Here is a 57,671-nt window from a genome sequence, read left to right as displayed (position 1 = left end):
CCGCGAAGGAGCCCACCCAGTGATCGTCCCCTGGCTCTTCCACGCGCTCCCCGGGCCAGCCTGGCTACGGGCCGCGCTGCTGCTCCTGCTCGCAGCGGCAATGGCCTGGTTCCTCTGGAACTGGGGCTTCCCCTGGCTGATGCAGCACCTCGGCCCGGCCCTCAACGGCAATCCCACGGTCGGCCAGAACGGGGCCTGAACGAGCTCGCGCCTCCCGCCGCACAGCGCGCCGCCGGCTGGTGGCGCGCTGTGCGGCGGGAGGACCAGTCCGGTGCCCGGGTGGCCGCAGTCGGCGATTGTTGTGGTCTTGCCGACGGCTGCCCCGGCGCTGCACTCGGGCCAGACCGCGCAATCGTTGCGGTTGCCCGGCACCGGGTGTCCGACGACAAGGACCAGCCGGCTGTCGGCGTCGATGATGACCTGGTGGTTGGTGGAGTACCGATAGTTCTTCGACTGCTCGGCGATGACGTGGTCACGGGCCGGTACGACGGTGCCATCCACCATGAGCGCGGTTCCCTTGCCAATCGCTGCCGTTGCTTGAGTTCCCACAGAGGCGCTCCACGTCCCACGCATCCCGGCCACCACTTCACCCGTCAGGCGCACGACGGAGAGCGGTTCACTGGAGGGGTATCGACTTGTTTCCATAGATGGTGATATTGGTGAACGGGTAAGTTGAAATCGCGTCATAGATGACGAATTGGGTATATGCCGGCGCCGGCATGGCACGGCCGAGTGATTGCATCACCTGTCGCCAGTAGGCGGGGTTCAGCTGTATCGAATTTTGCGTGATTGTTACGTTGTGAAGGCTTGGTGCAGTGACCGAAAAGAGATCGATAACGTTCGCAGCGGAATAGACGTAGTTGTTTGAGAGGGTGGTGTCGGAGGCTACGATGTTGATCCCTCGATAGTAGCCGCTTATCTTATTGCTGCTTATATTTACCTGGTCGCCGTGCACCTCGATGGCCGCCGCCACGGCGGCATTGCCGTTGAATGTGTTGCCGTAGATCTCCGTACCGGTGCCTGACGTGTAGACGGACGAGTGATCATGCCAGGGAGTGTCTATGGCCGAGAAAGTATCGTAGGACAGGATGACACTATGGGTTCCGCTTCCGGTGACGATTGTGTTCGTATTGTTGGTGTTGACGAACACATCCGAGGTTATGGTTATCCCTGTGCCGGAGAGCATGTCGAGAACAAACCGAGGCGAGGCCGGCGACAGGCAGTTTACCGACGCAGCCGAGGCGCAGGTGCCGGAAATTGGATTGCCTGACGAATTTTGGTCGAAGACAACGCCCCTGATCGTGAGGCCGGAAAGGTCTGTGGTTGCCGGAGCTGTAAGAACGGCGCGGTAGTTGCCGTAGTTGGCCATGACCTTGAGGGTCGTACCGCCCCCGTTGATCAATTCGCCCCGCGGGATTGTGAGTACGGGCCTGATGATGAACGGGTTGGAAGGGGCGCGGTACGGCAGGTTCACCACGCCATTGACTGGGTTGTTGAGAAGCTGCTGGATGTAGCTCGTGTCATCCTCGGCGACCGCCTGTGAGCCTTTCTGTGCCGCAGCCGCCGACCCCGCTATCGACGGGACGAGCAGAATTGAGAGCGCCGCCATCGCTCCCAGCAGCATGGTTGCGCACAACCTGAGAAGCCCTCGATGCGAGGGGGCCTGGGGCCGCTGACGCGGCGTCAGCTCTGTCCGACCTTCAGCACGAAGGGCCATGCGGTGGGCGAATCCGTGCGCCGGGGGCGAAGTCCGACTGGACCGATCGATTCCAAGCGCCCACTGAAGGATTTGCTGGAGCTTCCTTCCCAGGAGTGCGGTATGCAACACAGAGAAACCTCTTTCGCTAATTGATAAAACAAATCCGTGGAATCAGCTGGGCGCCATCAGGTATCACTTCATGCGGCACGCCAGCCGAGGCTTTCTACCGCCAAGGAGCCAGAAATGGCTTCAACCTACGGTCTGTTGATTGCCCGTCAGCTCGGTATCAAGGCCACCGAAATCGCTGACCTCGATTCGCCAGCGGCCGGTGCCCAGTGATCGAAATCGGCGTTTCGCCGGATATATCCAGAGCCGTTCGGGTAGGCCGTCGATCAGCCCTGCAGGGACGTCCGGCGTTCCACGAGCCTGGTGGATCTCCTGATCAGTCCTGGCCGTTGGCAAAGGGGCTGCGGGATGCCGGGAACTGCTGGGCGACCAGAGAATGCGGCGGAAGCTTGCAAGCCACACTGTGGGCCGGAACGGTCCTGGGGACGGTGTTCCCGGTGGCGAACTCGCCGGTGCAGCAAGGCTGTTGGCTACTGCTCACCAGACATTGGGCAATGATGTCGCGGGGCGACGTGAAACACATCGAGAAAGCCCCTCAAAAGGACACAGGGGTGCCCGCGGAGATGAGAGATGACGCTGACACGGCGCACAGGCCTGGAATGAACCCCCGGTGCGATGCCCCCGCCATTGCCCCACCCGCACCCGCACATACCGGCCCAGAGATAATGTCGACCGTCTAGGGCGCCTTAGCGCCGACCACCACGTTTGGTCACTGTGGACCAGGCCTCCAGCATCGCCGCGCCGGTCACACTGGGTCAAGGGAACTTGTCGAGTTTCGGGTCTTATCCCCCCAAATCCCATGCATTTGCAGGCGCTCAAGCTCCTTGGACTCACTTGGAGTCTCCGCCGTGCTACACGGCGCTACTCAGAGCTACTCAGCCTGAACTCGCGTTGTCGCCCTGAAGTAACAGTGAGTGATTCTGCCGTGCGATGGGGAACGGGGGCACGTCCTTCGGTGTGCCCTCTGGTCGGCTACTCAACGCACTTACGGTGTGGCGCCGCGCACGGGTAGGTCCCAGGTGCGGCGTGGCCGCTCGCTGGGATGCGACGGAGCGCGTGGAGATCCGTGGCGGAGGAGGAAACCCACGACGTGTATTCCCGAGCAGCCGGAGCACCCGTCGTCGTGTCCACACCGGTGAGCAGTCCTACGGCCTGCCCCAGACCCGCCGCGCAGGAGCCTGGCCCGGAGATGTCGGTTCCACCCCACAGGCTCCGTGGGGTCGTTGGGATCCCCTCCCAGCTGCAGGCTGGTCAGCCTATGTGGCGGCGAGCGTCGCCTGCGTCGCCGCGGGGGACCGGGAGATTGTCACCCCACCCCATCAACGCCCCCAGGCTCAGACACCACCCAGGCCCACATCACCACCCGAACCAGCCACCCGCGAAGTCCGGATATAGCCGATTGGCGGGAGAAGGTCGGCTGAAGCCGGCTCCGCCTGGCCACGGACAGTAGTCCGTGGCCAGGCGGACATCTGCCGGTCGTGTCCACCTACAGGGGTCTTGCGCTGTCCGCTCCCACTCCCGGCGTTCACGGACGGCCCTTGTTCAGCACATTGAATTCACGCCTTACAAAACGAATAAATCCCTGACTATGTACTTCTTACGGGCATCATCCAATATTCAGCGAATCGGATGCTCGGCTGAATTGGCCATACACTGAGGAGAACCAAACGAGCACACCCCCGTGCCCCCCACGGCCGCTCACTACGCTCGGCCAGAAATTCTCCCTCTGCGTGTGGCATCGCTCACCGGCGGAGGTTGAGCAAAGGCATCGTCCAAGGTCGAAAGAACCGCCTCTATCACGCTCCCTTTCGAGCGAGGAGACAGGACTGGATCATCGAGCGTGCACAGCAGCGGCTGCCTCCTCTCCCTAGGTCACCCAGCGATGCGAGGCCGGGCCGACGCAGGATGGCCAATGGTCAGCGCCCCGGATGGAACCACTGAAAGTCCCCAGCCAGCGTTCCCGCACCCGAACCGCCAGAGGTGGCGTGTCTCTCCGCACACGCTCATGGTTCCGCTCATTGAAAACGTGCAACGCTCGACGCGCCGCCCCAAGGAAAAGCGCGGGAAAGTGCGCTTGCAATCACCAATTCCCCCGTTCATGCTCAGTGATAATACCCAGCTGGGGCGGCTAATCATTCCAGGGGAAACCAGGCCGGCTCTGCCTGTCTGTCATCATGTCAAGATTCGAGAGAAACCTTTCTGCAGAAGTAATCGTGTTACCGTCTCGCTGACGCCGGAGCAGCGGGTGGAAATCCCGGCCCCGCGGGCCAGTGAAGGGTATCGGTGCGCTTGCAAGGAGTCGTTGAATGCTCACCCGAGAGGAATACGACGAGGCCTACGTGCTGCGGAGCGAGGGATGGTCGGTCTCCGCGATCGCCAGGCACTTGTGCCGCGACCGCAAGACCGTGAGGTCCTACCTCGAAGGACGTCGCAAACCCGGTGTCCGTCTCTCGCCTGAGGACTCCCTCCAGCGCTACGTGCCCTACTGCAGGCAGCGGCTGTCAGACGCCGTCCACCTGCCGGCCAGAGACCTGTTCGACGAGATCGTCGAACTGGGATACACCGGCGGCTACTCGACGTTAACTCGGGCTCTGCGCAAGCATCGGCTGCGTCCGCTGTGCCCGCTGTGCTGCCGCAATCTCAGCGTCGCCGCACAGACTCGGGACCAGCAGGGAAACGAGCATGTGTACTTCACGATTCTGCGCCTGCTGGCCCCGCCGCCCCACTGGGGCTGGGGGACCTGCGCCTACCTGACTGTCGCCAGGCTCAGCTCCTCCAGCCGCTGGAGAGCGGTCCTGGTGGAGAGCGACGACTTCCCTTACGTGGTCGAGGCGATCCACGAAACCCTACGGCGCCTGGGTGGAACCGGCAGCGCCTGGTCCCTGGACCCCTCGATGGCCGCGGGAGCCGGGAAAGCCGATCGGGTAATGCGCGACTTCGTCCGGGTAGCCGACTACTACGACGTCACTCTGGAGATCGACTCACCCACCAGCAAGCAAACGTCCCAACTGTCGGGGGAGGACTTGCGACAGATCATGCGTGCGTGGCGGACGATCAGCTCCACCTGCCCGCTCCCCACCGCACAGGATCGGTTCGATCAGCTCACCGCCCGGCTGGACGTGCGTCGGACTCCGATGCCGAGCCGGCGTGAGGCCAACGAACAGACCCGTCTGCTCCCTCTTCCCGACTCTGCCTATCCCGCTCAGATCCGCGTGATGAGGTCGGTGACCCCACGCGGGCTGGTCCCGTTCCGGGGCAACACGTACGCCGTTCCGTCCGATCTGGCCGGTACCACCGTGGAGGTGCGCTGGCGCATCGGCGAGTCCCATGTGTCGATCGCAACCGCCGGCGGAGCCCTCATCACCCGCCATGCTCTGGCCCCGCCCGGCGCCAGACGCACCGTCACCGGCTCCCGGGAGCCCATCACCCCGGACCGGCGGACGAGACCTTCACCGCGGCCCCACCCCGTGCCCTGCCGTGGGGGCGGATATCTGCCCCCCTCGCCCGCGGCTCTCGCCGAGGCGCAGCGTCTGCGTTCCAAGGACCCCACGGGCACGCAGCACTGGCCCAACCCTCAGGCCCGTGTCTGCGTGAGCGATGGCGCGCCGGAGGGGTCCAGTTGGAGCGACCGGAGCCCCGACCAGGAACGAGAACGCGAGGACGAACGAGCCGGAGACCGACAAACGGCAGCGCAAACCGCCGGTTGAGGATGCATGAAGAGGAGCGCCCCTCATGCCGGGTCTTGCCGCGTGCCCGGCCCGGGCCGGGTCATGTCCCGGTACAGCCGCTCCAGTTGGGCGACTTGGACCGAGCCGCGCTCGGTGCGGCTGATCAGCTCCCGGTTCGCCGCGCGTTCGGCCGAGGGCAGCGGGGCGGCGGCAGTCAGGGTATCGGCCAAGGTGGTGTGCAGCGGGTCGGGGAGCAGGTCCGCATGCAGGCCGTCGGCCACCAGTTCCCGGTACGGGGGGATGTCCGCGAGCAGCAGGCGACAGCCTGCTGCCGCCGCCTCCAGCACCGAGGAGCTGCGCTGGTCGGCGTGGGGTACCGAGACCGCGACCTCACTGGCACGCATCAGGGCGAACAGCTCGGCTTGGCCGAGCAGCTGATCGATCACTGTGATGCGGTCGGCCAGATGCGCTGCTCCGGCGCGCAGCGTCGCCAGGTAGTGCTGCTGCGCGCGGGCCGGGCCCGGTTTGGCGGGTTGGTGGCCGGTGAGCAGTACCAGGTGCAGGTCGGGCCGCACCTTCGCGGCGTGGGCGAAGGCGTCGAGGATCTCCTGCGTCCGGTAGACCGGTGAGGTGGTGCGGACCGAGAGCACGACCGTGGCGTCGGCCGCGATGCCGAATCTGGCACGCGTCAGGCGGGCATCGGTCCCGTCGCTGCCGTCGAGGAGGGCGTCCGGCACGCCCCAGGACAGGACGGTGATCCGGGAACGGGTGATCCGGTAGCGGTTCGCGACCTTCGCCGCGACCTCCCGTGAGGTCGGCAGCACCCGGGCAGCCCGGTGCAACGCCAGCCGGGCCACCAGCGCCCGGCCTGGATGGCGGTCGGCCGCCCGCAGTTCCGAGCCCCAGGGCGTGACCAGGAGAGGCGCCGTACGGGTCGGCAGCGCGAGGGACAGCGCCCCGTGCACACCGAGCGAATGGACGTGGATGACGTCCGGCCGTGTGCGGCGCACCTCGCGGCGCAGCCAGCCGGTCGCGCGCAGCACCCGCCACGGCCACCAGGCTCCGGCTGGTGCGGACGAGAGCCGCCAGGTGGTGGCACTCCTGTCCAGGTCCGGATCGTGCCAGCTGCACACTGTCACCGCGTGCCCGAGCGCCGCCAGAGCGTCTGCCCAGCGGCGGGTGTGGGCCGACCCGGCCGGGGCGAGCAGCAGCAGGCGCAGCGGTGGGGCTGACGAGCGGGTCATGCCCGGCTCCCCAGGGGAGGGATCAGGGTCGGGCACTGCGTTCCCCGAGCACGAACCGGCCCTTGCCGGCCGCGGCACGCAGCCGCCGCACGGGGCCGCGGGTGTAGTGCTCCCAGGCGGCAGCCGTCGTCAGCCAGCGCCGGTCGGCGAACAGCCGGCCGGCCGCGGTCAGCAGCGAGATGTGCAGGCTGTGGTAGGCCAGGCTGGCCGGCGCGCGGTACCGCAGGTCGTAGCGGGTCCAGTAGCCCAGGTCGAAGCCGGGCAGGGACTCGCGGATCCGGTCCGCTGCCGGTCCGACGCCGTCGCCACCGATTTGGCGGCCCAGTTCGTGCAGACCGAACAGCGCGAAGACGGCGCCGTTGAGGATGTGGTTGACCGGGTCGGAGGGGCATTCCTCGGGAAACGGCCGGCCCTGCTCGTCGTAGTGCGAGCAGCCGCCCGCCGACAGCGGCCGCAGCATCAGCTCCGCCGCGCCCTGGCAGGCGTCCAGGAAGGAGCGCTGCCCGGTCGCGGCGTACGCCCGCAGCATCACCGACACCGTCAGGCCCTGGGCCATCGCCGAGTACCACCCCGGGACCACCCCGTAGCGCGGCACCGGGACCGGGTAGCGCCAGCCGCCGTTGCCGTCCTGGTTGGCACGCAGCCAACCGGCCTGGTCCAGCAGCGCCTGGATGTCCCGGGGCCGGTCGGCCGGGGCGTCGCCGTGCCAGCCGGCGCACCGGGCCTCAGTGTGCCGGCTCAGTGCGTAAAGGCTCATCGAGACGGGGTTGCGGTACGTCTCACCGGTTGCCGCACTCGTCACGACCAGCCCCTCACGGTCCAGCACGGCCCCGGCGGTCATCAGCCGCAGGTCGAGCGGATAGCGGTCCGGCGGACCGGCCGCCGGTGGGTGGGTGAGCGTCGGCGCGTCGACCGGGAAGACGGGCCGGCGCAGATCGGACAGTCCTCTTCGCAGCAGCGTGCCCGGCCCCGGCCGGGTCCTCTCCTGGCCGGTCACGCGGGGCCCCGGCGCAGCCGGCCGCGCCGCGAGGGCGCCGCGAGCGCCTGGTGGTAGAAGTCGTTCACTTGGCCGACCGTCCTGGCGATGTCGAATTGGCGCAGCGCCAGTTCCCGCCCGCAGGCTGCCAGCTCGCGCCGTCTGGCGGGATCGGCGACCAGCACGTCCACGGCCCGTGCGAGTGCGGCCGGGTCGGCGGGTGGAACCAGCAGTCCGGTCCGATCGTGCTGGACTGTGTCCGGCAGGCCGCCAACGTCGGTCGCGACCACCCCTTTGAGCATCAGCAGTGCCTCCACCACGGTGTAGCAGGCCGATTCGTCCATCGAGGGGTTCACCAGCACGTCCAGGCCGGCCATGACCGAGCCGACGTCGGTGCGAAGGCCCGTGAACTGGATCCGGTCGGCGACTCCGAGGCGGGCGGCGCGCTCCTCCAGCTGGTGCCGGTACCGCCCGTCGCCGACCAGTTCGTCGCCGACGACGAAGAACCTCGCACCGGAGTGGCGGCGCAGGATCATCGGCACGGCGTCGATGAAGACCTCGTGCCCCTTCACGCCGATCTCCCGGAAGTCGCGGAATCTGCTCGGGTACATGTAGGCGACCATGCCGATCGCGGGCGTCGCGTCGGTGATGGCGAACTCGCTGCGGAACGGTTCCGCCGGCGTCGCGGGATCGAACCGGTGCACGTCGCAGCCGTAGTAGCTCACCTCGACAGCCCGCGCCCCCATGGCCCGGTAGCGAGTCGCGATCGCCCGGCACGAACCGAGCACAAGGTCGTCCCGGCGCAGTGACAGCCGGTCCAGGATCCGGAACGGCGCCATGCGCAGATGGACCAGGCCCGGCACCTGGGACACCATCAGCGCCCGTCGGTAGCAGGCCGTGGCGGCCCGCGCGGCCAGCATCGCGATGATCAGATGGGCGTGGACGACGTCCGGCCGGTACTGCCTGACGAACCTCGTCAGCTGCCACTGCCCGCGGATGAGGCTCGGCCACTGCCGCAGCCGGCGGGACAGACCGAACGGGATGACCTCCACCCGGACACCGTCGATCGCGCGCAGCCGGTCGGCGAGCGGGCCCTCGCGCGGCAGCACCGCGCAGACCTCGTTGCCCAGCCGGGCCAGCCCGTGGACCTGGTCGTGGAACCAGCTCCCGCCCACAGCGGTCGAGGTGATCTGCAGGATCCGCAGCGGTCGCGGCTTGCCTGTCACGGGCGCGCTCACCGCCCCGCCAGGACCGGCACCCGCACCGGCACCTGCACCGGGACCGCCACGGGCACCGGCGCTCCCGTCGCTGCCCCCCGTCCCGCGGCCAGGACGATCAGCACCAGGCCGGCCAGCAGCGGTGGCACCAGCAGCACTTCGCCGAACGCCGAGCAGATCCCGGCACCGGCCAGCGCCAGCAGCGCCGCCTCCCCCGCGGGCTCACCCGACCTGACCGCCGCCCACGCCCGGCGCGTGCCGAGCACGGCGAGCAGGCCGATGCCGGCGGCACCCAGCAGGCCGGTCTGCGAGAGCACCGTCAGGTAGGTGTTGTGCGCGAACTCGAGAAGCGGGAATTGGAGGAACATCACGTTGTAGTTCCCGGTGGCGCGGTAGTAGGTGGGCAGCAGACCTGCGAAGTTCAGGTATCCGACCCCGAACAGCGGATGCGTGTCGAACATCCGCAGTGCGCTGCTCCACAGATCGAGCCGCACCGCGGAGTCGCTGTCCAGGGTGCCGCCGCCGAGCGCCGAAGCCGACCGGGCGGCGATCGCCGCCGGCAGCAGCGGCACCAGGCACGTCACACCGAGCCCCAGCGTCAGGAAGCCGCGCAGTGGCCTGCGCAGGGCGCGGATCGCAAGTACCGCGATCATTGCCAGGTACGCCGCGCGGCTGAGCGAGTACGCGACGCCGACGGTGAGCACCACTACCCCGGCCCAGCAGGCCAGCTGCGGCAGGCCCGCCCGCGCGCCCCGGGCACGGGCCAGCAGCACGGCGGCCGCCATCACGAGCAGCGCGCCCACCGCGTTGTGGTTGGCCACGCCGGGCTGGGAGATGGCCAGGAGCGCGACATCGTCCGGGGCCTTGTTGCCGTTGCTCGCGAACACGGAGCCGGCCAGAACGATCTCGACCACGGCCAGGACCACGCTGCCGCAGCAGAACACCACCAGCACCCGGTCGAGCGTCGGCCCCGGCGCCGCGAGCAACGGCAGCAACAGCAGCGGCGCGCAGACCAGCAGCAGGTACTGCCAGTTACGCGTGCCCCACGCGTCGGTGCCGCCGATCACGGCGCTGGCCGCGATCAGGTAGCCGACCGTGCCGACCGTCACCCAGGCCCCTGCCGGCCTGGGCCAGACGATCCCCCGGCCATTGACGGCGCGGCTCAGCACACAGATCAGCATCAGGGCGACCAGCCGCTTCGGCGTCACGAGCGAGGCACCCGCCTCGGACTGCGACAGCGGCACCATCAGCGCGAGCGCGTACAGTCCCGCGTCCGGAATCAACAGCAGAACCAGGACGAGGACCCCCAGCCCGACGCCTGCGGCGGCCGAAGCCGATGCGGAAGCCAGCAGGCCGGCCGCCGCGGCGGCGGGCAGCACCAGAGCGGCCGGCAGGACCGACCGGCCGTCCATGGCGAACCACTCCCGCCAGGCGCGCACCTCCCGCCATCGGCGGCGCAACCCCGCCGACGGCCGGGCCGCCCGCAGCGCCCGGACGGCGGCCCCACTGCGTGCCCGAAGCCGACCAGCCCTTGTACCCAGCCGGGCATAACGGCCGATCACGACCGCGAACACCAGATAGCCGGCCGAGTCGGCGGCGGCCGCCCCGACCGCTCCGTAACTCGGCGTCAGCGCAACGAGCAGCGCGAGGTTCACGGCAGCCCCCGCCCCGGTCGCGGTGATCACCGGCCGCAGCCGGTCCGTCGCCGCGAGGTAGGCCTGGAGCGAACGGCCCGCCCCGAACAGCACCAGCCCGGGGAGCATCGCCCACACCACCCACGCGGCACGAGCGTACGGCTGCCCGTAGATCGCAGGGATCAGGACGGGCACACCCACTGCCACCACCGCGGCCGCCACGGCAGTCGCCGCGAACACGGTCCCGGCGATCCGGGTCGCGGCCCGTGCGTCGACCGCACCCGAGGTCACCTGGGGGAACAGCACCAGCGCGACCGCGGTCGGCAGCAGGGAGAGCCCTTCGGCAACGGGCAGCGCCACCGCGTACAGGGCGACCGCGCCGGCGCCGGCCAGCAACTGGATCACCGGCACGTCCAGTCGCAGCATCCCGTAGTGCAGCACGTTCGGCAGATACGCCTTGATCGCGAAACCGCCGAACCGCCGGACCGGAACCGGCTCGCCGTCCGGGTGGACCCGGACGGCGGCCACGGCCAGCAGCACCACGGCGCCGACCGACTGCCCGGCCAGCACAAACAGGAAGCAGTTGGTGACCGTCAACGACCCGGTGGCCAGCAGGCCGACGACGCCGGCCAGGTAGCAGGCCGACGGCGTGGCGGTCGCGAGGTTGTACGTCGTGACGCGGCCGCGGCCGATCTCGGCCGTGCCGAGCAGCGTGGTCAGCAAGGTCAGCGGGCACAGGGCCGCGGAAAGCAGCGCGAGCCGGAACGGCACGGCGAGCAGCACGGGCGGACACAGACCGCCGAGCAGCAGCCAGAACCCGGCTGCCGCCGATCCGCACACCAGCGAGAACGCCAGGCTCCACCGCACGATCTGACGGAACGCGGTGTGCGAGATCCCGGCGAAGCGGGCATTGGCGTTGTCCATGCCGAGGACCGCCACGATGCTCAGCACCGCCGGAACCGAGACCATGACCGCGAGAACTCCCCGGCCCTGCACCCCCAGGCCACGCGCCGAGATGACACCCGCCGCGAAACTTATCGCGGTGGCCAGCACCCGGGCGGCGAACGTACTGCCGACCGCCCCAGGGCTCACGCCAGGCAGCCGGGCGCGCATGCGGTCCATGATCTGCTGCAAGTGGGAACGCCCTCCGAAACCATCAGCGAGCACAACACGAAGATTCAACCACGCAGGGTAGCTTGAAAAGCACGCACAGTAGTGCGTGTTCAGAGGCGCCACCCTTCCGGCGCCCGCCGCACTGCGTCGAGAGGGTCGGCCGTGAAGGTGGTCAGCGTCGTTGGCGCACGTCCCCAGTTCGTCAAACTTGCACCAATCGCCCGACAGTTGGCCCTGCGCGGCGACGAGCACACGATCGTCCACACCGGCCAGCACTACCACCCGCTGCTCTCCCAGTCCTTTTTCAGCGAACTCCACATCCCGCCACCGGACGTGAACCTGGAAGCGGGCCGGGCCGGTCACGCGGCACAGACGAGCGAGATGCTGACCCGGCTCGACCCGGTACTCGCCCGGACGCGACCGGACTGGGTGCTGACCTACGGCGACACCAATTCCACCCTCGCCGCAACCCTGGCGGCCGCCGCCCAGAACCTGCCGATCGCGCACCTGGAATCGGGCCTGCGGTCCTTCGACCGCACCATGCCCGAGGAACGCAACCGGATCGTGGCCGACCACCTGGCCGACCTGCTCCTCGCACCCACCCCGGCGGCGATGGCCAACCTGGCCGCCGAAGGCCTGGCCGCCCGCTCCGTGCTCACCGGTGACCTGATGGTGGACGCGCTTCGCGCCGTCACCGACCCCTCGTCCGGGCCGCCCGCACCACTGCCCCCGTTCCTCGCCGACCACCGGGGCCCCTATCTGCTCGCCACCGTGCACCGGCAGGCCACCACCGACGACCCCGACCGGCTGTCCGCCGTCATCGCCGCCCTCACCGCCTGTCCGCACCCGGTCTGGCTGCTGGTCCACCCCCGACTCGCCACCCGATGCCACCAGTTCGGCATCGACCTCGCCGGCGGATCACTGCACACGACCGACCCCCTGCCCTACCGCACCATGCTCACCGCTCTGGCCGCGGCCGCCGGGCTCATCACCGACTCCGGCGGCCTGCAGAAGGAGGCGCTCGTCCTCGGCGTCGCCTGCAGCACCCTGCGCGCCGAGACCGAGTGGCCCGAAACCCTGGCCGACGGCTGGAACGTCCTTGTCCCCGACCCCCGGGACCTGCCCGCGGCCGTGGCCCGGACCCGCCCGACCGGGAAACCGCCCAGCCCGTTCGGCGACGGCCACGCCGCCGCCAGAATCGTCACGGAGTTGGAGTCGCGGACCCACACAGCAGCCAGGCCCGCGACGCGGCCCATTCCCCGGAGCGTGACCGCATGAAGATCTGGATCTTCAACCACTACGCGGCGCCCCCCGACTGCGCGGCCGGCACCCGGCACTACGACCTGGGCCGGGCAATGGTCGCGGCCGGACACGAGGTCACCGTCTTCGCCAGCAGTTTCAGCCACTTCAGCAGGCGCGAGGAGCGGCTCACCCACGGCGAGAAGACAGCCGTCCGCGATGTCGACGGCGTCCGGTTCCTCTGGGTCCGCACACCCCCGTACGCCGGCAACGGATACCGACGGTTCCTCAACATGTGCAGCTACGCCGCACGGGTCCTCCCCGCGCAGCAGGACCTGGAGCGGCCCGACGTCATCGTCGGCTCCTGCGTCCACCCGGCTGCGGTCCTCGCCGCCTGGCTCGCCGCCCGCCGCCGCGGCGCCCGCTTCGTCGTCGAGGTACGCGATCTGTGGCCGCAGACCCTGATCGACATGGGCGCGCTGCGCGCAGGCGGAATCCCCGCCCGGGTACTGCGGCTGGTCGAGTCGTTCTGCTACCGGCGCGCCTCCGCGGTGATCTGCCTGCTGCCGGGCGCGGCCGGATATCTCAAGGCCCGCGGCGTTCCGCCCGACCGGATCCACTACGTGCCCAACGGCATCAGCGACCACCCCCCATCTGCCGACGACGGTCCTTCGCCCACTCCGACCCTTCAGGACCACGGGCAGCACGTCACCGAACTGATCGACCGGATCAGGCGCTTGCGCACCCAAGGGTGCCTCACCGCCGGCTACGTCGGCTCCCACGGCCCGGCCAACGCCCTCGACACCATCGTCTCCGCCGCGGCCCGGCTGCACGACGCCGGGCAGCCGCGGGTCGCCGTCGTGCTGGTCGGTGACGGCCCGGAGAAAGCCGCATGCCAACGGCTCGCGGACGAGCTGGGCCTGGACAACGTGCTGTTCTGGCCACCGGTGCCCAAGAGCGCCGTTCCGGCCGTGCTGGCCGAACTGGACGTGACGCTGTTCTGCCTGCGCGACGTCGCGGTCTTCCGCTACGGCCTGAGCAGCAACAAGCTGTTCGACTACCTGGCCTGCGGCAAGCCCGTACTGTTCGCCAGCAACGCCCCCGGCGGACCGGTCCGTCAGTCCGGCGGCGGCGTGTGCGTACCGGCCGAGTCACCGGCCGCTGTCGCCGAAGCACTGACCACGCTGGCCGCGATGAGCCGGACGCAACGCCAGCAGATCGGCCAGCGTGGCCGCACCTGGGTCTACCGGCACCACGGAACGACCGCCCTGGCCTCGGCATTCCTCACCGCGGTCGCTCAACCAGCCGGGCAAGGCCCGGCGAACGACAGGGCGGAGGCACCGCGGTGACCTTCCATATCGTGGGCGCGGGCGGTTTCGGCCGCGAGACGCTGGACGCCGTACGACGCTCGGCGACGACACCACAGGTGGTCTTCGTCGACGAACACCCGACCACCGCTCACCTGGACGGCTGCCAGGTCCTGCAGCCCGGCCAACTGGACCTGGCCGTACCGGGCCGGCACGAGTTCGTCGTCGCGATCGCCGACCCCGCGGCGCGCCGCAGACTGGCCGGCCGGTTCGAGGAGCAGGGCCTGCGGCCGGCGACCGTGATCGACCCCGGGGCCGTGGTCTCGCCCGGGGCCACGATCGGGCCGGGCTGTGTCGTGCTGGGCCAGGCATTCGTCTCCACCGGCACCGTCCTGGGATCCCACGTCCAGATCAACTACCACGCCAGCATCGGCCATGACACGGTGCTGGAGGACTTCGTGACGATTCTTCCGGGAGCCAACATCGCCGGCAGCGTGACCATCGGCGCCGCATCGACGGTCGGCAGCAACGCCGCCGTACTCCAGGGCCGGCGGATCGGCCCCTGCGCGACCGTCGGCGCTGCGGCGCTGGTGACCCGCGACGTGACCGGCGGTCAGCTCGTCATCGGCGTCCCCGCCAGACCGCGCTGACCGCCTGCGAACACACCACGGGCCGTCAACCGGCCCGCCGGCGCTCCCCTGTCACCCGGTCGCGACCAGGGCCGAGGTGGCCGAGGTCCCGTTGCCCAGTGCCAGCCGGGGCACGCCGCGCCACAGGAGCGGATCCGTCACCGACCTCCCGTCCAACAACGCGGCGACACCGGGCAGATCCGCCGGCCCGATCCGCGCGTACTGCGGATGGTCGGCCTGCACGATCGCGACATCGCACGGTTCGCCCAGGTGGTAGGGCTGCAGGCCGAGCGCGGCCAGTTCGTCGTCGTCGTAGAGCGGATCGTGCACGAGCGGGACCGCGCCCAGCTCCGCCAGCGCACGCACTACCGGCAGCGCCCCGGTGAACGCCGTCTCCTTGACCCCGCCGCGGTAGGCGACGCCGAGCACCGCGGCCCGCCGCCCCCGCAGACCTCCGGCCAGGGCGGCCAGCATCCCCACCGCCCTGGCCGGCATCGCGTCGTTGATCTCGCGCGCCAGCAGCGGCAGCCGGGCAGCGGGGTCACCGGCCGCGTACAACCACGGGTAGACCGGGATGCAGTGCCCGCCCACCGCGATCCCCGGGCGGTGCAGATGGCTGTACGGCTGGCTGTTCGCCGCCTCGATGATCGGCAGCAGGTCCAGCCCCGCGTCCTGCGCGAAGCAGGCGAACTCGTTGGCCAGCGCGATGTTGACGTCGCGATAGGTGGTCTCGGCCAGCTTGGCCAGCTCGGCGGCCTCGGCCGAGCCCAGATCCCAGACCCCGTTCGGCCGCGGCAGATCGGGCCGCTCGTCGAACCGCAGTGAGGCCGCGTAGAACTCCGCCGCCCGCTCACCGGAGGCCTGATCGATGCCGCCGACCAGCTTCGGATACCGGGCCAGATCCGCGAAGACGCTCCCACTGGAGACCCGTTCCGGACTGTGACAGACACTGAAATCGGTACCCGGACGCAGCCCGGAGGCGGCCGCAAGCCGCGGCGTGATCCGCCGCCGGGTGGTGTGCACGGGCAGCGTCGTCTCCACGACCACCAGGGATCCGGGACGCAGACCCGCGCCGACCGCGTCCACCGCCGCGTCCAGCGCGCGATGGTCCGGCCGCCGGTCGGCGCCGATGACCAGGGGCACCACGATGACGACCACGTCGCTTGCGGCGGCCGCCGCTGTGGTCCCGGTGGTGGCCCGAAGCCGGTCCAGGCCCCTGGCCTCGGCCAGGCGACCGGACAGTCCGGGCTCACCCGGGAACGGTGGCCGTCCCGCCATGACCTCAGCCACCACGCGCGCACTGATGTCGGCGCCGGTCACCCGGTGCCCCGCGGCGGCGAAGGTGACCGCAAGCGGCAGTCCGATCTTGCCCAGACCCACCACCGTGACCGCGGCCATCAGAACCACCGCCGCGAGCCCGGAGCCGGCACGTAGCCCGCCACCAGCACCGGCAGGCCCCCGGTCTGCGACTCCCCCGCGCCGAGCAGGGCCGCGACACGATCCGCGCCCGGCGGCGCCGAGAGTTGGGCAGCCACCCGAACCGGACCGGAGCGGACCGCGTCCGCCGGGCCGGTGGCGGCCGACACCTCGACCACGGCCGCCGGCTGCGCCAGAATCGCCGCTGTCACGTCCATCACCTCCGCACCCGCCTGCATCGGCACCACGTCAGCGGCGTCACCCACGACGCCGGCGTGTCCGCGCACGGCGGCCACGAAGCCCTCGAGTTCCGCCGCCAGCGGCTCTGGTCCCACCACCTGGGACCGGTCGGTCCGGCCGCCCGGCACTCGCACAGGCCCACCCGGGCCCGGCACGGCCACGCCCCCGTCGTGGCCGTTGAACCACAGCGTTCCGGTGAGCAAGTCACCCCGCAGGCTGCCGAGTTCGCCCGTCACGCTGACCAGCCGCCGCTTGACCGGGGAGAGCCAGTTGACCAGGTGGTTGACCACCGTGCCGTCCTGCAGGACCCCGACCACCGCGGCCAGGTCCTCATGGCCGCTGGCGCCGGTCACCCGGCTGGTCACCGCCGACACCTTCACGTACGGCGCCCCGGCGATCCACCGGGTCAGATCGATGTCGTGGCTCGCCAGGTCCAAAATCACCCCGACGTCGCGGATCCGCTGCGGGTACGGTCCCTGACGACTCGTGGTGATCTGCAGCACCGTGCCGACCTCACCACCGCCGATCCGCTCCCGCATGGCACGCACCACCGGGTTGAACCGCTCGATGTGCCCGACACAGCCGACCAGACCAGCGCGCTCGAACTGCGCCGCCAGTATGCGGGCTTCCTCCGCGCTGGCCGCCAGCGGCTTCTCGATCAGCGTGTGCACGCCCGCCGCGGCCAGGCGGCTGCCGATCGCCGCATGCGCCAGCGTGGGCGCGGCCACCACGCACAGGTCCAGATCCAGCTCCAGCAACCGGTCCAGATCCGGAAAGACCGGCACGGTGCGCAGCGCGGATCCGGCGCCCGGATCCGGATCGCAGGCCCCGACCAGGCGCACCCCCGCCAGCCCGGCCAGGACCCGGGCGTGGTGCCGCCCCATGGTGCCCAGACCGACCACCCCGGCTCGCAGTTCGCTCATCGCTCGGCGGCCAGTTCCGGCGCGGACCCTGCACGCGACGGCGCGGGCGCCGCCGCGGGCGAGCGGCCCGCGGGAACAGCACCGGCCGGCACCCCCGCGGTCCCTGGCCCGGCGGTCGCCCGGCCGACCGCGGCGATCACCGCATCCGCGATCTCGGCCACCTCCGCCTCGGTCAGCCGGTGGTGCACCGGGAGCGACAGCATCGCCTCCGCGACGCGCTCGGTGACCGGCAGCGCGGGAACCGACGTCATCCCCACGGCGGGGCCGCCGCAGGCGCCCTGCGCGAAGACCGGCTGCCGGTGCACCGGCGGGAAGTAGATCCGCGCCTCGATGCCCCGGCTGAGGAGGTCGGCGAGCACCTGGTCCCGGATGCCCGGAAGCAGACACGTATAGAACATCCAGGTCCCCTGCGCTTCGCGGGCCCGGCATGGCGTCCTCAGGCCGGACAGCCCGGAAAGTCGCCGGGTCAGTGATCCGGCGATCACCTCTTTGCGCTCCAGGATTCCGTCCAGCCTGCGCAGCTGCACCCGGCCGATCGCTGCCTGCATCTCCGTCAGGCGCCAGTTGTAGCCCAGGCTCTCGTGCCGGTACAGCCGGGTCTGGCCGTGGTTGCGCAGCTGCTTCAACCGCTCGGCGATGCCCGGATCGTCGGTCAGCACGATGCCGCCCTCACCGGTGGTGATGTTCTTGGTCGGGGTGAAGCTGAACATGGCCGAGCGGCCGAACGTTCCGACCGGCCGGCCCCGGTACCCGGCGCCGGCCGCCTGCGCCGCGTCCTCCAGCAGTACGACGCCGCGCTCGGCGCACACCTGCGCCAGCCCGTCCAGGTCGCCGGGCTGTCCGCCGTAGTGCACGGTCAGCACGGCTCGGGTCGCCGGGGTGATCCGGGCCGCGACCGACACCGGGTCCAGATTGAACGTGCGCGGGTCGATGTCGGCGAACACCGGAGTGGCCCCGACGTGGCACACGGCGGTCGCGGTGGCGATGAACGTCATCGACGGGACGATCACCTCGTCACCGGGCCCGATCCCCTCCGCGAGCAGCATCGCCGCCAGCGCGGACGTACCGGTACAGAAAGTCACACCGAACCCCGCCTGGTGCCGGTCGGCGAACTCCCGCCCGAAGGCCTCGTTCTCCGGGCCGTTGGTCAGCACGCCGCTGCGCAGCACCCGGCGCACGGCATCCAGTTCCTCCTCCCCGAGTTCGGGGCTGGCAAGCCGGATTCGAACGTCGCTGTCAGGCACCTGAGTGCATCCTCTCTGGTCTGCGGGCAATGGGATCGGTGTCGTGGCTGACAGTGGTACCGCCACGGGCCAGCACCGCCCAGACAGTGAGCAACAAGATGGTCAGATCGAGCCGCAGGCTCTGATGGCGCACATAGCGCAGATCCCATTCGATCCGCTCCGGCCAGCTCAGCTGCTGGCGACCACGCACCTGCGCCAGCCCGGTCAAGCCCGGCAGGGCCCGCAGCCGCTCCCGCTGCCGATCCGTGTACCGGCGCACCTGGTACGGAAGCGTGGGCCGCGGCCCGACCAGGCTCATCTCCCCGCGCAGCACGTTCACCAGCTGCGGCAGCTCGTCCAGGGACAGGCGGCGCAGCACCCGGCCGACCGCGGTCACCCGAGCGACGTCACCCCCGTCGGGCAGGCCAGGCCCGCCCACAGCGTTCGCTATGGTGCGCAGCTTCCACATCACGAAGGGACGGCCGTAACGGCCGACCCTCTGCTGCCGGAACAACGCCGGCCTGCCGTGCGCCAGCAGGTGCACCACCGCGGCGGCCACGCACAGCACGACGGCCGGCACCGCGACCAGGCACACCACCACCAGGTCCAGCGACCGCTTGCCGCGGTCGGGCGGGGCACCCACGCGGTGCTGCTCCGGCACGGTCGTGGCGGTCATCGGCCGACCCCCGTTCGTCCGGGCGCAGCCGGCCGGCCAGGCGCGGCCTCGCCCGGTGAGGGCACGGAATCCGGCGGCGGCGCGGAAAGCGGCGCCGGAATCGAACCGGTGGCGGCCACAGCGGCCAGGGCCGCGCGCACTGCGTCGGGGCCGGCCAGCGCGCCCAGCCCGGTCACCTCAGCAGGCTCCAGCGGTGGCACCGCCACCTGCCTGACCAGCGGATGCCGCGGGCGGTGATCCACCTCCCCCGCACCCAGCAGATCCTCGGTCAGCTTCTCGCCCGGCCTCAGCCCCGTGAAGACGATCTCCACCCGGTGCGACGCCGCCGCCACCATCCGGCGTGCCAGATCGGCGATCCGAATCTGCTCCCCCATGTCCAGCACGAGCACCTCACCGCTGCGGCCGACGGCCACCGCCTGGAGCACCAGCTGCACGGCCTCGGTGGCCGTCATGAAGTACCGGGCGACCTGCGGATGCGTCACCGTGACCGGGCCGCCCGCGGCGATCTGCGCGGACAGTGAGCCGAGCAGCGAACCCCGGCTGCCCAGCACATTGCCGAACCTGACGGAGACCCAGGTTCCCGGCGCCAGGCCGGCCATGTGCGCGGTGAGCCGTTCGGCGATCCGCTTCGATGTGCCCAGGACGCTCACCGGGTCCGCGGCCTTGTCGGTGGAGATGTTCACGAACGACCGGACCCCGTGGGCGGCCGCCGCTTCCAGCACGTTCTGCGTGCCGATCACGTTCGTCTTCAGCGCCTCGGCGGGATACCGCTCCAGCAGCGGTAGATGCTTCACCGCGGCCGCGTGGAAGACGATCTCCGGCCGCGCATGCGCAAAGACCTCCTGGATCCTCGGAGCGTCCCTGATATCAGCCAGCACGGTCTCGTCGGAGTCGAGCAGCGCGCGGCCGTGCAAGGCGAGTTGGACCGCGTGCAGGGCTGATTCGTCCCGGTCCAGCATCACCAGTGACGCCGGGCCCAGCCGGTGCAGCTGGCGGCACAGCTCCGCCCCGATCGACCCTCCGGCACCGGTGACCAGAATCCGCCGCCCGGCGAAGTGCGCGGCCGCCGACGTCAGATCCAGGCAAACCTGCTCGCGGCCCAGCAGATGCGTGATGCGCGGGTCGCGGACCCCGTCGATCCGCGCGGAGCCGGTGACCAGTTCGTCGATCGGGGGGATCACCTTGGCGATCAGACCGGCCGCTTCGGAGGCTGTGACCAGTTCCCTGATGAGCCGTCCGTCACCGCGGCCACCGGCGATCGCGATCACCATGACCGTGGCCCCGGTCTCGGCGGCCACCTGGGCGATCTGTTCCCGGCCTCCGCGTACCGGCACGCCGCAGACACGCAGCCGGCGTTTCCCGGGATCGTCGTCCAGCAGGGCCACAGGCCGGTACCGGGCGCCGCGCTGACCGATCAGCCGGTGCACCAGCTGCGTGCCCGCGCTGCCGGCGCCGAACACAATCACCTTGACCGCGGCCGCCGCTGGCCGCCTCGGCCTGCGTGCGATGGCCGCGATCATGGACCGCTCGGCGATCATCCCCAGCACGCTGACCACGGCCGCGATCACGGCCTCGGCCGGTCTGCCGCCCACCAACGGGAGCCGCGGAATACTCACCAGGCTGATTCCGGCGAGCGCGGCGGAAGCCGCTACCGCGCCCAACTCCGCGCCGCTCTCGGGCTGGAACCGACCGGAGTACAACCCACACACAGCGCCGGCCAGGACCGCGACCACGCAGGCGACCACGCAGGCGACACCCAGATCGCCGGGGGCGGCCAGTAAACCGGCACCGCCGCTCCCGGCCAGGCCAGCGATCAACAGGCCACCTGTCCAAGCGGTGGCATCAGCAGCGACGCGGGCCCCGCGCCCTCGGCATCGGGCGGCAAAGCGCGTCAGCTCGCCATTACTGGCGCAGTCCCCGTTCAACGTGTCCCGCGCATCCTTCGCTTTCCGCGGGTATCCCTTTGGACACCGTGCTCGCGATGCATACAAGAGTGACGACGCGTAATCGAACGATTACGTCCTGCCGCCAGAGCATAAGAGCGGCGACGGCCCGCCTCGGCGCAACCACGACACGCCTGGCGCGCTGCTCAGCCACTCCCCCACCCACCGGAGCCGGCCGGGCACCGCCGCCGTCGCTGCAGCTGCTGCGACCGCGGAGCAGGCGAGCCGCGCCGGGCCGTGCGGCGAGAACCATCCCCGAGCGATGCGCAGGCTCCACTTTCGCTCGCCACCATGCTGAAAGAGCAGTCGAGTTGGGCTTTCGCACACGCAGACTTCCGCTGACCGAAAGGCAGTTCGATGTTGGCGATCCATCGATGGCCCACACGCGGAGGCCATGTATTCGCCTGCGCGGCACGGCAGTTGAGGAGCGACACCAGCAGCCTCGACGCCTACAGGGCCCACGATGGAGCGCGGCGTCCTGCAGCTGCGGGGGGCGGTCGCGGGCAGCTCCAGCCCGCCTCGACGGCGCGCGTACGTCGGCGGTCCGTCCACCATCACGCTGGCCCTGGGGAGCACGAAATGCGACTCGGCATCCGGGCGACAGGGCTCATCAAAAACGACCACCCCAGGCAATCGGGGCGTCGCGGCCGCCGCAACGACATCACGGCGCGGGGGTTGCAACTCAGAACCATGACTATGGCCCGCATCTCGGCCGCACCTCCGCGATCTGCTCCCGACCGCAGCCGCCGCAGGCCGTCGCGGCCTGCGCGCATGGCCGCGATCGTGGACCGCTCAGCGATCATCCCCAGCGCGCCGGTTCCGCGCGCATCACTTCGGACACCGTGCTCGCGTTGCGCACATCGGTTGTGACGCGCGGCGGCGAGGCGACATGACGTCATGACGTAGTCGTGCGCCTACTATTCGTCACGTACACAGTCCGTGACCATGTGCCGGGAAAGCACGCTGGGAGGGCGAGAAAAGATATGACGCTCCGGAGTTTCCTCGGATTGATCAAAGATCGCTGGAAGCTCATCATCATCGTCACCCTGCTCGCCGGAGCGGTAAGCGCCGGCGTGACCGAGCGAACCACCCGGATGTACTCCTCGAGTCTTTCCTTCTTCGTGTCCGCGCAGACCGACTCGTCCAACGTCGTCCAGGCCTACCAGGCCAATCTGCTGTCCCAGCAGAAGGTTCAGTCGTACGCCAACCTGCTGACCGGCCCCGTGCTCGCGTCGGCGGTCGTGCAAGCGACGGGATTGCCCATTACGGCAGCCGAATTGCAGTCGCGGATCTCCGCGCAGGCAGTACCGCAGACCGTACTGCTGCGCGCCACCGTGACCAGCGAGTCACCGAAGCGGGCGCAGGAGATCGCGCGTGCGATCGCCGCGATCTTCCCGAATCAGATCAACCAGCTCGAGCACACAGCCACCGGCATGACCTCGACCGCGGTCGTCCAGGTGGTCGCGCCGCCCAGCTATTCGGCCGTGCCGGTCTCACCGAACCCAATCCGCAATGTGTCCGCCGGGCTCGCCCTGGGCCTGCTGGCCGGCCTGGCACTTGCCGCCGCCGCGCGTTCGCTCGACACATCACTGAAGACCGCGGACCAGGTCAGCGCTGTCCTCGGTGGCAAGCCCGTGCTCGGCGTCATCCCGTATGACCCGGCCGCCCGCAACAGCCCGCTGCTCAGCGACGGCCAACTGACCGGCCCGCGCATGGAGGCGTTCCGCAAGCTCCGGGTCAGCTTCGGCTTCGTCGAGGTGGACAAGCCGCGCAAGGTCATCATGTTCACCAGCGCACTGCCGAAGGACGGCAAGAGCACCACCGTCTGCAACCTCGGAGTCGCGCTCGCCACCGTCGGCACCCGCACCATCGTCGTCGAGTGCGACATGCGGCGACCCCAGGTCGGCAGATATCTCGGCCTGCCCAACGGAGCCGGCCTGACGGACGTGCTGCTCGACCGGGCACGGCTGGAGGATGTCGTCCAGACCTGGGGCGACGACAACCTCGACGTGCTGACCACCGGAGTGCTGCCACCCAACCCGGGCGATCTGCTGGGGTCGCAGAAGATGGAGCAGCTGATCGAGAAGCTGCGGGCACGCTACGAGGTCGTGCTGCTGGACATGCCGCCCGCCCTGGCGCTCGCGGACGCGGCCGCGGCCGGCCAGTACTGCGACGGCGCGATCCTCGTGGCCCGCCACGGCCGGACCAGAGCCGCACAGTTGCGCCGGGTCTGCGAATCGCTGACCTCCGCCGGCACTCCGGTCCTGGCCGGTGTGCTGAACATGGTGCGCTCCCGCGACGCCGGAGGCGGCCGGTACGGCTACGGTTACGGCTACTACCAGGCCGACAAGGGCCAGCGGGAAAGCGCCCGGTCAAGCGTCCACGCCCAACCCTCCCGAGCCCAGGCGGAGGCCGCGACACCGATCCCGGAGGACCTGGATCGTGCCGGGGGCCGCGCACTGGCGTCGGACGCGGCACCGCCGGCAGTCTGAGCCGACGGCGGACACGGTCTGATGAACGCCTTCCAGCTCCGGTTTGTCTGCACCGCGAACCTGTGCCGGTCACCGCTGGCCGAGCGCATCGCGGTGCTCCGGGCGCCGCCGACCGCTGCCACGCAGCCATGGCTTGTCGTGACCAGCGCAGGGACGGATGCCCGGGGCGGCATGCCGATGCATCCGCTGGCGGCCCGTCAGCTGAGGGAGATCGGCGCCGACCCGGCCGGCTTCAGCAGTCGTCGGCTGACCGCCGCCATGGTGGCCGAAGACGACCTGGTGCTCACGGCCGACCTGGCACAACGGGACGCCGTGGTCGCGCTGTGCCCCGCCGCGTCCCGACGCACCTTCCTGATCGGCGAGTTCGCCCGGTTGGCGCAGCACCCCCAGGTGCCGGTCGACCGCTCCGCCGCACCCACCGTCGGCCGTCCGCCGACCGACACGCCGGACAATCAGGCAGACGCCGCGCGGAGGCTGGTCGCGACAGCGGCCCGGTACCGGGGCCGGGTGCCCTGGCATGAACCGGCCATGGACGAGATCGCCGACCCGGACGGCAGCGAGGCCACCGTGACCGCCTGCGCCCGGCAGATCGACCGCGCGGTGACCCAGATCGTCCTCATCCTCGCCGAGTTGACACCCCTGCCGGTCCCCCATCCGATGCGAACAACGGATCCACGATCATGACAACCGTACCGACAGCCGACCACCCCACAACCGACCGGGACGCGGCCACCGCCCCCCCGGAGCCGCTGCTCACGCCTCCGTTCGTCCACTCGACCGCAGAGGTCGAGCCGGGCGCCGCCGTCGGAGCCGGCACCCGGATCTGGCACTACGCCCAGGTCCGCGCGGGCGCGGTCGTCGGCCGGCAGTGCGTGCTCGGCAAAAACGTCTTCGTCGACGAGGGGGTCGTCGTCGGCGACCTGGTGAAGATCCAGAACAACGTCTCGCTGTACCAGGGCGTCCAGCTGGCGAACGAGGTGTTCGTCGGCCCCGCCACGGTGTTCACCAACGATCTGCGTCCGCGCGCGACCGGGCCCTGGCAGATGCTCAGTACCAAGGTTCACCAGGGGGCCTCCATCGGGGCCAACGCCACGATCGTGTGCGGCATCGAGATCGGTGAGCGGGCCATGGTCGGCGCCGGGGCAGTGGTCACCCGGCCGGTGCTGCCGCATCAGCTGGTCGCCGGGAACCCCGCCCGGCCGCAGGGCTGGGTCTGCGGCTGCGGGGCGGTGATCTCCCGCGACGCGACGCCGCCCGCGCGCCTCGACTGCGACAGGTGCGCCGCAGATACCACGATCCCGCCGGCCCGCAAGCGGCACCGCATCCGCATGGGCATGCCCCAGCTGGGCGCCGAGGAGGAGGCGGCTGTGCTCCAGGTCCTCCGGTCGGGACAGCTGACCTGCGGTCCCCGGGTGGAGGAATTCGAGCGGGCCTTCGCCGCCGCGCACGGGGCCAATCACGCGGTCGCGGTCAGCAACGGGACGATGGCGCTTGTCGCGGCGCTGCGTGCGCACGACATCGGCGCTGGTGACGAAGTGATCACCAGTCCGCTGACCTTTGCCGGGACGCTGAGCGCGCTGCTGGAGGTGGGCGCCACGGTGCGTTTCGCCGACATCGGGGAAGACTTCCTGCTGGATCCGGCCGCTGTCGCCGCCGCGGTCACACCGCGGACCCGGGCCGTCATGCCGGTCCATCTGTACGGCCTGCCCGCGGACATGACGGCGATCACGCGGCTGGCCGAACGGCACCGGCTCACGGTGATCGCTGACGCCGCGCAGGCGCACGGCGCGCTGGTGGACGGGCAGTCCGTCGGTGCCGCCTCGACAGCGGCGTTCTCCCTGTACGGCAGCAAGAACATCACCTGCGGCGAGGGCGGGGTCGTCACCGCGGCGGACGACGATGTCGCCGACCGGCTGCGGCTGATCCGCAATCACGGCATGCGCGGCCGGTACGAGCATGTGATGCCGGGATCGAACTACCGGCTCACGGAGCTGCAGGCGGCGATCGCCACCGTGCAACTGGGCCGACTGCCCGAGATCAACCGGCGCCGGGCCGCACATGCGGCCCGGCTCACCGCCGGCCTGTCGGACGTCCCAGGCCTGATCACTCCGCGGCAGCCCGCGGACCGTGTGCATGTCTGGCACCAGTACACGGTCCGGCTCACCGGCGACGCGCGGGTCGGACGTGAAGCGCTGATCACGGCGCTGGAGCGCGACGACATCGAGGCTCGGGTGTTCTATCCCAGGCTGGTGTTCGACTACGACTGCTACCGGGACCACCCCCGGGTCGTGCGCGCCGCGATGCCGCGCGCAGAGCTGACCAGTAGTCAGGTACTGTCCCTCCCCGTCCACCCGGGACTGACCACCGCAGACCTGGACCGAGTGGTGGAGAGTGTGCGGCGCGCGCTGGGCGAGTGAAACCCTCGATCCACCCCGGCTCAGCCCTCAACCCGCACCCACCGATCCACGTCTACGAGCACGGGGCGGCCACGACCTGCGTGGTCTGCGGCCGCACCAGCGGCTGGACCGGAACGACCGGGGGCGCGGCGGAAGCCGGCTCGCGCAGATGAAGGTCCATCTCCCGGGACTGACCTGGAATCAGTTCGACCTGTGCGGAAAGCAGGAGATGGCCGCGCTCCACGCTCGGCGACATCAGCAGCGGTCGGCCGTCCAGTTCGGCGTTCCACAGCTGTGCTCCCACGCTCGCGTACAGCGAGACCCAGTCCAGGGTGGAGCCGGGCGGATGCGGATGAGTGGGGTCGTCGGAGCGCAGCGTGATGTAGCCCGGCAGACCCGCTGTCGGCGCGTGGCTGGTAAGCCTGATCCGGACGGTGCTTGTCCGGTAGCCGCGCGTGCACGGGCCCAGCTCATAGCGCAGCTCGCGGTCGAGGTAATAGTCCAGCTTGTTGCCGGCGGAATTGTTCACCACCAGAGCCGCGTACGGCCCTGGCCGTTCAGGCACGGCACCCGCCAGTGCGGTGCCCTCCAGCGCGGCCTGGGTGCCGGGGTCCGCGCTCCACATCCGCAGCCGACCGTCCGCCGTGAGGTGGTCCAGAACCCGCAGCAGGGCGACCGGATCAGGATGGCCGTGCAGGAGCGCCGCGCTGACCGCCTGCGCGACCTGGACCAGGAACAGCTTGCGGGTGGCCGTGTCGGTATAGCGGGCGTACACGGTGCTCTCGGTGAGTGCGACCGTGTTGGCCGCGGTGAGTTGCTCGCCGTCCGCCAGCCGTACCGGGCCGGTCGCCTGCAGGAGCTGGGCCAGACCCACCGGGTCGATGGCGATCGCCCCGTCCAGCCGCTGACCGGTGCGCCGGCGCCACAGGCCGGTCCAGATCTGCGCGGCGTAGGGGAAGTGCGCGGACAGGTTGGAGTTGGCGAGCAGCCTGCTGCTCTCGGCGGCGCCGTAGCGGTTCTCGAAGGCCGGGCCGAGGTCGGCCACAGGCGCGGGGGCGGTGGCGATCAACGCGTCGTCGGAAGACAGGTCGTGCACGGTGATGTGGCCGTGGTCGGCGGTCAGGACACCGAAGGCGCCGATCAGGCCGCCGGTGCCTCGCGCCTCGGCGTTGGTCTGGAAGGCGAGGAAGTACGACCGCGGGCCCGATGCGCCCAGCGCCGGCACCAGCAGCCCGTCCGCCGTCCGGGCTCCCGCCACCGACCCGGTGAGGCTGGTGACCTCGCGGGCGAGCCGGGCGCGGGCGTCGTCGACCCGACCGATGCCGGTGGCATCGGGCAGCGCGTCCAGGCCCTGCCGGACCTCCGCGAGACTGGCCCCGAGCCGGGCCAGCACCGGATCGGCCGCCGCCAGCGACCCCAGGTCGATGCCGCCGTCCCGGCGGACGAGGGTCGCCGGGCCCGACACCTGGCGCAGCGTCACCACCTCCGGCAGCACCCGGGTGGCCAGCTCGTCGGCGGCTACGCCGATGCCGTGCACGGTCCGGAACGGACGGCCCGCCAGGGGGATCTGAGCCATCGCGGTCCACGTCTCGCCGGACGTCGCCTGCCGCGCGGCCCCGGTCTGCTCCCGGAGTCGGGTCAGCTCCTGCTGGGTGGGCCCGACTCCGGCGAGGATCTCGGTGCGCAGCCGAACCATCGTCACCTGAGCCGCGGCAAGATGGGCTTCCGCCGTTCGGGCCTGGACCAGCAGCCACGCGGCCAGCACCGCCGGCGGCAGGCAGAGCACCACGGCGCCGAGGAGGAGCCGACGCCCCCGCCTGCGGCGACGGCGCGGCCCGACCGGCCTCTCGGCCGGGTCCGCCCGGCCGGTGTTGGGATCAGCCTGCACTTGTCCGGCGACGGCGGCCACGCACCAGAAGCAGGGTCAGAGCACCGCCGCCGACCAGAACTCCGCTCGCGACCTCGATTGCGAGGGTCCCGGAGGCACCCGTGCTGGCCAGGAGACCGGCTTCGCCGTGCCCCGACTCCCCCGAAGAGGAGCCATTGTCGTCGCCTCCGACGATCTGGATCGTCGCTGCCAGCTGCCGAACCGATCCGTCCGGGTTCTTGCCGGTCAGCCGGATGGTGTGCGTCCCCGGGTCGACTCTGCGGGGGATGTCCACCTCTGCCGTCACCGTGCCGTTGTCCTCCGCCTCCGCGGTCTTCAGGTGCACGACGGTACTCAGGAGGTCGATGGAGACCGACGACTCGGAGGCGAAGCCCGGGCCGGAGACGGTCAAGGAGCCGCCCACGGGCACCACTGTGGAACTCAGCGAGGCCGCGCACTGGGCCGGCGGGTAGCTACCTGGCGTGCAGTCGGCGGCCCGCGCCGCCGGCACGGCCACGAACGATCCGGCCAGCACCACCAGGGTGACCGCCGCCTTCTGCGCAAAGCCGCGGCGGCGACGCCCTGGCTCCCGTGGTGTAACCGGGGTGGGGCGTTCGTCTTCCGCAGCAGATCCGTCATTCATCGAGGGCGTCCTTCCGAGCTTTCAGCTGGCATGGCCGGCAACACGCGCACGATGGCTGAGAGCGTTGCCGGAGCGAGTGGTCCGACAGCGCTGCACGCACCATGAAGTGCGCATGCGGATCCCCTCTTCGTCTACTGCGCAATCGAATGACTACGCTTTGTTTCCACAAGCATACGAGGGGTGACGATCGGTCTCGATGCAACCGCGTCGCTCGTGGCGCGTTCCGCGGACCCCACGCAACCGCCCGGGGCCAGTCGGGCATCCCCGCTGCGGCGATGTCCACAGTGCATGCGAACCGCTTCCGGGGCAGCGGCGAGCACTGTCCCGGACCGATGGCCAACGGGCAGACTTCCGTCACCACCGTTCCCGACGAAAGGGGGAATTGGGGGTCTGCACGTAGATTCCCGCTGACCAAAGGGCAGTTCGCCACGTCGAGCCGGGGCAACGCACGCTCGGTGGCTATGGGTTCCGTGCACAGCACAGGAGTTGAGGAGTTCTACCGAAGGCCTGACCGTCCGCGGGGCGCACGGTGCGGCGCTGCAGGCTGCAGGGTGCGCAGGGCCGTCACGGAGCGCCCCGTCCACGGACGACAGTGCGCGCACGTCGGCGGCCGTGCACCGGCCCGCGGGCTCCGGGCAGCACGGAATGCGGGTCGGCGTCCGGGCGACAGCGCTCACTGAAAACGACCGTCATGACCACGGGAGACCAGTAGTCGGCCCTGTCCTTGATCATGTAACTGGTGTTCAGGACGTCCCGCCGGCTTCGGCCGGTCCGGTCGACGGCCGACCCAGCGATCCCCTCGAAGAGGCCCGGCTCCCCGCGCAGCCACCGTGTGCGTACCGCAGGTCGCTCGCGGAACGTCGCCTCACCTGACACCGGGCCGACAGTGATTCAACTCCGCTGCAGCGGAACGCGCCAGCTCAGACGGGATCCACCGGACTCAAGGGCGACGGCGGTGAATGCGCCGCCGCTGCTTTCCGCTCGCTCGGCAAGGTTGGTCAGACCACTGCGCCGCCCGCCGTCCGGGATGCCGACTCCGTCGTCTACGACAGTGAGGACCAACTCGCTGAGTGACACATTGATGCTGACTTCTGCGCTGTGTGCCTGGGCATGGCGCGCGATGTTGCTCAAGGCCTCGGTCAGCACTGCGACCACGTGTTCTGCGAGCCCGGCCGACACTGCGGTGTCAAGCATGCCCTCCATCTGCAGAGCAGGGCTGAAACCGAGTGTGGGCATCGCCTCTGCGATGACATCCACGATCTTCGCCCGCAAGCCATGCGCGCTCAGGCCGACGTGCTGGCTCTGGAGTGCGAAGATCGTCGTTCGGATGATCTTCGCGGTCGCGTCCAGTTCGTCCACCGCGCTCAGCACGCGTTCTCGAGCTTCCGGATTCTCGACGATACCTTGCACGCTCTGCAGCGACATCGCGGTCCCGATCATCCGCTGAATGGCCAGGTCGTGCAGGTCACGGGCAATGCGGTCCCGGTCCTGCAAAACCATCTGCTCCGCGGCCCGGCGGTGCTGGTCCAGCCGAAAGCCCAGCTCCGCCTGCCGAGCAAACCCCGAGAGCGCCTCACACTCGCCCGCCGTGAAGGGCGTGCTACCGGCGGGTCGGGCGAGCCACAGACCCCCGCGGGTGCCACCCTCGAACGTTCCCGGCAACTGCACGGCCACTGCCGGCCCCAGCCCTTCCAGGAGCAAGGGGTTGGCCTTGATCCTCGGGTCATTGCACACATCGACGCTGGCGACGGGTGCATCGCAACGCAACGCGATCCCGACGAGCGTGCCCTCCAGCGGAACCATGATCCCCTCGAACTGATCCGCTCGCCGTCCTCGAGCGACGACGACCGACAGCTTCCTGAGGTCGCCGTGCGGCAGAGCCACGACACCCGCAACAGCCTGCAGCATCTCCATAGCCCGGTCCACCACCAGGCGCAGCACCTCGTCCTGGCCGCGCCCTTCCAGCAGGGCGCTGGTCACCTCCGCGGTCGCCGCGAGCGCACGTTCCCGGTCTCGGGCCATGCGGTACCAGCGGACGCCGTCAATGGCGCTTCCCGCCGCCACGGCGAGGGTCCACAGCACCGACTCATCTTTGGCGTCGAACTGCCTGCCACCGCGTTTCTCCGTCAAATACAGATTCCCGTACACCTCGCCGTGCACACGGATCGGCACTCCCAAAAAGCTGTGCATCGGCGGGTGGTTCTTCGGAAAGCCGTAGGAAGACGGGTGCGCGGACAGGTCCGCCAGTCGCAGCAGTACCGGATGGCGAATCAACTCGCCCAGCACCCCGTGACCTTGCGGACGCGGCCCGATTGCCGCCACCGTCTCCTCGTCCATACCCACGGTGATGAACCGGGACAGGAAACGGTCATCGCCGATCACTCCCAGGGCACCGTACTGGGCGTCCACCCACTCCACTGCCGTCTCCACCACGTGCCGAAGGCGCCGGTCCAGATCAAGTTCCCAGTCTTGGAGCTCGTCCAGGGCCTTGGTGATCTTTTGCTGCGACAGCGTGGCTCGAAAGTCCGATGTGTCATCCACGATTCTCTCTCAGGGCCTATGAACCACAATGTGGTATCGCGCCGGCTGGAACCGTCATCAGGTCCACAGGAGAAATTTTTTCCGTCCAGTGACCACTCGTTGATCCAATGACAGGCTATGCGCTCAGGAACGAGGTTCGAGGCTTCCTGTTCCGCCGTCTCGCTCGTTCGGGCGAAGGCGACAGACGGCGGAGACCTGCAAACCGACGTCACTGCGTTCCTCGGCACATGCGTCGCTGGTGGGCGAGGTCTCCAGCCTCCAGGCGAACGCATCAGGGAACCTGCAGGTTGCTGCGCTCGACGGTCCCGACGACCCGGTTGGCCGGAGCAGGCACGCCAGGCGGCGCAGGCGGGGGTGTGCGGTCGTCGACGATGTTGTTGTAGCGCAGGAACTCGTAGTCGCCGATCAGCCAGCCTGCGATGGTGCCGTTGCCGCTGTTGAAGTTGCCGATGTATTCGTTGGTCAGAACGCTGGGGTTGGATTCGGCGTAGTAGTAGAAGGTGCCGGCCGACTGGTCCTTCCAACCGGCGAACAGGATGACATGGACGTCCGGGTAGTCCAGGATGTCGCCCGGTTTGAGGTCCGACTGGGAGATCTGGGTTGCAATCGAACTATCATCCAGCGTCCAGGTGGTTCGGCTGTACGGCAGGTTCCAGGCCATCGACACGAACCCCGAGCAGTCCTCGCGGTAGGTGCCGTTGGCGTCGGTCTTGTATCCCTGCTGGTCGTAGGGGACGCCTTCGTTGACCCAGCTCTGGGCCCGGGCCATCACTTGACTGCGGGTCAGGGTGGCCCCTTTGGGAGAGCTGGAGACGGCAAAGGACTGCAGGCCGCCGACGTCCGAGGGGGTGACGCTGAAGGTGGAGTCGGCGAGTACCTGGGCCGCGGCGATGGCCACCGGGCCGGTAGCGGTGGTCGTCAGAGTGCCCTGGGTACCGAACGGCTGGGTGGCGGCGGTGGTGGAGACCACAGGATCGGTGTTCGCTCCTGCGTTGTCGACGGCATAGGAGCTGGTGTTGACGCTGACGGCGATGGCGGCGGCGGCCGACAGGACGACGGCGGAAGCGAGGAGCTTGCGGTTGGGCGAGGTCGTGGACAAAGCGGAATCTCCTGGTACGTGGTGGTGCGTCAGATGTAGCCGGTCTCCGACCAGCCTGCGGCGTGTTCGGCTGGTCTGCGCGGACAGCGGTCCAAGGGGTAGCGCGGGCCGGTTGTGCAGCGGGCGGGCGGACCGGTGCCCTGCGAGCGGCATCGGTGGCTCGGCGGCGATGGGTGGCGCGGGCAATCCGGGGAGCCGAACCAAACGGGCGAAGACGGCTGGCCGCGGTGCCGCACAGGAGTGAGCCTGAAGAGGCACAGCCGGCAGCGCGCACAAGGGCCGCGGTCCGGGTGCCTCCGTCATTGATCCTGTTAGTCGCACCCAAGGGATGTCAGATGCTTGAGAACCGCACCCTGGAGATCCTGATCATCGCCCTGGTCGTCGTGCTGCTCTTCGGGGCCAAGCGTCTGCCCGGTGCAGCCCGATCACTGGGCAAGTCCCTGCGCATCCTCAAGGCCGAGACCACAGCCCTGCGCACCGACCCCGGCCGCGACAACAGCGGGAGCGAACCGCCGCCCGACTCAGTGCAGCCCGCACTGTTCGAGGTGGTGGAGCCCATCAGGCCGGTCGGCGTATCCGACCCCACCGGCCCCGCACCGCGGCAGTGAACCACAGCGGCTGCCACTGGATCCAGATCCACTTGGACGTACAGCCGATGTGCATGGGGAAGCTCACTGAGCTTGGCCGGACTCCTCGGAACCGGGCGACAGCAAGCGATGGCCCACCAACGGCAGAGGCCACCGCAGTTGGGACGCCCAGGACGGCCAGATGCGGCCGTGGGCGTGAATGGCCAGCCGGTTGGCGCACTCTGACGGGCGGCCAGGTTCAGTGGCTGCCTACGGTGCACACAGGGGGTTGCACAGCTCGTGACGTGCAACCCCCTGTGTGCGGCCCCGGCTCTGGCGGCGGCACTCCTTCGAACTGATGAGGATCACCGCCATGGCAGATCAGTCCTCCCGCCGTAGCTTCCTTCGCCACGCCTCCCTGGGCAGCACGGCGCTGGGCGCCACGATCCTGCTGCCTGCGACGCTGGGCAACGCCGCGTCCGCGCGCGCCCGGGCAACGCACGACGCGGCTGCCAACCACGTCGACGCCGTGCGGCACGAGGGCCCGCTGATGGCCTACGTCAAGAACGCCCGCACCGGCGAGATCGCGGTGATGGTCGGCGAGCGCGAGGTCGTCCGCCACGACCCGCAGCTCGCCGCCCAGCTGTCGCGCATCGCCGCCGGCGCCACGCCCTGACCCCCAGCACGTCCCCTTTGCATCCCTTTCTACCTGAAAGAAGACAAGCGTTGTCCTCGCACAAGGAAGCACCCGCGATCTCGAACGACCCGGTGGCCGACAACACCGACGTGTACGCCTTCGTCAGCCCCGACAAGCCCGACACCGTCACGCTGATCGCCAACTTCAGCCCGTTCGAGGACCCGGCCGGGGGGCCGAACTTCGACGAGTTCGGCGACGACGTGCTCTACGAGATCCACATCGACAACAACGGCGACGCCCGCCCGGAGATCAGCTACCAGTTCCGGTTCCGCACCGTGAACACCATCCCCGATACCTTTCTCTACAACGTCGGCACGATCGAGTCGATCACCAGCAAGAACTGGAACCGCCGGCAGTTCGCCACGGTCACCCGCCTGGACGTGAAGAGCGGATCCAGCCAGCAGCTGGGCCAGGACCTGCCGTGCCCGCCGTGCAACATCGGCCCGCTGTCCACCCCCGACTACGCGGACCTGGCCGAGCAGGCGATTCACGCCCTGCCCGGGGGGCGCACCGTCTTCACCGGCCAGCGCGCCGAGGGCTTCTACGTCGACATCGGCGCCATCTTCGACCTGGGGGACCTGCGTCCCTTCCAGAACCTGCACATCGGCTCACAGATGCCAGCCGCCCCCGGTGTCAACGGCACCAAGGCCGCGAACGTCCAGTCCATCGCCCTGCGGGTCCCCAAGTCCGACCTGACCGCCAACGGACAGACACCGACCGACCCCACCGACCCGCACGCCACCATCGGCGTCTACGCCTCCGCAAGCCGCCAGCGCTCCCGGGTGTTCGAGACCGACGGCACCGTCGTCAGCACCGGTCCCTTCGTCCAGGTGTCGCGCCTGGGCAACCCGCTGGTCAACGAGGTCCTGATCCCCATCCCGCAGAAGGACCTCTTCAACGCCCAGGTCCCGGTCAACGACCAGCAGTTCGCCGCGCACGTCGCCCACCCCGAACTCGCCCAGCTTCTGCCGGTCCTGTACCCCGGGGTGTTTCCCAACCTGGCCGCCCTCAACACCTCCGGCAAGCCGCGCGCAGACCTCCTGGCGATCCTGCTGACCGGCATCCCGGCCGGAATCGTCCCCGGATTCCAGAACACCACCGGGACCGTCCAGGCCGATCTGCTGCGCCTGAACATGGCCATCCCCCCGACCATGCGCAACCCCAGCAACCTCGGGCTGATCGGCATGGACCCGGCTGGATTCCCCAACGGCCGCCGCGTCTTCGACGATGTCACCACCATCGAACTGCGCGCCATCGCCGGGGCCACCTACGCCCTGGTCGACAAGACCTTCACCCCCGACAAGGCCGCCGGCGCCATCACCCAGGGCCTGACCTCCAGCAACACCGACGTCAGCGCCGGCAACACCGTCCACTACCTTCGGACCTTCCCCTACCTCGGCACCCCGCACAGCGGCTACCTCAACCCCAACGACAACACCCCCGCTGCCGACCTCAACGCCACACCCGTCGGCGGCCCGGGCACCGGACGGGGCGGCAGCCGGCACAGCCAGGACACCGCCATGCTCGTCAGTGGTGCCCTGCTCACCGCCGGCGCGCTCGCGGGTGGCGCGGCCCTGCTCAAGCGACGGACCGCCACCGCCCCAGTGGGCGCGCCGGTCGGCGCGGACCCCTCCCCGGACGACGCCACCGATGCGCCGTGAACACCCACCACGCCGCATCGGCCGTCCCCGCCCACCACACACACGCGCACCAGAAAAACGGGGAGATCTACGGCCCCAGCCGCGCCGGCAGCGTCCTGGTGGACATCGGCGGCGACATCGGCGCGCTGATCATCCACACCCCCGCCGGCCTCCACGGAGCCGAACTCGAACTCAGCCCTGCCGACACCCCGGGCCTTCGCACTCACATGGCGGTCCGCGAACGACGCGGACACGGACCCACTCGCCACGCGGCCATCTTCCCTTCTCTGGCCTGCGGCACCTACGACGTCTGGCATCCCGCGGGACACCCCGCCGCCCAGGTCACCATCACCGGCGGACAGGTCACCCAGCTCACCTGGCCGACCGCCTGACAACGCCCGTCGTCGGAGCGGCGCACAGCCGGACAGCGCTGTGCGCCCGGGCCGTTCTGGTTCTGCTCTCGACCTGCCGGTCGGCCAGGCCACCGAGGTGGAAAGTACCGACAAAGGGTCCGCCAACGGGCGGCTCCTTCCCCGCTCGCCACCGGATGCCGAGACGCGCCGGAGGTCACCCGTCGGGGTGAGGGTTCTCGACGCGCGTCGGGCCGGGTACCAGTCTGGCGACCATGGAGACCCACCGCCCGTACCCCGACGCCACCGAATGGACGTTTCGCAACCGCCGCTCCCACCAGGAGCGAAGAACTCCGCTGGTGTTGTCCTGGGAGGTCGACGGCGACCCGATCACCGATGACTACACCCCCAGCGCGATCAGCGCCCATGAACTGTGGGACCTGTGGTTTCCGAAGTACGCCAGCGACGGCACAGCCCCCATCCACTGGTCCGTCAAGGGCAACGGAATCGCGGAGAGCGCGCCCTTCCAGATCGGACAGGCACAGGATCAACCCGACTTCCTCAGTCCGGACGACGGCTTCACCTGGCCGGAACAGACGAGAAGCGGCGAGCGGGTGAACTGGTTGCGACTACCCGTCAGGGACAAGCTGTGGCACGGCCAGCGGGGTGACAAGGGCGGCTTCATCCAGGAGCTGCTCGGGTGGAAGCCCTCTCCCTTGGAGCCGGTGTTCCACGCCAGGGCGATCGCCGCCGCAGCCGGCATCAACTGATCCCGTGATCATCGCCCCTGCCTGCGTTGGCTGCGACGCAGGACCAGCAGGGCAAGCAGGGCTGCAAGGACGAGCACGCCAACAACGATCAGCGCAACGGCCCAGGGAGGTGCGGTGGTGTCCGGCAGCGCCGTATACGCGCCGTAACTCGTGTGGACGAGCTTTGTTACGGCGCCATGTGGCAGGTTCACGGTGCCGGACCAGGTGACGGGGTGATCGGTGCCGTCATCCAGCCGTACTGTGCACGGAGTGGATCCGCTGGTGAGGTCTGGAGCATTGACGGCAAGGACGGCGTGGTCGCCGGGCAGGACGGTACTCATGATCACGTCGTAGGTGTGGCGCCTGCCGCTGGTGGCGCAGGAGACAGTTCCGGTTGCTCTGACAAAAGTCTGGCCGACGTTGCTGACCGGAATGGACAATTGGGCTGCCTGCCCGATCCACCCCGCTGAGACCGCTGACACGTCCAGGGCTGTGGTCATCTGCGACCGTGAGCCGACGGTGATGGCAACCCCCGCGGTGACCTTCTTGATGATGATCGCTCTGGCTGATGCCTGGCCGTTGGAGCCGACCGTGGCAACGGAGGGTGAGGCGGGTTCCGCTGTGATGCCGGCCAGGTATTGAGCTGCCGGAGGGGACGGTGACCTGGAATCGGAGGATCCTGCGTTCGCGGGGGGGCAATGGTTGCCGTCGTGGGAAGACCGGTGACCCAGCAGCTGGCTCCGGTGCATCCCCCGGTGGGGTTCTGGTACGCGGAACCCGAGTTGGTCGCGGTGACGCCGGTGGAGACACTGATCTTCAGCTGCTCGGGTTCGGGCCCGTGTTACTGAGACCGCTGTATCCCAGATCTGTTAGCAGGCCTGTCCCACCCGAGCGCGGCCCTGGGATATTCAAGTAACGCCGTGATCCAAGGTGGAGCGGATGCACGTGGGTTGAGCGGTTCGCGGTGTCCGCTGCCATCCAATCGAGTCGTTTGACAGCGGATTCAGTCCGCTGCGGTTCTGTGCCACCGAACCCAGTCCTGCGAGATGAGCGGGCCAGGGGCGCTTATGGCTGCGGGCGAGTCTGTACCGGTGGGCTTGAACCCAGTCGGTCCGTACGTCGAGTTGTCCTTCGTCGATGCCGTAGGCGTCGGGGCTCACCGAGGATGCCGGAGGGCGGTAGCGAGGTCGTCGAGGTGCTTCGAGACCGGACCCAGGGTGAGCAGGCCGCTGCCTGCCCCGGCGAGCTCCGCCGCTGCGGGGGTGAGCTCGGTGTAGGCGCGCTCCATCGTCTTCCGGTCGCCGACGGCGATAGCCGCTCGTGCGGCCAGGCACCATAGGGCCTCGAACAGCAGGTCGCGGGGCGGGTCCGGAAGTTGACGCAGCGCCGCTGTGACCTCACCGCGGCGGTCTTGGGCCAGCAGCCCCAGAGGGCGGGCCCATGGTTCGTAGGGTCCCCAGTCGGTGTATCCGTCGGTCTGGGCAGGTTGTGCGTGCCGCACGCGCAGGGACAGCAGCGCGAGCGGCAGCAGCCCGCGTTCCAGTCCGGGCATGCCGGCTCCGTTTATTCGCGCGGCGGCGTCCTGGTAGGCCGCTTCCACCTCGGCCGCCAATGTCCCGCCCGTCGCGGCGAGCCGCAGGGCCCGGTACCACTGGGTGAACACGCCCACCAGCGGCAGCTCATGACGCTCGGCCAGGCGGTCCGCAGCGGCCGCGTGCCCGTCGGCTGCTGGGAAGTCCGCGAGGGCGCTGCGGGCTTGGAGCCGGATGAGGTGTCCAAGCACTTCCCAGGTGGCCAGGCCGTTCCTGGCGGACAGGGCGACGAGCTCGGCGCCCACCTCGTCCCGGTGCGGGGCCAGACCCGCGCGGTGGAAGCTCTGCATGAACACTCCGTTGAGGGCGAACGACAGCAGCGCGGGGTCGTCCAAGCGCCGGGCGATCTGCTCCGCCTGTTGGGCGGCTTGGGGCCCGCGCGCTGAGCGGGTGCCGCGTGATTCCAGTGCGATCGTGGCCAGCAGGCGGGCCTGCGCGGCGGGGTGCGCACCCGGCCAGAGGGCAGCCAGGGTGCGCTCGGCCGCCGCCACGACCCACGCGGCCTGCTGTGGGTCATCGACGCGGGTCCAGATCGCCGGCACGTCGTAGGCGCCGATCACGCGGGCGGTCAGTTCCGCGTCGCCGCGTTCTTCCGCCGCCGTGATGGCCGCCAAGCGGTGTTGGCGAGCGGCCTGAAGGCCCCCGCCTCCGGTCACCGCGAGGTTGCGCAGCAGGCTCACCGTCGACTCCAATCGCGCCCGGGCGCCGGATGCCACGGTTCGGTCGTAGGCCGCGGCCGCCTGCGCCCACACCCGCGCCGCCGGACCGCCGGGCCCGGATGCGGGGTCGAGGTGGTCCGCGTGGTCGAGGATGTCCGCCTCCAGGCGGCGCAGGCGCGGGCCTGGATCCACCCCCAGTTGTTCAACGAGGAGCGTTCGTGCCCGGCGCAGCACCGCGAGCGCGTCGCCTTGGCGACCGGTGCGGTACAGCGCGAGGGCCAGCAGTCGCCAGGCGTCCTCGCGCCAGGGGTGCTCAGCCACGTGCGCGTCCAGATCCGGCACCGCCTCGCCCGCGAGCCCCAAGGCCAGCCGGGCCTCAGCCTGCCGCTCGACGGCGTGCAACCGCAGCTCACCCAGGCGCGAGCGCTCCGCACGGGCCCAGGTCTCCTCGGTGAAGTCGGCGTAGGCGGGGCCGCGCCACCACCCCAGCGCCTCCTCCAGCCGGGCGAGAGCATGCTGGGGTGGCTCGGTCGCGGCGGCGGCCACCACCTGCTCGAAGCGCCAGGCGTCCACCGCGCCTGGCTCGGCATGCAGCGCGTACCCCGGGCCCTCGGTGACCAGCAACCGGGCCGGAGTACGGGGCGGGCGCTGCGGCTCCAGCGCACGGCGCAGCGCGGCCACGAACGTGCGTACCGCGCCCACCGCATCAGCGGGCGGGTCCTCCCACAGGTCCTCAACCAGGCGAGTGACCGGGACGACGCGGCGGCGGGCGACAATCAGCCTGGCCAGCACCGCGCGGTGCCGCGGCCCCTTCAGCGCGATCGCACCGCCAGCATGGTCCCAGGCCACCACCGGCCCCAGCACCCCGAACGCGACCTCCACCCCTGACCGCCCTTTCTGGAGGCATCGTTCCTGGTCACGGTAGCGCGCTCACTCGATGCTCATCCGCGCCCGGCAGGCTGTGAGGCACCTGGCCACCTATGGAGAAAGGGCGAAACCATGGCGCCTTCCCTCACCGGTTTCACGTACCAGCGCGTCCATGTCGCGGACGGCGTGTCCCTGAACGCAGCCGTCTGCGGCTCGGGCACCCCGGTCGTACTGCTGCACGGCTTTCCGCAGACACACCTGATGTGGCGCCATGTCGCCGCCGACCTCGCGGCCGACCACACCGTGATCTGCCCCGACCTGCGCGGCTACGGCGCGAGCGACAAGCCTGTCGAGACCGACGGCAACGTCTACGCCAAGCGCACCATGGCCGCCGACATCGTCGCCCTGGCCCGTGCGCTGGGGCATGAGCGCTTCGCGCTGGCCGGGCACGACCGCGGCGCCCTGGTCGCCTTCCGCGCCGGGCTCGACCACCCCGAGACGATCACTCACCTGGCCTGCCTCGATGTGCTCCCCACGCTGGACATGTGGGAGGTGATGCGCGGTGTCACTGCTGCCGTCGGCTTCCACCTCTACCTGATGGCCCAGCCCCCGGGCCTGCCCGAGCAGATGATCGCCGCCAGTCCGGACGCCTTCTTCGGTCACTTCCTCGACATGTGGACCAACGATCCGCAGGCGATTCCCGCCGAAGTCCGCACCGCCTACCTGGATGCCTGCCGCGACGCGGTGCCTTCGATCGTGGCCGACTACCGCGCCTCCGCCGGCATCGACGTCACCCACGACCAGGCCGACCGGGACGCCCGCAACCGTCTACGGATGCCGGTCACCGTGCTCCAGCAGGACTGGGGCGCCACCCTCGGCTTCGATGCGGCAGCCCTGTGGAGCGCCTGGGCACCGGACCTGCGGCACACCACCGTCACCTGCGGCCACTTCATGGCCGAAGAAGCCCCCGCTGACATCGCCAAGGCACTTCGAGACCTCCTCGCCCGCTGAAGCCCGAGGCGCGGGGCCGGGCGCCCGCTGGACTCGCCCCGCAACTCGTTGGATGCCAATGGACACGGCGTCGGGTCACCGGCTCTCGTCCGTGTGAAGGCTCAGGCCCAGCTGCGCGGCCACCCCGGCGGCGAGGGACGCAAGGGTCGGGTGCCGTTGCAGGAAGTCGCTGGGGAGTTTGACGACCAGGCCGGATTCCAGGCGCGTTCGGAGCTCGATTCTGAGCAGGGAGTCGAAACCGAGCGCCGTCAGCGGCGTCTGGGGATCGAGGGTGGTGCTTCCCAGCCGGAGCACCGTGCGGATGTGCTCGGCCAGGTAGTGCTCCAGGGCGGTGCGTCGCGCGAGTCCGGGTTCGAGGGTGGTGAGCTCGCCGCGGATGTCGCGGGCGATGGTGGGTCCACTTGCCTCACCGTGTTGCTGGGCGAGGAGGCTGAACAGGGAGGACTGCCGTCCGGCTGCCGGGATCCAGGTGTCGGGGTCGCCGGGGATGACGCCGGTGCGCACCCGCTGGTGGGCCAGGAGTGCCGCGAGAGCGCGGAAGCCGTCCTCGGTGGTAATGGTCTGGTAGCCGCGGGCGGCGAATCCGGTGGCGACGCCGGTCTCGCCCCAGGGGCCCCAGTTGACGGCGAGCGTCCGTTTTCCCTGTGCGGTGCGCCAGGTGGCGAACGCGTCGAGCCAGGCGTTGGCGGCGGCGTAGGCGCCCTGGCCAGGATTGCCGAGCAGCGAGGCCATGGAGGACTGCAGGACGAACCAGTCAAGGGCGAGCGCGTCGGTGGCCTGGTGCAGGAGCCAGGCGCCGGTGGCCTTGGGATGCCACACCCGCTCCAGCTGGTCGTCGGTGATGTTGGTGATCGCGGCGTCGTCGAGGACCATCGCGCCGTGCACCACGCCACGCAGCGGCAGGCCGTCAGCCGTTGCGGCGGCGACCAGGCGTTGGGCGGTGCCTGGATCGGCGATGTCGCCGAGCACGACGGTGATCCGGGTTCCACGTTCGCGCAGGTACGTGAGCTCCTGCTCGGTGGCGACGGACGGGGGCGTGCGGCCGTTGAGGACCACGTGGCTCGCGCCTTGCCGCGCCAGCCAGTGGGCAGTGGCCAGGCCGACGCCGCGCAGACCGCCGGTGACCAGGTAGGCGCTGTCGGGCTGGACTGGGGAAGGCTGCTTGCGTTGCACGGCGGTGGTCTCGCCGCGGTCCGGAACGGTCAGGACCAGCTTGCCGATGTGGCCCGCGGCGGCCATCAGGCGGAACGCGTCGCCCGCGTCGGCGAGTGGGTAGGCCCGGCACGGCAGGGGCGCCAGGCTGCCGTGTTCGATTTCGGCGAGGACTTCGCGCATCACGGCGGCGAAGACGTCGGGGCGGTCGTGGTGCAGTTCGATGAGATCGACCGTGCTCATCGTGATGTTGTGGCGCAGCGGTGCCAGTCCCAGCGGGGTGTCGGCGAGGATGTCGCGGACTCCCAGCTCGACGAACCGGCCGAAGGGACGGAGGGTTTCCAGTCCGGCCCGGATCGCCTGGCCCGAAAGCGAGTTGAGGACGACGTCGACGCCCTGGCCGCCCGTGCCGGCGCGGGTCTGCCGGGAGAAGTCCAGCGTTCGGGAGTCCATCACCTGGTGGATGCCCATGGCGCGCAGGTGGCTGCGCTTCTCCTCGCTGCCGGCGGTGGCCAGGACTTCGGCGCCGAGGTGGCGCGCGACGGCGACGGCGGCGAGTCCGGTCCCGCCGGTGGCGCAGTGGATCAGCACGCGTTCTCCGGCGGTGAGCCGGCCGACGTGGCGCAGCGCGTACCAGGCGGTGAGGTAGGCGGTGGGCAGTGTCGCTGCTGTGGTCACGCTGATTCCGGCGGGGACGCGCGCGACCGCGGTGGCGGCGACGGTCGTGAACGAGGCGAAGGCGCCGCCGCGCAGGTCGGCGGCCAGGACGCTGTCGCCGACTTTGAGGTGTTCGACGCCGGGTCCCAGCGCGGTGACCACGCCTGCGCACTCGAATCCGATGCGGTCTCCGGCGTCCGGGTCGGTCGACAGCAGGCCCATGGTGGTCAGGACGTCGCGGAAGTTCACACCCGCGGCCTGGACGCGCAGTTCTACTTCGCCGGGTCCTGGCGGGTGGGGCATGGCCGTGGTCAGTTCCAGGGCGTCGAGGTCGCCCAGACGTGCGGCACGCAGCCGGAAGCGGTCGGTGCCGTAGCGCACGGTGCAGGACGTGGCGTGCGTCCGTTCGCTGTCGCTGAGCGGGGCGTAGGCCAGGCGGGCGATGTGGCGGGTGGAACCGCGCAGGGCGACCTCGTCCTCGGGCGCTCGGGCGAGGAGTTCGCGGGCGACAGCTGCCAGGTCGGCGTCGGCCGGATCAGCGTCCACGAGGGTGGCGTGCAGGTCGGGGTGCTCGTGTGTCAGGACCCGGATGAGGCCGCGCAGAGCGCTCTGGGGCAGGTCGGGGGCCTGTGCGGGGTCCAGGCTCAGCGCGGCCCGGGTGACGGCGTACACGCGCGGGGGCTGGGTGCGGGCGGCGGCGGCCTGCACGACGGCGAGCAGCCGGCGGGTGCGTTGGAGCGCTGCTGTGCCCGGGTCCGGTCCGGGCGTGGGAGGTGCGCAGAGCATGACCACGGCCGTTGGCGCTGTGGCCGTGGCGGCCTTGTTCCGGGTGAGCGGATCCTCGAGCTGCAGCGGGGGGTCGGCGTCGACCGGGGCGTCCAGGACGGCGATGGCCGCCCCCGCCGTGCTCAGGGCGTCGGCGAGCCGTTGTGCGGAGCCGTCGCCCTCGCCGATGATGAGCCAGCTTCCTGCGTCGGGCGGTCCTGCCGCCTCCTGGTGCGGGGCGGGTTGCCAGATGGTCTGCAGGAACCAGCGGTCGACGGCGGAGTCCTCGCCCGCCTTGCGGCGGACAAAGCGCAGCGCGTCGATGCCGGCCACGGGTCGGCCGTCCTGGTCCAGCAGCGTCACGTCTCCGACGATGCCGTCGGCGTCGGTCCAGGTGATGCGGGCGCGGCCGTACCTGGCGGTGGCGGGGTCGCCGAGGATCCGTACCCGGTCCGCGTGAACGGGCAGGACCAGGCCACGGCCCGGTTCGCGGATCAGTGCGGCGACCACCAGCTGCGCGCCAAGGTCCAGCAGTACGGGGTGGATACCCAGAGAGTGCTGTGGAGTCTGCGCGACTGCCGGCACCGTGAGGCGGGCCCAGAAGCTGTCGCCCCGTGTCGAGGCGCGCAGGTGGGTGATGCCGGTGAACGCGGGACCGTGTTCCAGGCCCCGGGCTCGCAAGCCGGCGTACAGCGCTGCGGCGTCCAGGGCCACCGGGTGCTGCGCGGCCAGCTCTGCCGGGGACTGGGGTGGCTCCTGCGGGAGCGCGGTGGTGCGGTGCAGTACGGCGGTGGCGTGTTCGGTCCAGGCGCCGTCGTGGTCGCGGCCGAAGACCGTGCAGTCGGCACGGTCGGGCGCCAGCTGGGTGGTCGTCGTGCTGATGGCGGTGTGGTCGGCCAGCGGCATCAGCGCGCGGAAGTGGATGTCGACTGCCTCGACCTCGTGGGGGGCGGCGTCCAGGGACTGGCAGGCGGCGGCCAGTGCCAGGGCGCAGTAGGCGGCGCCGGGAAGGACGGGGCTGTTGTGGACGCGGTGGTCGGCCAGCCATGGCAGGGTTGCCGTTCCGGTGTCGGCGCTCCAGGAGTGGCGCAGCTGCCGGCCGGGGATCTCGGTGTGTCTGCCCGGAAGGCGGGCATCCGGGGAGTCGGCGGGGCGGGGGGCGGGTGTGGTTGTCCCGACCCAGTGGCGGCGTCGGTCGAAGGTGAGCGGTGGTACGTCGACGAGGTTCGCATCGGCGTACAGGGTGGACCAGTCGACGGTGACACCGCTGCAGTGCAGAGCGGCGAGCTGGGTGCGCAGCGTCGTCGACTCGTCCTCGCCGCGGCGCAGCGTGGGCAGGACGACGGGATCGTGGACAAGGCCGGCGAGGCTCTGTGCGATGGCGTGGGTGACCACGGGCTGGGGAGACACTTCGATGTAGACCTGGTGGCGGTCGGTGGCCGCCGCGGCTATCGCGGAGGTGAAGCGGACCGGTCGGCGCAGGTTGGCGCACCAGTAGGCGGCGTCGAACAGCGGGGTCCGGTGCGGGTCCTCCAGGACCGTGGAGTAGAAGGGCAGGGCGGGCTGGCGTGGGGTGAGATCGGCCAGGGCGGTGGCGAGTTCGGCCAGGAGCGGGTCGACCTGGGGGCAGTGCGAGGCGATGTCGACGGCGACCGGGTGGACCGCGATGCCCCGGGCGCGCCACAGGGCGGCGAGTCGCTCGACCTCACCGGGGGTGCCGGCGACGACGGTCGACGCGGGTGCGGCCCAGACCGCCACGCACACGGACCCGGTGGCGCGGTGGGCGGCGAGTTCGTCGTCGACGGCGGCGCGGTCCAGCGCGACCGTGACCATCGCGCCGGCCCCGGCTATGCGGCTGAGCAGGGCCGAGCGCCGGCAGATCACGCGGACGCCGTCGGCCAGGGACAGTGCTCCGGTGACGACGGCGGCCGCCACCTCGCCCATGGAGTGGCCCACTACGGCGGCCGGCTCGACGCCGTGCGCGCGCCAGGTCGCGGCCAGTGCGGTCTGCAGGGCGAACAGTACCGGCTGCACCCGGGCGCAGCCGGTCACCGGTCCCCCGGCCTCGACCAGGTCGAGGACGGAGAACCCGGCCTCGGCGGCGATCAGCGTGTCGGCCAGGGCCAGGGCCGCGCCGAACGCCGGTTCCTGCTTCAGCAGGCCGCGTCCCATGCCCGGCCACTGCGAGCCGTGCCCGGAGAACACCCAGACCGGGCGCCGGCTGATTCCGGCGCCCACCGTTCCCCAGACCACGCCCGGGTGGGCCCGTCCGGCCTCGAACGCGCGCAGGGCGAGGGTCAGGTCGTGGTGCGTGGCGGCAACCACGGCCAGGCGGCCGTGGCCTGGGGAACGACGCAGGGCGAGGGTGTGCGCGATGTCGCGCAGCGGGGCGGTGGCCCCGTCGCCCTCGAGCCAGGCCGCGAGCCGGTTCGCTGCGGCGGGAAGCACGCCCGGCGATCCGGCCGCGACCAGGAAGACCTCGCAGCGGGCGCTGCGGCGGGTCGCCTGGCCCAGTGGGCTGGTGGCGGGTGTGTTCCGCCGCGGCCCGGGGGTGACGGCGGGTGCGCGCGGTGGTGGTGCCTGTGGTGCCTGTTCGAGGACCACATGGGCGTTGGTACCGGAGAAGCCGAAGGAGGAGACCGCGGCCAGGCGTGAGTGTGTCCGGGTGGGCCAGCTGCCCAGCTCGGTGGGGACGAAGAAGCGGGTTCCCTCTGCGGCGATGGCCTGGTTCCAGCGGGTGAAGTGCAGGTTGGGCGGGATGAGCCCGTGCTGGAGGCACAGCACTGCCTTGATCAGGCCGATGACCCCGGCGGCCGGCTCGAGGTGGCCCAGGTTCGTCTTGACCGAGCCGAGCGCGCACCGGCCCTGGCCCACCCCGTAGACCTCGGCCAGGCTGGCGAACTCGACGGGGTCCCCGACCGGTGTCCCCGTACCGTGCGCCTCGATCATTCCCACCTCACGCGGATCGGTTCCGGCCCGCGTCAGGGCGTGCCGGTACAGGGCCTGTTGGGCGAGTAGTGAGGGCGCGGCCAGGCCGTCGGAACGGCCGTCCTGGTTGACCGCTGAGCCGCGCACCACCGCGAGGACGCGGTCGCCGTCGCGCTGAGCGTCGGCCAGACGCTTGAGGACGACGACGCCGCAGCCCTCGCCGCGTACGAAGCCGTCCGCTGCGGCGTCGAAGGTACGGCAGCGGCCGGAGGGCGAGAGCATCCCCATCCGCTGGAACGACCTCGTGGTCCGCAGCCCGAGTAGGAGCGTTACTCCTGCGGCCAGAGCGAGATCACTCTCCTCACTGTGCAGCGACTGGCAGGCCAGGTGCAGGGCCACCAGAGAGGAGGAGCACGCGGTGTCCAGGGCGACCGAGGGCCCGTTCAGCCCGAGCAGGTAGGAGACCCTTCCGGCGGCCACGCAGTGACCGTTCGTCAGAATCGAGCCCTCCAGCTCCCGCGGCTGGCCGGCGAGGGCTTCCATGTAGTCGGTGTAGCTCAGCCCCGCGAACAGGCCCGTAGCCGTTCCGGCCAGCCGGTCCGGCGCGATTCCGGCATGCTCCAGTGCCTCCCAGGCAACCTCCAGCAGGAGCCGGTGCTGGGGATCCAGCACGTCGGCCTCCTTGCCGGAGACGCCGAAGAAGTCCGCGTCGAAGCCCGAGACGTCCCGCAGGTACCCGCCCCACAGCGGCGGGCCGGCCTCGCCGTGCCCGGTGCCCGCCGGACTCCGGTGCGCGCGTTCGGCCGGGGGCGGCCCGACGGCGTCGCGCGCGTCCAGGAGGAGGCGCCACAAGGCAGCGGGCGAGTCGACGTCACCAGGTGTCCGGCAGCCCATGCCGATGACGGCGATGTGCGAGGGGGCCTGCCTGATGGTGAGCTGGTGTCCCACGACGGGGGCCCCTTTTCTGGGTGCTCGGACGGCTCGGGACCGCCGCGGGGGAAACGGCGGGTACGGGCATGCGTGGGCGGGTGCCCGTGGCGCGGGGGACCGGACCGGTCAGGCCGCGTCCGGTGTGCCGAGCAGGATCGCGCTCTTGACGCCGCCGATCTGGTAGTTGCAGGTAAGCGCGTAGTCGAAGTCGAGAGCCCGGGTACGGAAACCGGGAACGGGGTCGAAGGTGAGGTTGTCGGCCGGCTGCTCGCAGTTCGCGGTGGGGCACACTTCGCCGTGCTCCATCATGAGCAGGGTCAGCGCCACACCCAGGGCGCCCGACGGCGCACCGTTGTGGCCGAAACACGCTTCCTGAGAGGTCATCAGCAGGTCGGCCGACGCCGCACCGTACAGATGCCCGACCGCGTTCGACTCGAACGCGGTCACCACCACGTCGCCGTCACTGCCGCCGTGGATGTAGGGCACCTGCCCGATCTCCCACCGGTCAGTAAGGCAGCAGCGGATGGCCGCGACCAGGGACAGGCCGTTCTGGTCACTGGCGAGCGGGTTGGACAGACCGTCACGGGTCATGGCGTGGGCCAGGACCTGGCCGTAGGCGTGTGCCCCGCGCCGGTGCGCATGCGCGCGGCTCTCCAGTACCAGCGTCACCGAGCCCTCACCGTGGTTCACGCAGTTGGCACGCCGGTCGTAGGGGCGCATCAGACGGTTGAAGGAGGGAAGCAGCTCCGGCATCCCGGCCACGCGGATCGAATCGTAGGTGCGCTGGGCACTGTGCAGCAGCCGCTGGACGTTCTGGATCACGCCCATGCTGAAGACATCGACGCCGGTGACCACGGCCAGGTCGACCTCGCCGTCGGCGATCATGCGGCGGGCGTTGCCGACCTGCACGGCGGAGGATGCGCAGCCGCACGACACGGTGAAGCAGGGGCCGGTCGTACGGGTGAACGCCCCCTGGACCAGGGCGACGTCAGAGGGGGTGAGGGCCTGCTGGGCTCTGACGAACAGGTCCATCGCCTGCAGCGGCGTGGTCGTCTCCGCGTCGGCCTCCAGGACGGCGAGGTAACTGCCGATGTTGGCGTCGATTCCCCCTCGACCGGCCAGGACAGCCGCGTGGGACAGGTCGCCGCTGCGGATGTCGAGTCCGGCGTCGGCGCATGCCTCGACCAGGGACACCAGGCCGAAGCGGTGTGCGTCGGTGTAGTGCCGCGAGAACACCCCGGGAAGGTCGGGCAGCCGTTCGTTGAAGGCGGCGGCAGGGAGGTCCACCGAGCCGTAGTAGACCCCGTCGTGTCGGAGGCAGGAACGTCCGTGGGAGGCAACGTCCCACAGGTCGTCGGCGGTGAACACCGGCTCGTCGTCGCCCGGCAGGCAGAACCCCATTCCGGTGACCATGGCGTCCAGCGCACGCGTGCCCGCGCGGCCTGCGCCGCCGCTCGCCCCGGTCACGAGGCACACCCGCCGAGCCGGCACAGGATGATCGTCTTTGCCGCCGTCCCTGAGGTGGATATGTCGTCCATGGGGTACTCGCCTCCGCGTGGATAGCCGGTCCGCGGACCAGCCGGAAGGCATCGATGGCTTTCTGGTGGCCGCGTGTGACTGAGCCAGGGCCGGCGTGAGGAGGGGTGACTGCACGCCGGCCCCGGCCGCTTGATAGGTGGTGCAGTAGGCCTGATCCCGCTGCGCAGCGGGATCAGGCCCGGTCGCGTCGCGGTCCGCACAGCCGGAGAACGCGCCGCGTCGGCGACGGAACTACTCGGCGATAGCCGTCCGGTACGACCAGCGATAGACTGGCATGTTCATGCCACCTATCTCCTCGAACTCATGAAAGAATTCGAAATGCTCATATCCATTCAAACGAGGAACCTTTATCCGGTCATCGGCCCCGTAGGCCGACACCTCCCAGATCTGGGGAAGGTCATCCGGACCACCCCGCAGGAGCACAAGCATGGACAGAGGCATGGCACCACCCCTCCCATATGCACAAAGCGGGAAATCCCGAGGAAAATCCGGCCCTATCCAGTCACGATATCCCAAATACCATCCAAGGGAAGGGCGCGGGCAGGATCACAGCAACGGCAACAGATGTGCGCCGGGGGCGCTCAATCGTAATAAGTTAGTATGCGTCTATTTCGATCGCCGAATTTCCCCACGATTACCGCAATAAACCTCGCGGGCGCCCCGGACCTGTTCCACGTACAGCGCCGCAGTGTTGGCCCCGGCCAGCGACGGGACGCGGCAGCCCACACACGACAAACCAGCGCCGTCTCCCCCCGGGGCAGATCCTCATACATCGACTCTGTCACGTTCGACCGCCGCCAGGATTGGACGCAAGCGACACGATTCGATGATAACCGGCAGCGGGCCGCAATAGACAGCACGAAATGCTCCAGAACAGCGAAACTGGCCTGCGTCAGCCGAAATATCAGCATTCGACGCTTCGCCATTCGGGACACCAGGGCCAGGACTCGCCGAGGCGAGGTTCTCCTCCCGCGAGCACCGCTCGACAGCCGGCCCGAACCGGCCTCCACCAATGGCAGGTGGAATCAGCCGGACATCGCGCAGCCGCCCGCGTTGTTGCTCCAGGTGGGCTGCATGGCGAAGGTGCCGGTCGGCAGGTTGATGGTGCCCAGGTTCTGCCAGGCACACAGGTCGGCGTCCTCCGAGCCGTCCGAGGCCACCCAGCCGCTGGACGGCTGCGGGTCGGTCGCCGACTCCGCGTACTCGTGGCCGCCCACGATGCTGAACCCGTCGAGCTGGTTCTGCACCGAGCCCGCGCCGCAGCCGGAGCCGGCGTCCAAGATGTAAGGCATGTTGGTGTAGGAGACATTGCCGTCGTAGTCGTGCCAGGCGCAGAAGCCCGAGTTGGGGAAGCCGTCGGGCTGGGTGCCGCTGGGGCTCATGACCACGATCTGGACATCCGGCCCGGAGACGCCGAAGTGCGCGGCGGCCGCGTCGGCCTCGGCGGCGATGTCGGCCTGGGCCGCGGCGCCCAGGGCTGGTGCGCTGTCGTCCACCCAACTGCCGCCGAGCACCGAGCCGTGGAAAGTCGGACCCTGGCCGCTGCTGTCAGCGTATTGGGAGGTGACGGTGGACCAGCTGTCCTGCGAGGCACCCAGGCCACGGAACAGGTTCTGTTGGTACCTCTCGACGCCGTTACGGTCGCTGTCCCACTGGCTTCCCCAGAAGACCAGGTAGACCTGGACGTTGTGCTGCACCGGGCCGCCGTTGTACTGCAGCGTGCCGCTCGCGGCGGCCGGGCGGACGTGGCCGGCCTGGGTGGTGAAGGCGCCGGCCTTGCCGCGCATGGGTACCACGCCGTGACGGCCGTGGGTCTCCACCCGCACGACCTTGCCGTGCGAGCGGACGTAGTGGACTCCGTCGGACTGCCCCGCCGAGGCCGTACCGGACGCGGTGGCGCCCAGAACCGTGGTGAGGGCAACGCCGCAGACGGCGACGGTCGAACGAAGGCGCCGCCAGTGCTGACCGGAGGACGAGGTACCGCGCAGGGTTCGGGTGAACATTCCCAGGCTCCTTCTGCCGTAGGGAAGAGGAACAGGCCCGTCGGGAGAGTTGTGCGGGATTCGCCAGTGCGTCCGTACGCACAGCGGCTGATGACGGCATACCGAGTCAGTGCGCCATGAACGGCCCTCCGCAGGGATGGGCTCGTGCGAGGGGCCCCGGCTTCCGGGGGGCTCTCGCAGCGGAGAGGAAGAGTGATCCCGGCAGTGAGGGGCGTCGACGGCCTTGCGGCCACAGCACTGCGTTCATGGTGTGCCCGGCGTTGACGCTCGGCACGATCGTGAGGGCTGGACGGGTGACCGGGACCAACGACGGGGCGCCGAAACCCATCGACGACGGCGCTCGCTTGAAATCCCCATGGCTGCGCCGCCCTTGGCTCCCCGATCGGTGGCTCTGTGCCGCTCCTGGTCTATGCGGACGCGGGGGTTCGTCGCCGAAGACGCAGAGGAGCAGGGCTCCTTGAAATTCCCCAGAGGGACCCGCACCTGCACTGCAGCGGGGTGCGACACAGCCGATCCGGACTGACGGAACGTCAGTCCGGATTCCTGAGCAGAGGTGGCCGGGGCGGCAGGCAGGACTTGGTGCGCAGCCCCGGCCGACACGACCATGGGGGGATGGTCTCATCAGGGCAACGAGCCGCCGGGGGGCGGCGTCACGCGTGCTCGCGAGCCCGCCGTTGGCGCTCACCTTTTCGGCCAGCGCGATCAGCCTGCCGCAAATCGGCTCCGCGATCCTGGCGCACCAGGCCGCTCGCGTCGCCCTGCTGGCGGCTGGGGTTCGGCTGCGAGTCTGGGGCCCGGCTTTCGTCGATGAGCTGCTGGCGCCGAGCAAGCGTCATCACCGCGCCGTCTGTTATCCAGCCTGCTCCATGCCATCGAGCTCGCCGCGGGGCAGCTGGCGCAGATCGCGCGGCCAGAACACTCCCGTTCCACCAGACCGGGCACCGCATGATCCGACGCCCCCAGGAGTAGGCAGCGGGCATCGTCACTCGATCAGGTGGCTAGGGGTGGCGCGTCAGCCGCCCACCCGCGAGCGTGGAACGCATGAGTGACACTCGCACTCCCGTTCATGGCCACCGCGCACACGTCGTCGTGCACCCCGTCGTCGACGCCGCCCCGCCGTTCCGGCGCGTTGACATCCTGGGCATCCGGGTCGGCGATGCCTACCATCTGGACGACGTCGTCGAGTTCGTCCGCCGCGCCGGCCTGCACGATACCGACCCGCTGAACGCCGACCTCGTCGAATGGATCGATGGCGGCCCGGACATCTGGCAGGCGTGATCCGTCTGCCGACACGTTCCGCCCTCAATCAGCTCACCCACCGCGGACAGGAAAGTGGTCCCAGCGGTGGCGACCATGCCTGTCCAGCACCGAAATCGCCCAGAACCTGGCGGTCTCGGAGGCAACCTGAAACCCACCTTGGCGGCATCCTGGCCAGGCTCGACCTGCGCAACCGCGTCCACGCCGTCATCTTCGCCTACGAAGTCGGCCTGGTTCGGCAACCCGCCCCGGCGGCCGCCGGGCGCGCGGCCACAGCTGATCCCACGCCAGCCCGGGGGTTTGCCGGCGCTCAGCGGTCGACCCAGTAGCACGCTTCCTCGTCGTAGACCAAACCGCTGTCCTCGTCCAGATCCAACAGGTCCAGGAGCTGGTCCAGGTCGATGTCCGGCTCGATGTCACTTGTGCCCATAGCCACCATGGTGCCCGCACGCCCGGCGAAGCGCCTCCAGAACTCCCCCAGACGGGGCGTCAGAATCGCTGCGGTGAACGACAGCGGGGGCGTCGCAGGGGCTGGACAGCGGGTGGACACCGGGCGTTGAGCGCTCCAATGTCCACGAACGCCACCGGCCGATGCCGGGCAGCGGCGTGCGCTGGGGCTCAAGCGGGCTGTTGCAACGGTGCGCGCCAGAGCAGGCGAGTGCCTCCGGACTCCCGTGCCAGGGTCGTCAACTCACCCCCGCAGCTCCGAGCACGCTCAGCCAGGTTCGCCAGGCCGCTGCGCCGGCCACCCTCGGGAATACCGATCCCGTCATCCACCACGCTGAGCACCAGTTCGGTCTCCGTAGCGGTGACGGTGACCTCGGCGCTGTGTGCCTGCGCGTGGCGGGCGATGTTGCTCAGCGCCTCAACGAGGGTGGCCACCAGGTGCTCTTCGAGCGCCGGGGAGACGACAGTGTCGAGCAGCCCCTCCATCCTCAAGAGGGGGTTGAACCCGAGCGCGGGAACGGCATGTTCGAACACTTCCACGATTCGTGTCCGCAGGCCATGCCTGCTCAGGCCCACGCGCTGGTTCTGGAGTTCGAAGATGGTAGTGCGGATGTCCTTCGCGGTGGCGTCCAGATCATCTACGGCATTCGCCACACGTTCCCGAGCCGCCAGTGGCTGGATGAGGTTCTGGACGCTCTGCAGCGACATCGCGGTGCCGATCATCCGCTGGATCGCCATGTCGTGCAGGTCGCGGGCGATCCGGTCGCGGTCGTTGATCAGCCGCATCTGCTCCGCCTCCTGCCGGCGCTGGGCCAGGAAGGCGAGATCCGCTTGCCGGGCGAATGCCGACAGCGGATCGAAGTCGTCCGTGGTGAACTCCACGCGACCTGACAGGCGGCCGAGCATCAGGATCCCGCGCGTACCGCCCTCGAGCGGGTTCGCCAGCTGCACCGCCATCGCCGGTCCCAGTCGCCCGGCCCCACGCGGCCCGGCCGTGACCCTGGCATCCCTGGCGATGTCCGAGCTGCTGATCGGCTCCTGCGAGCGCAATGCCACTCCGACGAACGAGCCGTCCACCGGAAGGTCGATGTCCTGGTACTGCGCGGCACCTGCTCCAACCGCGACCTTCACCGACAACGCCCCCCTATCGTCAGTCGGCAGTGCGACCAACCCCAGATCCGCGTCGCCGACCTCCATGGCCTGATTCACCACCAGGCGAAGTACCTCACCGTGATCCGCGCCCGCCAGCAGGGCACCGGTCACCTTGGCGGTCGCGAGCAGGCCCCGCTCGCGTTTCCACGCCTCGCGATACCAGCGCACGCTGTCGACCGCGTGCCCTGCCGCCACGGCGAGCGTCCAGAGCAGCCATTCGTCCCTGGCGTCGAACTCGCCGCCCCACTTCTCCGTCAAATACAGGTTGCCGAACACCTCACCGCGCACGCGGATCGGCACTCCGAGGAAGGAATGCATCGGCGGATGGTTCTCCGGGAAGCCGCAGGAGGAAGGGTGCTTGGACAGCTCCGCCAGGCGCAGTGGCACCGGATGGCTGATCAGCTCCCCGAGCAGGCCGCGTCCTTGCGGCGACCGCCCGATAGCCGCCTTCTGCTCCTCGTCCATGCCCACGGTGATGAACTGCGACAACAGGCGGTCTTCGCCGATCACACCCAGCGCCCCGTACCGGGCGTCCACCCACTCGACGGCAGTCCTCAGGATGCGCCGCAGACTCTGGTCCAGGTCGAGCTCCCTGTCCTGGAGTTCGTCCAGGAACTTGTCCATCCTCTGCTGCGACAGCGGGGGGCGCCATTTTGACTCGTCAGGCATGTGTCTCTCCGAAGAACTGCACCTCAACCGTAGATCTCACGACAAGCTCAAGAACAGCCATACACGTCGACTCCGTGATTTCATGTGTAAATTCCTCGCGTGCCGGGCTCCCGATGAGTGGCCCGCTGCGGTGAGCTGGGTGTTCAGGAAATGCGCACATCACCGTTGCCCGCCGCTCACCAAAAATGGCCAGATCCCCTGAACTCACAGGCGGATGTTCAGTCCCGACTCTGCCCTGGATGATCGGCCCATGAGCCGTTCCATGGGCCGATCAGGTCAATCGGACCGGAGCGTCCTCATTGTCAGGGATGCAGCATTGAAGAAACGATCCCATCGCCGATTGGAGCACATCGATGGATGCAACCGAGATCCACGCCCCCGGGAATCAGATGCAGATCTTCCTACTGGACGACCATGAGATGATCCGGCGCGGAGTCCGCCAACTGCTGGAAGCAGAACCTGACATGAAGGTGGTGGGCGAGGCCGGAACCTGCGCCGAAGCTATGGTCAGGGTGCCTGAGCTGCAACCACACGTAGCCGTGCTTGACGTCCGTCTTCCGGACGGCGACGGCATTTCTGTCTGCCGTGAACTGAGGTCCCTGATGCCGGAATTGGCGTGCGTGATGCTGACCTCGTTCGACGACGACACGGCCCTGCTGGAAGCCGTGATGGCAGGCGCGTCCGGATACGTGCTCAAGGAAGTGGAGGGCGCCAACCTGATCAATGCCGTGCGCACGGTCGCTTCCGGCAAGTCGCTACTGGACCCCTCCATGACTCAGGACCTGCTGGAACGCGTGAGCCATCAGCGCGAGACCGCCGACACCAAAGAGGGCGGGACTCAGCTCGGCTGGCGCGAGCGACAGATCCTGCAACTGGTCGGCGAAGGGAGAACCAACCGGCAAATCGGAAAGGAACTCTCACTTTCCGAGAAGGCGGTGAAGGACCATGTATCAGGGATGCTTGAGAAACTGGGCTTCGATCCCGGCCTGGCCCGAGCCTCCCGCTGGTACAAGCGTTGACCTCGATTCACCGTGAGGTGAGCGGTCACCGGCCATTCGGCGTCCTGCGCCACCCGCGATGGCAGGCCGACTCTCCCGCGCAGCCACAGCCACGGCTTCCCAGCGCTGCTCCACCCGTCGCGGCCCGCCTGATCTGCACCCGAGCATTATCCGATCAGATAGCCCATGCCGCCCGAGGCACGAAGCACGCCACATCGGCTAGGACACCCACTTGGAGAGCAATCGTGGATGGTTCACTCACAGTCGGGCGCGCGCGGGGGGTCTCGCTGCGTCTCCACTGGAGCGTGCTGCTGCTGATGGCGCTGTTCGGCTACAACCTCGGCTGGCAGACGCTTCCCCGGTGGGCCCCAGGCCACTCCACCATGGCCTACATCACAGCCAGTGCGCTCGCAGTGCTGCTACTGCTCCCCTGCCTGCTGGTCCACGAGATGGTGCACGCGGATGCCGCGCGCAGATTCGGCATCCAGGTCCAAGAAATCAAGCTCTGGGCCCTTGGGGGTACGACCCAGATGGGCACTCCCTCGAACGCCCGAGCCACGATGGTCATCGCCGCCAGCGGACCCCTCGCCAGTATCTTGCTGGGCGGCGCTGCTTTGGGCGTCTCCGCCGCACTGCAGCCGCAGCACGCCGAGGGGAACCTCTGGAGCTCCACCTTCGTCTGGCTCAGCGCGGTCAACCTGGTGGTGGGCCTGTTCAACCTGCTGCCGGTGAGTCCCCTGGACGGGGGACGCATCCTCCAGGCATTCCTGTGGTGGCGCACCGGAGACCGCGACCACGCCGAGCGGGCGGCGGAACTGGGCGGTCAAGCGATGGGCGGACTGATCGTCCTACTGGGCACGTATCTCCTGGTCCAAGCGCCGGACGAAGGTGCATGGCTGCTGGTCCTCGGCTTCTTCATCGCCGTGTCCGCCGAGCTGGAAAGGCGCCGGACCATGCTCGGGATCATGATGCGCGGAGTGAACGTGGCCGCCGCCATGTCCAGCCCGGTCCAGACGGCGTTGGGCTGGCTGACCATCCACGAATTCGCGGAGACGGCCGCACAGCACAACAAACGCTCCATGATTCCGCTTGTCGACCACGACGGCCGGCCCACCGGGGTCGTGGCCCTGCACAGGCTCGTCACTGTTCCCACCGATCTCCGCAGGACCGTCCAGATGCACGAGGTGGCTACGCCGCTGCAGTATTGCCAGGTCGCCTCCCCCGGGGAGCCGTTGGTCACGCTGCTCGACCGCTTGGATACGCCGGACACCAAGGTGCTCGTCATCAACGGAGACCGCTTGGTGGGCATCGTCACGGACCACGACATCATCCGCCTCATCCAACGCCGACGGTGGCCGCCCCTGCGGCTCAGTTAGCGGCCCACCGACTCGATACCACGCACCTCTCGGCGCGGACGAATGTACCGGCTGCGTTGGCCATGTGTCAGCTCGTTGTCCGCCTCGGCAAGGTGAGGTTCCAGGGGATCGCACCATGCCCGCTCGGGAGCAATGCCCGGCCTTCTTCAAGTGCGCCGCGCGTCTGGGGAGGATCAGGGAATTCCCCATCAATGCGTCCATCCGTTGATAATTCATGGCGCATGGGCGGGACAACGGCCTCCAAGGGATTCAAGCGACCTCCGGAATGCAACAGATCACATGACGGTCCACCGGAGCGTCGCCGCACCCTGGGCATTGGGGCTGAAGTCGGAGGAGTGCAAGGAGCATGCGTATTCTCGCGCCGGCGCCGGGCGGGGTCGCTTCGTCGAGCGGTCTGTCGATCAGCGTGCCCGCCACATCAGTCGCGATCCCGGCCTCGGCGGCCGGATGCCTCCACAGCGGCACGATCCGGCAGTCGGTGGCCTAGATTCATGCGTTCCATCACCACCGTGTTCCTGACTGTCGCTCTCCTCCTGGGAGCGGCCGCTTCACCCTGCTCGGCTGAGAAACCAACGCGCGACAGCGCCTCCAGCGGCAGTGTCGGCATCCGGCTGGTGGATGCGCCGCCCGCCGGCCGCACGGACCCCCGAGGGCTGATCTACATCATCGATCACCTGCCACCGGGGGGCGTCATCCACCGGCAGGTACAGGTCATGAACACCTCGCCGACGGCGCAGCACGTCGTGCTCTACGCGGACTCAGCAAGTCTGGGCGCCGGCCAGTTCTCGTTCGGCACCACGCCCAACGAACTCACGAGTTGGATCTCGTTCCAGCGCAGCAGCCTCGACCTGAGCCCGGACAGCAACGCCACGGTGATGACGACGATCCAGGTGCCTGCGCGTGCATCGCAGGGAGAGAGGTACGCGGTGATCTGGGCTGAGGTGTCCGCCCCTCCCGGCGCTCAGGGCAACATCGGCGTCGTCAACCGGGTCGGTGTACGCGTCTACCTGGATGTCGGTCCGGGAGGCGACCCGCCCTCGGACTTCCAGATCGAGAACCTCGCGGCAGCACGTGCCGCCAACGGACAGCCTCAGGTCCTCGCTCAGGTGAGGAACACGGGGAAGCGCGCCCTGGACATGAGCGGCTCACTGACGCTGACCAACGGCCCAGCATCCACCAGCGCCGGCCCGTTCCCCGCCACCGACGGCACAACGCTGGGGCCGGGAGACAGTGCCCCCGTCACCGCAGCCCTCGACCGACAACTCTCCAACGGACCGTGGACCGCGACGTTCACGCTCTACGGCGGTCTCGTCCAGCACACCGCCAACGCCACCCTCACCTTCCCGGTCGCCCCCG

The 57,671-nt window shown here is 69.8% G+C and carries 41 protein-coding genes and 1 pseudogene (2 of these 42 cut by a window edge); 20 read left to right on the top strand and 22 right to left on the bottom strand.

Features of this window, described 5'->3' with window-relative positions:
* On the top strand, nt 1-23 hold the final stretch of the coding sequence (locus ABH925_RS18045; RefSeq protein WP_370149090.1) for a sortase. 616 nt of this gene lie to the left of the window's left edge; the window shows 23 of its 639 coding nt (coding positions 617-639); its start codon lies beyond the left edge, outside the window; the stop codon is at nt 21-23.
* Nucleotides 20-199 (top strand): hypothetical protein, encoded by a 180-nt coding sequence (locus ABH925_RS18040; RefSeq protein ID WP_370149233.1) that lies wholly within the window; start codon nt 20-22, stop codon nt 197-199. Before ABH925_RS18045 ends, ABH925_RS18040 begins: the two co-directional genes overlap by 4 nt.
* A gap of 56 nt (nt 200-255) precedes the next feature.
* Here ABH925_RS18040 and ABH925_RS18035 read toward each other — a convergent pair.
* Nucleotides 256-527: pseudogene (locus tag ABH925_RS18035) on the bottom strand (transposase); the annotation flags it as partial.
* An 89-nt stretch (nt 528-616) separates the two neighbouring features.
* Nucleotides 617-1,624: a hypothetical protein gene (locus ABH925_RS18030; protein ID WP_370149088.1), complete on the bottom strand. Its 1,008-nt coding sequence runs from the start codon at nt 1,622-1,624 to the stop codon at nt 617-619.
* A gap of 2,507 nt (nt 1,625-4,131) precedes the next feature.
* On the opposite strand from ABH925_RS18030, the gene ABH925_RS18025 reads away from it, so the two are divergent.
* A complete protein-coding gene (locus ABH925_RS18025) occupies nt 4,132-5,532 on the top strand; it encodes an IS21 family transposase (RefSeq protein WP_370149087.1) in 1,401 nt (466 codons plus the stop codon).
* A 23-nt stretch (nt 5,533-5,555) separates the two neighbouring features.
* Here the strand turns inward: ABH925_RS18025 and ABH925_RS18020 are convergent, their stop codons facing one another.
* The 4 genes from ABH925_RS18020 to ABH925_RS18005 are packed head-to-tail and all read right to left on the bottom strand — an operon-like array spanning nt 5,556 to nt 11,677.
* Complete coding sequence (locus ABH925_RS18020; RefSeq protein WP_370149086.1) at nt 5,556-6,737, bottom strand: glycosyltransferase family 4 protein; 1,182 nt, start codon at nt 6,735-6,737, stop codon at nt 5,556-5,558.
* 22 nt (nt 6,738-6,759) lie between these two features.
* On the bottom strand, nt 6,760-7,734 hold the full coding sequence (locus ABH925_RS18015) for a D-glucuronyl C5-epimerase family protein (RefSeq protein ID WP_370149085.1): 975 nt from the start codon (nt 7,732-7,734) through the stop codon (nt 6,760-6,762).
* Complete coding sequence (locus ABH925_RS18010) at nt 7,731-8,939, bottom strand: glycosyltransferase family 4 protein (RefSeq protein WP_370149083.1); 1,209 nt, start codon at nt 8,937-8,939, stop codon at nt 7,731-7,733. Before ABH925_RS18010 ends, ABH925_RS18015 begins: the two co-directional genes overlap by 4 nt.
* Nucleotides 8,940-8,947: 8 nt before the next feature.
* Nucleotides 8,948-11,677 carry an O-antigen ligase family protein gene (locus ABH925_RS18005; protein ID WP_370149082.1) on the bottom strand — a complete coding sequence of 910 codons (2,730 nt, stop codon included), beginning with the start codon at nt 11,675-11,677 and terminating at the stop codon, nt 8,948-8,950.
* Nucleotides 11,678-11,779: 102 nt separating this feature from the next.
* Here ABH925_RS18005 and wecB point away from each other — a divergent pair, with 102 nt between their 5' ends.
* From wecB to ABH925_RS17990, 3 genes are read left to right on the top strand one after another with little or no spacing between them, the layout of a single operon-like run.
* The gene (wecB, locus tag ABH925_RS18000; protein WP_370149081.1) at nt 11,780-12,955 is read left to right on the top strand and encodes a non-hydrolyzing UDP-N-acetylglucosamine 2-epimerase; all 1,176 of its coding nucleotides are present in this window, start codon (nt 11,780-11,782) and stop codon (nt 12,953-12,955) included.
* Entirely contained in the window at nt 12,952-14,265 is a 1,314-nt protein-coding gene (locus ABH925_RS17995; RefSeq protein ID WP_370149078.1) for a glycosyltransferase family 4 protein, read from the top strand. The genes wecB and ABH925_RS17995 overlap by 4 nt, the downstream gene beginning before the upstream one ends.
* Nucleotides 14,262-14,873, top strand: coding sequence for an acetyltransferase (locus tag ABH925_RS17990; protein ID WP_370149077.1), 612 nt, complete (start codon nt 14,262-14,264; stop codon nt 14,871-14,873). The genes ABH925_RS17995 and ABH925_RS17990 overlap by 4 nt, the downstream gene beginning before the upstream one ends.
* 51 nt (nt 14,874-14,924) lie before the next feature.
* Here ABH925_RS17990 and ABH925_RS17985 read toward each other — a convergent pair whose 3' ends face one another.
* The 5 genes from ABH925_RS17985 to ABH925_RS17965 are packed head-to-tail and all read right to left on the bottom strand — an operon-like array spanning nt 14,925 to nt 21,147.
* Entirely contained in the window at nt 14,925-16,250 is a 1,326-nt protein-coding gene (locus tag ABH925_RS17985; protein WP_370149076.1) for a nucleotide sugar dehydrogenase, read from the bottom strand.
* Complete coding sequence (locus ABH925_RS17980; protein ID WP_370149075.1) at nt 16,250-17,431, bottom strand: Gfo/Idh/MocA family oxidoreductase; 1,182 nt, start codon at nt 17,429-17,431, stop codon at nt 16,250-16,252. Before ABH925_RS17980 ends, ABH925_RS17985 begins: the two co-directional genes overlap by 1 nt.
* Entirely contained in the window at nt 17,428-18,675 is a 1,248-nt protein-coding gene (locus ABH925_RS17975) for a DegT/DnrJ/EryC1/StrS family aminotransferase (protein ID WP_370149073.1), read from the bottom strand. Before ABH925_RS17975 ends, ABH925_RS17980 begins: the two co-directional genes overlap by 4 nt.
* A complete protein-coding gene (locus tag ABH925_RS17970) occupies nt 18,668-19,330 on the bottom strand; it encodes a sugar transferase (RefSeq protein WP_370149072.1) in 663 nt (220 codons plus the stop codon). Before ABH925_RS17970 ends, ABH925_RS17975 begins: the two co-directional genes overlap by 8 nt.
* Complete coding sequence (locus ABH925_RS17965; protein WP_370149070.1) at nt 19,327-21,147, bottom strand: SDR family NAD(P)-dependent oxidoreductase; 1,821 nt, start codon at nt 21,145-21,147, stop codon at nt 19,327-19,329. Before ABH925_RS17965 ends, ABH925_RS17970 begins: the two co-directional genes overlap by 4 nt.
* Nucleotides 21,148-22,256: 1,109 nt before the next feature.
* On the opposite strand from ABH925_RS17965, the gene ABH925_RS17960 reads away from it, so the two are divergent.
* Genes ABH925_RS17960 through ABH925_RS17950 form a run of 3 tightly spaced genes read left to right on the top strand, consistent with a single transcriptional unit; the run spans nt 22,257 to nt 26,182 of the window.
* The gene (locus tag ABH925_RS17960) at nt 22,257-23,765 is read left to right on the top strand and encodes a polysaccharide biosynthesis tyrosine autokinase (protein WP_370149068.1); all 1,509 of its coding nucleotides are present in this window, start codon (nt 22,257-22,259) and stop codon (nt 23,763-23,765) included.
* Nucleotides 23,766-23,786: 21 nt separating this feature from the next.
* A complete protein-coding gene (locus ABH925_RS17955) occupies nt 23,787-24,449 on the top strand; it encodes a hypothetical protein (protein ID WP_370149066.1) in 663 nt (220 codons plus the stop codon).
* The gene (locus ABH925_RS17950; protein ID WP_370149064.1) at nt 24,446-26,182 is read left to right on the top strand and encodes an aminotransferase class V-fold PLP-dependent enzyme; all 1,737 of its coding nucleotides are present in this window, start codon (nt 24,446-24,448) and stop codon (nt 26,180-26,182) included. The genes ABH925_RS17955 and ABH925_RS17950 overlap by 4 nt, the downstream gene beginning before the upstream one ends.
* 52 nt (nt 26,183-26,234) lie before the next feature.
* Here ABH925_RS17950 and ABH925_RS17945 read toward each other — a convergent pair whose 3' ends face one another.
* From ABH925_RS17945 to ABH925_RS17930, 4 genes are all read right to left on the bottom strand, one after another.
* Complete coding sequence (locus ABH925_RS17945) at nt 26,235-28,049, bottom strand: DUF4012 domain-containing protein (RefSeq protein WP_370149062.1); 1,815 nt, start codon at nt 28,047-28,049, stop codon at nt 26,235-26,237.
* Nucleotides 28,039-28,671 carry a hypothetical protein gene (locus ABH925_RS17940; protein ID WP_370149060.1) on the bottom strand — a complete coding sequence of 211 codons (633 nt, stop codon included), beginning with the start codon at nt 28,669-28,671 and terminating at the stop codon, nt 28,039-28,041. The genes ABH925_RS17945 and ABH925_RS17940 overlap by 11 nt, the downstream gene beginning before the upstream one ends.
* An 891-nt stretch (nt 28,672-29,562) precedes the next feature.
* Entirely contained in the window at nt 29,563-31,212 is a 1,650-nt protein-coding gene (locus ABH925_RS17935) for a GAF domain-containing protein (protein ID WP_370149058.1), read from the bottom strand.
* A 271-nt stretch (nt 31,213-31,483) separates the two neighbouring features.
* A complete protein-coding gene (locus ABH925_RS17930; RefSeq protein WP_370149057.1) occupies nt 31,484-32,311 on the bottom strand; it encodes a hypothetical protein in 828 nt (275 codons plus the stop codon).
* A 335-nt stretch (nt 32,312-32,646) separates the two neighbouring features.
* Here ABH925_RS17930 and tatA point away from each other — a divergent pair, with 335 nt between their 5' ends.
* The 5 genes from tatA (at nt 32,647) to ABH925_RS17905 (ending at nt 36,334) form a co-directional block, all read left to right on the top strand.
* A complete protein-coding gene (gene tatA / locus ABH925_RS17925) occupies nt 32,647-32,919 on the top strand; it encodes a Sec-independent protein translocase subunit TatA (RefSeq protein ID WP_370149055.1) in 273 nt (90 codons plus the stop codon).
* A 331-nt stretch (nt 32,920-33,250) separates the two neighbouring features.
* A complete protein-coding gene (locus tag ABH925_RS17920; RefSeq protein WP_370149052.1) occupies nt 33,251-33,553 on the top strand; it encodes a hypothetical protein in 303 nt (100 codons plus the stop codon).
* 50 nt (nt 33,554-33,603) lie between these two features.
* Nucleotides 33,604-35,235 carry a DUF4331 domain-containing protein gene (locus ABH925_RS17915; RefSeq protein ID WP_370149050.1) on the top strand — a complete coding sequence of 544 codons (1,632 nt, stop codon included), beginning with the start codon at nt 33,604-33,606 and terminating at the stop codon, nt 35,233-35,235.
* The gene (locus ABH925_RS17910; protein WP_370149048.1) at nt 35,232-35,606 is read left to right on the top strand and encodes a hypothetical protein; all 375 of its coding nucleotides are present in this window, start codon (nt 35,232-35,234) and stop codon (nt 35,604-35,606) included. Before ABH925_RS17915 ends, ABH925_RS17910 begins: the two co-directional genes overlap by 4 nt.
* 233 nt (nt 35,607-35,839) lie before the next feature.
* On the top strand, nt 35,840-36,334 hold the full coding sequence (locus tag ABH925_RS17905; protein ID WP_370149046.1) for a hypothetical protein: 495 nt from the start codon (nt 35,840-35,842) through the stop codon (nt 36,332-36,334).
* Nucleotides 36,335-36,342: 8 nt separating this feature from the next.
* Here the strand turns inward: ABH925_RS17905 and ABH925_RS17900 are convergent, their stop codons facing one another.
* Together ABH925_RS17900 and ABH925_RS17895 are read right to left on the bottom strand one after the other, a co-directional pair.
* Entirely contained in the window at nt 36,343-36,813 is a 471-nt protein-coding gene (locus tag ABH925_RS17900) for a hypothetical protein (protein WP_370149044.1), read from the bottom strand.
* Between the two features lie 656 nt (nt 36,814-37,469).
* Nucleotides 37,470-39,446: a BTAD domain-containing putative transcriptional regulator gene (locus tag ABH925_RS17895; RefSeq protein WP_370149043.1), complete on the bottom strand. Its 1,977-nt coding sequence runs from the start codon at nt 39,444-39,446 to the stop codon at nt 37,470-37,472.
* Between the two features lie 117 nt (nt 39,447-39,563).
* Here ABH925_RS17895 and ABH925_RS17890 point away from each other — a divergent pair, with 117 nt between their 5' ends.
* A complete protein-coding gene (locus ABH925_RS17890; RefSeq protein ID WP_370149041.1) occupies nt 39,564-40,442 on the top strand; it encodes an alpha/beta fold hydrolase in 879 nt (292 codons plus the stop codon).
* Between the two features lie 75 nt (nt 40,443-40,517).
* On the opposite strand, the gene ABH925_RS17885 is transcribed toward ABH925_RS17890, so the two are convergent.
* The 4 genes from ABH925_RS17885 to ABH925_RS17870 form a co-directional block, all read right to left on the bottom strand.
* Entirely contained in the window at nt 40,518-46,892 is a 6,375-nt protein-coding gene (locus ABH925_RS17885) for an SDR family NAD(P)-dependent oxidoreductase (RefSeq protein WP_370149039.1), read from the bottom strand.
* Between the two features lie 108 nt (nt 46,893-47,000).
* A complete protein-coding gene (locus ABH925_RS17880; protein WP_370149227.1) occupies nt 47,001-48,287 on the bottom strand; it encodes a beta-ketoacyl synthase N-terminal-like domain-containing protein in 1,287 nt (428 codons plus the stop codon).
* A gap of 357 nt (nt 48,288-48,644) precedes the next feature.
* Nucleotides 48,645-48,842 carry a DUF5988 family protein gene (locus ABH925_RS17875; RefSeq protein ID WP_370149225.1) on the bottom strand — a complete coding sequence of 66 codons (198 nt, stop codon included), beginning with the start codon at nt 48,840-48,842 and terminating at the stop codon, nt 48,645-48,647.
* 596 nt (nt 48,843-49,438) lie between these two features.
* On the bottom strand, nt 49,439-50,416 hold the full coding sequence (locus tag ABH925_RS17870) for a hypothetical protein (protein ID WP_370149038.1): 978 nt from the start codon (nt 50,414-50,416) through the stop codon (nt 49,439-49,441).
* 1,041 nt (nt 50,417-51,457) lie between these two features.
* On the opposite strand from ABH925_RS17870, the gene ABH925_RS17865 reads away from it, so the two are divergent.
* Nucleotides 51,458-51,694, top strand: coding sequence for a hypothetical protein (locus ABH925_RS17865; RefSeq protein WP_370149036.1), 237 nt, complete (start codon nt 51,458-51,460; stop codon nt 51,692-51,694).
* Nucleotides 51,695-52,291: 597 nt separating this feature from the next.
* Here the strand turns inward: ABH925_RS17865 and ABH925_RS17860 are convergent.
* Nucleotides 52,292-53,896: a GAF domain-containing sensor histidine kinase gene (locus ABH925_RS17860; RefSeq protein ID WP_370149034.1), complete on the bottom strand. Its 1,605-nt coding sequence runs from the start codon at nt 53,894-53,896 to the stop codon at nt 52,292-52,294.
* A gap of 398 nt (nt 53,897-54,294) precedes the next feature.
* Between ABH925_RS17860 and ABH925_RS17855 the strand changes: the two genes are divergently transcribed.
* The 4 genes from ABH925_RS17855 to ABH925_RS17840 all read left to right on the top strand — a co-directional run.
* On the top strand, nt 54,295-54,960 hold the full coding sequence (locus ABH925_RS17855; RefSeq protein ID WP_370149032.1) for a response regulator: 666 nt from the start codon (nt 54,295-54,297) through the stop codon (nt 54,958-54,960).
* A gap of 284 nt (nt 54,961-55,244) precedes the next feature.
* A complete protein-coding gene (locus tag ABH925_RS17850) occupies nt 55,245-56,315 on the top strand; it encodes a site-2 protease family protein (RefSeq protein ID WP_370149030.1) in 1,071 nt (356 codons plus the stop codon).
* Nucleotides 56,316-56,661: 346 nt separating this feature from the next.
* A complete protein-coding gene (locus ABH925_RS17845) occupies nt 56,662-56,802 on the top strand; it encodes a hypothetical protein (protein WP_370149029.1) in 141 nt (46 codons plus the stop codon).
* 226 nt (nt 56,803-57,028) lie between these two features.
* Nucleotides 57,029-57,671 carry the 5' portion of a peptidase gene (locus ABH925_RS17840; RefSeq protein WP_370149028.1) on the top strand. The gene runs 152 nt beyond the window's last position, so 643 of the gene's 795 nt are visible here — the first part of the coding sequence; the start codon lies at nt 57,029-57,031; its stop codon lies off the right edge, out of view.

The sequence above is a fragment of the Streptacidiphilus sp. EB129 genome, from assembly GCF_041262645.1.
Classification (GTDB): domain Bacteria; phylum Actinomycetota; class Actinomycetes; order Streptomycetales; family Streptomycetaceae; genus Streptacidiphilus.
Note: the sequence above shows the minus strand (reverse complement) of the source record. Positions and strands in the feature narration are given on the sequence as shown.

Excerpts from the sequence above, each read along its gene's own strand:
- ABH925_RS17955 (WP_370149066.1), top strand. The coding sequence starts at position 23,787 with ATGAACGCCTTCCAGCTCCGGTTTGTCTGCACCGCGAACCTGTGCCGG.
- ABH925_RS17985 (WP_370149076.1), bottom strand. The coding sequence starts at position 16,250 with ATGGCCGCGGTCACGGTGGTGGGTCTGGGCAAGATCGGACTGCCGCTT.
- ABH925_RS17905 (WP_370149046.1), top strand. The coding sequence starts at position 35,840 with ATGGAGACCCACCGCCCGTACCCCGACGCCACCGAATGGACGTTTCGC.
- ABH925_RS17855 (WP_370149032.1), top strand. The coding sequence starts at position 54,295 with ATGGATGCAACCGAGATCCACGCCCCCGGGAATCAGATGCAGATCTTC.
- ABH925_RS17950 (WP_370149064.1), top strand. The coding sequence starts at position 24,446 with ATGACAACCGTACCGACAGCCGACCACCCCACAACCGACCGGGACGCG.
- ABH925_RS17860 (WP_370149034.1), bottom strand. The coding sequence starts at position 53,896 with ATGGACAAGTTCCTGGACGAACTCCAGGACAGGGAGCTCGACCTGGAC.
- ABH925_RS17900 (WP_370149044.1), bottom strand. The coding sequence starts at position 36,813 with ATGACCACAGCCCTGGACGTGTCAGCGGTCTCAGCGGGGTGGATCGGG.
- ABH925_RS17870 (WP_370149038.1), bottom strand. The coding sequence starts at position 50,416 with ATGTTCACCCGAACCCTGCGCGGTACCTCGTCCTCCGGTCAGCACTGG.
- ABH925_RS18005 (WP_370149082.1), bottom strand. The coding sequence starts at position 11,677 with ATGCGCGCCCGGCTGCCTGGCGTGAGCCCTGGGGCGGTCGGCAGTACG.
- ABH925_RS17845 (WP_370149029.1), top strand. The coding sequence starts at position 56,662 with ATGCGTATTCTCGCGCCGGCGCCGGGCGGGGTCGCTTCGTCGAGCGGT.
- ABH925_RS17960 (WP_370149068.1), top strand. The coding sequence starts at position 22,257 with ATGACGCTCCGGAGTTTCCTCGGATTGATCAAAGATCGCTGGAAGCTC.
- ABH925_RS17920 (WP_370149052.1), top strand. The coding sequence starts at position 33,251 with ATGGCAGATCAGTCCTCCCGCCGTAGCTTCCTTCGCCACGCCTCCCTG.
- ABH925_RS17890 (WP_370149041.1), top strand. The coding sequence starts at position 39,564 with ATGGCGCCTTCCCTCACCGGTTTCACGTACCAGCGCGTCCATGTCGCG.
- ABH925_RS17880 (WP_370149227.1), bottom strand. The coding sequence starts at position 48,287 with ATGGTCACCGGAATGGGGTTCTGCCTGCCGGGCGACGACGAGCCGGTG.
- ABH925_RS17865 (WP_370149036.1), top strand. The coding sequence starts at position 51,458 with ATGAGTGACACTCGCACTCCCGTTCATGGCCACCGCGCACACGTCGTC.
- ABH925_RS17940 (WP_370149060.1), bottom strand. The coding sequence starts at position 28,671 with ATGAATGACGGATCTGCTGCGGAAGACGAACGCCCCACCCCGGTTACA.
- ABH925_RS17980 (WP_370149075.1), bottom strand. The coding sequence starts at position 17,431 with ATGAGCGAACTGCGAGCCGGGGTGGTCGGTCTGGGCACCATGGGGCGG.
- ABH925_RS18030 (WP_370149088.1), bottom strand. The coding sequence starts at position 1,624 with ATGCTGCTGGGAGCGATGGCGGCGCTCTCAATTCTGCTCGTCCCGTCG.
- ABH925_RS17970 (WP_370149072.1), bottom strand. The coding sequence starts at position 19,330 with ATGACCGCCACGACCGTGCCGGAGCAGCACCGCGTGGGTGCCCCGCCC.
- ABH925_RS17995 (WP_370149078.1), top strand. The coding sequence starts at position 12,952 with ATGAAGATCTGGATCTTCAACCACTACGCGGCGCCCCCCGACTGCGCG.
- ABH925_RS18025 (WP_370149087.1), top strand. The coding sequence starts at position 4,132 with ATGCTCACCCGAGAGGAATACGACGAGGCCTACGTGCTGCGGAGCGAG.
- ABH925_RS17875 (WP_370149225.1), bottom strand. The coding sequence starts at position 48,842 with ATGCTTGTGCTCCTGCGGGGTGGTCCGGATGACCTTCCCCAGATCTGG.
- tatA (WP_370149055.1), top strand. The coding sequence starts at position 32,647 with ATGCTTGAGAACCGCACCCTGGAGATCCTGATCATCGCCCTGGTCGTC.
- ABH925_RS18020 (WP_370149086.1), bottom strand. The coding sequence starts at position 6,737 with ATGACCCGCTCGTCAGCCCCACCGCTGCGCCTGCTGCTGCTCGCCCCG.